This window comes from Ruegeria sp. AB5, from assembly GCF_056542645.1.
Map to the genome: position 1 here is coordinate 1 of NZ_JBQGAE010000019.1, position 56,296 is coordinate 56,296.

Consider the following 56,296-nt stretch of genomic DNA (forward strand, 5'->3'; position numbering starts at 1 on the left):
CTGCGGTCAGCGTCGTCTTGCCGTGGTCAACGTGGCCAATCGTGCCGATGTTGACGTGCGGTTTTGTACGCTCAAACTTTTCCTTTGCCATGATGGCCTCCTTTTCAGTGTAAACAGGACGCCTCTAGGACGCGCCAGTCGTTTCTTTCTGCACGAAGTAGTCTCCGTACAGTTCGTAGTCTTGCGCAAAAAAATTCTGAATTTTTTTGCGTTGCTTCTCGCTCAATTTTGAAGCCGGAATTTTGGGACCTCCGGTTTGGAGATGCCGCAACTCAGGTACTTTGCCCGAGTGCTGTCGAAAATCCTCCGCTAGTTGCTTCAGTTCCGAGATATCGTAGATCCGATGGAAATAGGACGGTTCACCTCCCAGAAAATAAGCCAAGGGGCGACTATGATGCGCGATGGACGGAGCTAAAACGCGATACCGATTAAAGTTGCGAATGAAATTTCCCAACGGCGGGTTCCGAGTTAGTCCGCGCTCCCTATCATCATCAGTCAATTCGATTTGATCCAAGCCTTTGTGATGCACCACCCTGTTCGAATAGCAGGACAAGACTCGCGCAATGGGATCCCGAACTACAGCGACACGGTGCATATTGCGCGTGGTATCTCGCAACGACTTTGTCAGCTTTACGCTATCATATCCCAAATCGTGAAGGTAGTTTGCCTTGCCATTCGTTCGAAACGACTTGAAGCGAAACCCATTCTCGACCTCGAAAAAGAAATGCTTGAGCGAAGTGCACGCACATTTCGGCACCGAGAAATAGGCATACTTTTCTTTGTGTAGCAAAACTACCATCAGTCAGGCCTTCATCCGATCACTTCCAGGGTTTCCCTCAAAACCGAAACTGGACGCGGGCGAAAACGCCCGCATCCTGATTACGCGTATTTCGCCTGAATCTCGTCCGAGATGTTCTGCGGAACCGGATCGTAGTGGTCGAACTGCATGGTGAACTGGGCACGGCCCGACGACATCGAACGCAGAGTGTTGATGTAGCCGAACATGTTGGCCAGCGGTACAAACGCGTCGATCGCGATTGCGTTGCCGCGCGGCTCTTGTCCAGACACCTGGCCCCGACGCGAGGTCAGGTCGCCGATGATACCGCCGGTATATTCTTCCGGGGTGATCACTTCGACCTTCATGATCGGTTCCAGCAGTTTCGCGCCAGCTTTGCGCATGCCTTCACGCATACACATACGAGCCGCGATTTCGAAGGCCAGAACGCTCGAGTCAACGTCGTGGAACTTACCGTCGATCAGCGCAACCTTGAAGTCGATCACGGGGAAACCAGCCAGCGGGCCGCTATCCATGACCGAGTTGATGCCTTTTTCTACACCCGGGATATATTCCTTGGGCACGGCACCACCAACGATGCGGGATTCGAACGAATACCCTTCGGCAGGCTCTGTCGGCGAGATGATCATCTTCACTTCGGCGAACTGACCCGAACCACCCGACTGTTTCTTGTGGGTGTAGGTATGCTCGACTTCGTGACCGATGGTTTCACGATACGCCACTTGAGGTGCGCCGATGTTCGCCTCGACCTTGAATTCACGCTTCAGACGGTCAACCAGGATGTCCAGGTGAAGTTCGCCCATGCCCTTCATGATGGTCTGACCCGATTCCAGGTCGGTTTCCACACGGAAGGACGGGTCTTCAGCGGCCAGCCGGGCCAGACCCTGGGACATCTTCTCCTGGTCGCCCTTGGTTTTGGGCTCAACCGCGATCTCGATCACCGGATCTGGGAAGGTCATGGTTTCCAGAACCACCGGATCCTTCGCGTCACACAGGGTGTCACCGGTGGTGGTGTCTTTCAGACCCGCCAGCGCGATGATGTCGCCTGCAAACGCTTCTTCGATCTCTTCCCGGTTGTTCGAGTGCATCATCATCATACGACCGATGCGCTCTTTCTTACCTTTGGTCGAGTTCAGGATCGAGTCACCCTTGTTCATGGTGCCCGAGTAGATCCGGGTGAAGGTCAGCGAGCCAACGAAGGGGTCGTTCATGATTTTGAACGCCAGACCCGAGAAGGCCATGTCGTCGTCTGCACGACGTGCGATGTCACGAACTTCTTCCTCGTCGCCGGGCTTGAAGCCCATGTAATCGACAACGTCCAGCGGGCTGGGCAGATAGTCGATCACAGCGTTGAGCAGCGGCTGAACGCCTTTGTTCTTGAACGCCGAACCACCCAGAACCGGAACAAACGCGATGTCCAGAGTACCTTTGCGCAGCAGGGCGCGCAGGGTCGGAACGTCGGGCTCATTGCCTTCCAGGTATTCCATCATCGCGTCGTCGTCCATTTCGACGGCCGCTTCGATCATCTTGCCGCGCCATTCGTCAGCCATGTCTTTCAGGCTGTCGCGGATCGGAGCTTTGATCCAGCTTGCGCCCAGATCTTCACCCTGCCACAGCCACTCTTCCATGGTGACCAGGTCGATCAGACCTTCCAGCTCGGACTCGGCGCCGATCGGAATACCAACCGGAACAGCACGTGCGCCAGTGCGGTCTTCGATCATGCGAACGCAGTTGAAGAAGTCTGCGCCGATCTTGTCCATCTTGTTGACGAAAACCATACGCGGAACCTTGTAGCGGTCAGCCTGACGCCACACGGTTTCGGTCTGGGGCTCAACACCTGCGTTTGCGTCCAGAACGCAGACGGCACCGTCGAGAACCGCCAGCGAGCGCTCAACTTCGATGGTGAAGTCAACGTGACCGGGGGTGTCGATGATGTTCAGGCGGTGCTTGGGGGTATCGGCGGTCTGACCGTCCTCGGTGCGCTCCCAGAACGTGGTGGTCGCAGCCGAAGTGATGGTGATGCCGCGTTCCTGCTCCTGCTCCATCCAGTCCATGGTGGCTGCACCATCGTGCACCTCACCGATGTTGTGGGATTTACCAGTGTAATACAGGATACGCTCCGAGCAGGTAGTCTTACCTGCGTCGATGTGCGCCATGATACCGAAGTTTCGGTACAGTTCGAGAGGATATTCGCGTGACATTTTTGATAAGCCTCTGAATTACCAACGGTAGTGGCTGAAGGCTTTGTTCGCCTCGGCCATCTTGTGGGTGTCTTCGCGCTTCTTCACGGCGGTACCGCGGGACTGTACAGCGTCCAGCAGTTCACCGGCGAGGCGTTCTTCCATAGTGTTTTCGTTGCGGCCGCGCGCAGCAGTGATCAGCCAGCGGATGGCCAGTGCTTCGCGGCGCTCGGGGCGCACTTCGACCGGAACCTGATAGGTTGCACCACCAACCCGGCGCGAGCGAACCTCGACCGAGGGTTTGATGTTGTCGAGCGCTTCGTGGAACACTTCGACAGGGGCGCGCTTGATCTTGGTCTCAACGCGGTCAAAGGCGTTGTAAACAATGCGCTCTGCAACCGACTTCTTGCCGTCGATCATCAGGTTGTTCATGAATTTGGTCAGAACCTTATCGCCAAATTTGGCGTCAGGCAGGACTTCGCGTTTTTCGGCGGCGTGACGACGTGACATATCAGCCTCTCCTTCTTACTTGGGACGCTTCGCGCCGTATTTCGAACGACGTTGCTTACGGTCTTTGACGCCCTGGGTATCCAGAACACCGCGCAGGATGTGGTAACGGACACCGGGAAGGTCTTTTACACGGCCGCCACGGATCAGAACAACCGAGTGTTCCTGCAGGTTGTGGCTTTCACCGGGGATGTACGAGATGACCTCGAACCCGTTGGTCAGGCGCACTTTGGCAACCTTACGCATCGCCGAGTTCGGCTTTTTCGGTGTGGTTGTATATACACGTGTGCAGACGCCGCGTTTCTGCGGGCACTGCTCCAGGTGCATGGACTTCGAGCGTTTTACTTTCGGCTGCCGCGGTTTGCGGATCAGCTGTTGGATCGTTGGCATTCCGGTTATATCCCCGTTTTGCAACACACATGACATGCACGCGTGATGCGTGCGGTTAAATTCGCTGCACTCATGCGTCCACAAGCGCAAAACCCGCGAGCGTTCCCATTCCGAGGTGAACGTCGCGGTTTGTTATCAGAGGGCGCGAACTGCAAAATTGTCCGGGCCTTGACCAGTTCATTACTGAAATCGGTTATGGGGCGGCCCCCGGTACCGAGATGTCGCGCGTAATAGGGGGAGTCGGGCCGGGTGTCAACAGCACTTGCCCTCACGCGCCCGGAAGACCGGATCGCGCCTTGTTATCAGCGACGCCGCAGCATCACCAGTCCGTCTGTCGTTGCGGGTCGCCGCCGAGACCGGCATAGTGACCCCAGATCACAAGACAACGGATGACTCATGCAGGTTATCGGCCTTTGCCGCTTTTCCTTCCCCGCCCTTGGCAGCTTTCAGACCGAACATGAAACCCTGGAGGATCGTCGTCGCCATTTGTACAATCCGGTCCGGCTGGAAGAGAGGTTCCGGCTGTTTGAATCCTCGACCCTGCCCTGCTTTCGTGAACATACGGATGAGGATTTTCTGCTGCTGGTTGTCATCAGCGACTGCCTTCCCCAAAAGGCCTACGAGCGGTTGAACGATCTGACAGCGGATATCAAACAGGTGCGTATCGTTCAGGAATCGCCGCGTACCGACAAAAAGCACCGCCATATCATGAAAGACATTCTGAACGCGGCGCGTACAGACCCGGACAAACCCTGCATTCAGTTCCGCCATGATGACGACGACGCAGTGTCCGTGGATTTTGTCGAACGCCTGCGCGAGGCCGCTGAAGACTGCAAAGGTCTGATGCAGCGCAACACCATTGTCGGCATTGATTTCAACAGGGGCTTTTTTGCCCGGCTGAACGCAGGCGGGATCACGGCAAAGGCGACTCACAAGCCCCTTTTGGGCGTCGGCCTGGGAATGCACATCGCGGGGGGGTGCAACCAGACCATCATCGGTTTCACGCATCACCGCATGGGCCGTTTCATGCCCGTTGTCAGCTATACCGATGCGCCGATGTGGGTCCGGTCCCTGAACAGCTTCAACGATTCGCGCGGGGCGCGCGGTTATGACCGGGAACTGGCGGCCTTGACTCCGGAACAAGAGGGCGAATTCATTGCGCGCTTTGCCATCGATCAAAGCATTGTCCGACAGGTTCACTCGGTTTCCTGACGGGACCTTTCGCGGAACAAGGTGAACACGCCCGCCGCGACAACCAGCGCGGCACCAAACAGAGTGATCCCGTCCGGCCACTCGTCAAAGACAAGCAGGCCCAGACCCAGCGCCCAGAGCAGGCTGGAATACCGAAACGGTGCGATAAAGCCGACCTCGCCCTCACGCATGACCATGACGCTAAAAAGATACCCCATCAGCACAAATACGGCCGCCGTTGCCACAAGGGTACCCGCGCCGCCGGACACCGGAGTCCATCCTTCAAAAATCGAAACAATGCCCGCCGTGAGGGTGATCGAAAAGGACGTGGCAAGGGTGACAACCAGCGAGGGAACCTTGGGTGACATGCGCCGGGTGATGAGGTCCCGAGCTGTCACCGACGCCACTGCTGCAAGGGCATAGGCCGAATACACGCTGAACCCATCCGGACCCGGTCGCACGATCAGCAACATGCCTGAGAACCCGATGGCAATCGCCATGATCCGGCGCCAGCCAATCTGCTCCGAGTAAAGCAGCACCGCCCCGAGCGTCACAGTCAATGGGAGCGCTTGCAGCACCGCCGTCACATTTGCCAGCGGCATATGTTTGAGCGCGGTTAGAAAGAAAAACGTGGCCGACAGCTCTGCAATGCAGCGAAAAGCAACCAAAAGCTTGTCATGGCGCGGAAAACTCAGGTGAAGGGCACCCAGATGCCGGGCCAGACCGTAGACCAGCACAGTCGCCAGAAACCCACGGATCGCCACCAGTTGAAACAGGGGCAATTCCTGCAGCGCAACTTTGACCAACGTGTCATTTACAGTAAACGCGGCCATACTGCCCATCATAAGCAGCGCCCCTTTTACATTTGGTGTCATTTGAAAGGTGCCCGGTCGCAAATCTATCGCGACATTGGCCCTGCGATCCGGCGCAATGTCAATTGACCATCTTACCTGGCCCAGCCGCCAGCCAACCCGCCTCGGATTGGGCTGGCGTATCGCGCTTGCCCGGTGTCAGTCGGTCATCTGGGCGGATGGCGTGGATTGCGAAATCGCAATTTCTTCTTCCGTCATTTCTTCTTCAACACCTTCAAACAGCGGTGTGGAAAGATAGCGCTCACCCGTATCAGGCAACATCACCAACATGACAGACCCGTCAGGCGCCGTCTCGGCCAGCTTCATTGCAACGGCAAAGGTCGACCCGCCTGAAATTCCGGTAAATATCCCCTCCTCGGCAGCCAAGCGGCGCGACCACGCTATCCCATCGCTACCGGGAACGAGGATCAAGTCGTCGTAGTAAGAGTTGTCTATCGCTTCTTGCAGGACCCAGGGAATGAAATCCGGTGTCCAGCCCTGAATTGGGTGCGGCTCGAAATTGGGGTGACTTTCCGTCGGTTGATGGGTTTCGTTGCGGGTGTTCACATATCCCGACGACACAATAGCCGCGTTGGCAGGTTCGGTCAGAATGATCTTTGTGTCCGGGCGTTCCTTTCTCAGCACCCGTGACACGCCCGAGACAGTGCCGCCAGTACCATATCCGGTCACCCAGTAGTCCAGCCGCTCACCGTCAAAATCCCCAAGGATTTCCCGCGCGGTGGTGTTCTCGTGAATGTCCGCATTGGCGGCAGTCTCGAACTGGCTGGCAAGGAACCAGCCATTCTGCTCGGCCAGTTCCTTGGCTTTGGTGTACATCCCGAACCCTTTCTGGGCGCGCGGCGTCAGGACAACCTTGGCCCCCAGAAACCGCATCAGCTTGCGCCGCTCGACCGAGAAGCTGTCTGCCATGGTCACAACCAGCGGATACCCTTTTGCAGCACACACCATCGCAAGGCCAATCCCGGTGTTGCCCGAAGTCGCCTCGACCACCGTTTGACCGGGTTTCAAACGCCCGTCCCGCTCGGCCGCTTCAATGATGCTCAGCGCCAGTCGGTCCTTGACTGAACTGGCCGGGTTGAACGCTTCGAATTTTACATAGACCGTTACCTTCGAAGGCGCGATCCTGTTGATGCGGACGCAGGGCGTATCTCCGATGGTGTCCAGAATGCTGTCATACAGGCGCTTGCGCCCTTGCGTTTGCCGGGTTGTCATGGCTGTCCCCCCTCCTTTGTTGTCGCAAGCATGCCACAATCCGGGCTGCATTGATAACGATCTTTAGGCGAGTTCGTGGGATACCCCAAAACGCAAAAAAAGGCCCTGCGCATCCGCAGGGCCTTTTCTATGCGTATGATACGAGGCTTACTCGCGGCTTTCCGGTGTTTCCACCAGAACATCCAACTCGTCGCCAACCATGTCGTCGTCGAAAGTCGGAGCAGCCAGAGCCGCGGCGGCTTCGGCCTCTTCCCGGCGGGCTTCGATCACCACATTGTCACGCGACTGCGCGATGTGGCGGACGGCCTGAGTGGCCCCACCGGTACCGGCGGGGATCAGACGACCAACGATGACGTTCTCTTTCAGGCCAACCAGCTTGTCTTTCTTGCCCTGAACCGATGCTTCGGTCAGAACCCGCGTGGTTTCCTGGAACGACGCCGCCGAGATGAACGAACGTGTCTGCAGCGAGGCTTTGGTGATCCCCAAGAGGATCGGCTCGCCCTGAGCCGGACGTCCACCGCGCGAGAGTGTCTTCTCGTTGGCTGCGTCAAACTCCTGCTTGTCGACATGTTCGCCTTTCAGCAGGGTGGTGTCGCCTGAATCCAGGATCTCCCACTTCTGCAGCATCTGGCGCACAATCACCTCGATGTGCTTGTCGTTGATCTTCACGCCCTGCAGACGATACACGTCCTGCACCTCGTCGATCATGTAATCCGCCAGCGCTTCGACACCCATGATGGACAGGATGTCATGCGGAGCCGGGTTACCGTCCATCAGGTATTCACCCTTCTGGATGAAGTCCCCTTCTGCGACCGGGATGTGCTTGCCCTTGGGCACCATGTACTCGATGGTCTCCATGGACTCGTCAGCCGGTTCGATGCTGATACGGCGCTTGTTCTTGTAGTCGCGGCCAAAGCGCACGTAACCATCGGCTTCGGCGATGATCGCGTGGTCCTTGGGACGACGGGCTTCGAACAGTTCGGCCACACGCGGCAGACCACCGGTGATGTCCTTGGTCTTGGCACCTTCACGCGGGATACGCGCAACAACGTCACCAGCCTCGATCTGCTGACCGTCTTCGATCGACAGGATCGCATCCACCGACATCGGATAGTGAACCGGGTTGCCCGCATCGTTGCGGACCGGCTCGCCATCTTCGCCGACCAGAATGATTTCGGGCTTCAGGTCGCTGCCTTTGGGGGCCGCGCGCCAGTCGATCACGATCTTCTGGGTCATACCGGTTGCGTCGTCGGTCTCGTCCCGGACAGCGATGCCCGAAACAAGGTCGACATATTTCGCAGTACCAGCCTTTTCGGCGATGATCGGCAGGGTGTAGGGATCCCATTCGAACAGCTTGTCGCCACGGGCAACCTTGGTGCCCTCTTTGACGAACAGCTTGGAGCCATAACCCAGCTTGTGGTTGGCCCGCTCTTCGCCGTGCTCGTCCTTGATCACCAGCTTCATGTTCCGGCCCATGACCAGGCTTTCGCCCGCCGCATTGACCAGAACCTGCGGGTTCTCGAAAGACACAACACCGTCCTGGCTGGCTTCCTGGAACGACTGCTGACCACCTTGGGCAACACCGCCGATGTGGAAGGTCCGCATCGTCAGCTGCGTACCGGGTTCTCCGATCGACTGGGCGGCGATGATGCCGACAGCCTCACCCGTGTTGACCATGGTACCGCGTGCAAGGTCACGACCGTAGCATGTTGCACAGACGCCTTCCTCGGATTCACAGGTCAGAGGCGAACGGATGCGCATGGATGCAACAGCCGCTTCGTCGATGGCATCGGCCATACGCTCGTCGATCAGCTGACCCGCTGCGACCAGAACCTCATCGGTGCCGGGACGCAGAACGTCGTCGGCCGAGACACGGCCCAGCACACGTTCGGCCAGCGAGGCGACAACCTCACCGTCATTGACCGCGGCCTCGGCCGTGATCGCACGTTCGGTACCGCAATCGATCTCACGCACGATGCAGTCCTGCGCGACGTCAACCAGACGACGGGTCAGGTAACCCGAGTTCGCCGTCTTAAGCGCGGTATCCGACAGACCCTTACGGGCACCGTGGGTCGAGTTGAAGTATTCAAGAACGGTCAGACCTTCCTTGAAGTTCGAGATGATCGGCGTCTCGATGATGTCGCCATTCGGCTTGGCCATCAGGCCACGCATACCGCCCAGCTGTTTCATCTGAGTGACCGAGCCACGCGCACCGGAGTGGGCCATCATGTAGACCGAGTTTGGTTCCTTTTCAGACCCATCCTCTGCCCGATCCGAAGATGAGATCGTGCTCATCATCGCCTCAGTAACGCGGTCGTTACACTTCGACCAAGCATCGACAACCTTGTTGTACTTTTCGCCCTGAGTGATCAGGCCGTCCATGTACTGCTGTTCAAAATCCTTCACCTGACCGCGGGTGTCATCAACGATGCCCCACTTGTCGTCCGGAATGACCATGTCGTCCTTACCGAACGAGATGCCCGCCTTGAACGCTTCTTTGAAGCCCATCGACATGATCTGGTCACAGAAGATGACCGACTCTTTCTGACCGCAATACCGGTAGACGGTGTCGATCACCTGCTGCACTTCTTTCTTCCGCAGCAGGCGGTTGACCAGCTCAAACGGCGCCTTGTTGTTCATCGGCAGCAGAGCACCCAGACGTAGACGGCCCGGAGTGGTTTCATAGCGCTTCTGAACTTCGTTGCCTTCGTCGTCGATCTGCGTGATCCGCGCGGTGATCTTGGTGTGCAGGTGCACTTCGCCGGAATCCAGCGCGTGCTGAACTTCGTCGATCGACCCGAACACCTTGCCTTCGCCCGGCATGCCTTCGCGTTCCAGGGTCACATAGTAGAGACCCAGGATCATATCCTGCGACGGAACGATGATTGGCGCGCCGTTGGCAGGCGACAGAACGTTGTTCGTCGACATCATCAGAACGCGGGCTTCCAGCTGGGCCTCAAGGCTCAGCGGGACGTGAACGGCCATCTGGTCCCCGTCAAAGTCGGCGTTGAAGGCCGAACAGACCAGCGGGTGCAGCTGGATCGCTTTACCTTCGATCAGGACCGGCTCGAACGCCTGAATGCCAAGACGGTGCAGCGTCGGCGCACGGTTCAGCATGACAGGGTGTTCGCGGATCACCTCGTCGAGGATATCCCAAACTTCGGGACGCTCTTTCTCGACCAGTTTCTTCGCCTGTTTCACGGTCGAAGACAGACCCTTGGCTTCAAGGCGCGAGTAGATGAACGGCTTGAACAGTTCCAGCGCCATCTTCTTGGGCAGACCACACTGGTGCAGCTTCAGCTCGGGGCCGGTCACGATGACCGAACGGCCCGAGAAGTCGACGCGTTTCCCCAGAAGGTTCTGACGGAAGCGACCCTGCTTACCTTTCAGCATGTCCGACAGCGATTTCAGCGGACGCTTGTTGGCGCCGGTGATCACGCGGCCACGACGGCCGTTGTCGAACAGAGCATCCACGGATTCCTGCAGCATCCGCTTTTCGTTGCGGACGATGATGTCAGGTGCACGCAGCTCGATCAGGCGCTTCAGACGGTTGTTCCGGTTGATAACGCGGCGATACAGATCGTTCAGATCCGACGTTGCAAAACGGCCACCATCCAGCGGAACCAGCGGACGCAGTTCCGGCGGGATGACCGGGATCACAGTCATCACCATCCATTCGGGCCGGTTGCCCGACTCGAGGAATGATTCAACGACCTTCAAACGCTTGATGATCTTCTTGGGCTTCAGTTCGCCAGTTGCTTCGGCCAGATCAGCGCGCAGCTGCTCGGCTTCGGCTTCCAGATCGATCTGGGCCAGCATCTCACGGATGGCTTCGGCGCCGATATTGGCGGTGAACGCGTCCATGCCATAGGCATCCTGCGCGTCCATGTACTCTTCTTCGGTCAGCATCTGGCCGTAGGTCAGGTCGGTCAGACCGGGCTCAATGACGACGTAGTTTTCAAAGTACAGAACGCGTTCCAGATCGCGCAGCGTCATGTCCAGCATCAGACCGATGCGGGACGGCAGCGATTTCAGGAACCAGATATGTGCGACGGGCGCGGCCAGTTCGATGTGGCCCATACGCTCGCGGCGGACTTTCTGCAGGGTGACTTCCACACCGCATTTCTCGCAGACAACGCCGCGATACTTCATCCGCTTATATTTGCCGCACAGACATTCGTAATCTTTGATCGGGCCAAAGATACGCGCGCAGAACAGACCGTCACGTTCAGGCTTGAACGTCCGGTAGTTGATGGTTTCGGGTTTCTTGATCTCGCCATAGGACCAAGACAGAATCCGCTCGGGCGACGCCAGCGAGACCTTGATCTCGTCAAAGACCTTCGGGGGCGTCAGCGGGTTAAACGGGTTGTTGGTGATTTCCTGGTTCATTTCAGGCCTCCAGCAGGGGTGAAGTGATCCAACCAACTAGTGGATAGTACCACATTCTTGGGGGGATTCTTGGAGCGAACCATCGCTCCCACATCACGCGCTTTATATCCGGCAAGTCCACAACCGACTGGTGTCAGCAGAAAGAGCTTGTCTTGATTTTCATGGGCACAGGCAATGAAGCGTTCAATTGCCTTGTCGATTTCGCTTAACGGGCGGGATTGGATTTTTCGATCCTTGGTGGGAAGTGCATAGGCACGACCCGTCAAACCTTCGCCGACGCCGGGTGCCGCGCCCCACACCTTCTTGGCATGAAGCGCTGCGCCCTTTCCATGGCGTCCAGCTAGGTTTGATCCAAAGACGAAAATCAGTTCCATATCCGCACGAGGATTATTGCTCCTCAACCTCCGCATCCAGGAGTTCCATATTCAGGCCGAGGCCACGGACTTCTTTCACCAGAACGTTGAACGATTCCGGTACGCCCGCTTCAAAGTTATCCTCGCCCTTGACGATCGACTCATAGACCTTGGTCCGGCCGGCGACATCATCCGATTTCACGGTGAGCATCTCCTGCAGGGTGTAGGCTGCGCCGTAAGCTTCCAGAGCCCAGACTTCCATCTCACCAAAGCGCTGACCACCGAACTGCGCCTTACCACCCAGCGGCTGCTGGGTAACCAGGCTGTACGGCCCGGTCGAACGCGCGTGGATCTTGTCATCCACAAGGTGGTGCAGTTTCAGCAGGTACTTGATGCCCACGGTCACCGGACGCGCGAATTGCTCACCGGTACGACCGTCGAACAGAACTGACTGACCGCTTTCAGAGAAGCCCGCACGCACCAGCGCGTCGTTGACGTCTGCCTCTTTGGCGCCGTCAAAGACCGGAGTCGCGATCGGAACACCACGGGTCACATTGCCCGCAGCTTCGACCAGGTGACCCTCGTCCATGCCGGTGATGCCTTCTTCATAGACATCCTCGCCATAGGCCAGTTTCATCGCTTCGCGAACCGGGGTCAGATCGCCAGAGCGGCGATATTCACCCAGAGCGTCGTCGATGTTCAGACCCAGACCGCGCGCGGCCCAACCCATGTGGGTTTCAAGGATCTGACCAACGTTCATACGCGAAGGAACACCCAGCGGGTTCAGACAGAAGTCAACCGGCGTACCATCGGCAAGGAACGGCATGTCTTCCATCGGAACAACCTTGGAGATCACACCTTTGTTCCCGTGACGACCGGCCATCTTATCGCCCGGCTGCAGCTTGCGCTTCACGGCGATGAAGACTTTGACCATCTTCATCACACCCGGCGGCAGGTCGTCGCCACGGCGGACTTTCTCGACCTTGTCTTCGAAACGGGCGTCCAGAGCACGCTTTTGCACTTCGTACTGCTCGTTCAGAGCCTCGACGATCTGTGCGTCCTGCTCGCCTTCCAGCGCCAGCTGCCACCACTGACCACGGGTCAGGGTTTCCAGCAGCTCCTCGGTGATGACCGAGCCCGGCTTGACGCCTTTGGGGCCTTTGACCGCGGTTTTACCCAGGATCAGACCTTGCAGACGCGCATAGATGTTGCGGTCCAGGATCGCCAGCTCGTCGTCCCGGTCACGGGCCAGACGTTCGACTTCCTCCCGCTCGATCTGCAGCGCACGTTCGTCTTTCTCGACGCCGTGACGGTTGAAGACGCGGACTTCGACGACCGTACCGTAATCGCCCGGCTTCACGCGCAGCGAAGTGTCGCGCACGTCAGATGCTTTCTCACCAAAGATGGCGCGCAGCAGCTTTTCTTCCGGGGTCATCGGGCTTTCGCCCTTCGGAGTGATCTTGCCGACCAGAATATCGCCCGGCTCAACATCCGCGCCGATGTAAACGATGCCAGCCTCGTCGAGGTTGCGCAGCGCTTCTTCACCGACGTTCGGAATGTCGCGGGTGATCTCTTCCGGACCCAGCTTGGTATCGCGGGCGGCGACTTCGAATTCCTCGATATGGACCGAGGTAAAGACGTCATCACGCGCGATACGTTCCGAGATCAGGATCGAGTCTTCGTAGTTGTAACCGTTCCACGGCATGAACGCGACGACCACGTTCTTACCCAAGGCCAGTTCACCCATATCGGTCGACGGACCATCAGCAATGACTTCGCCCTTCTGGACGGTGTCACCCACCTTGATCAGCGGACGCTGGTTGATGCAGGTGTTCTGGTTCGAACGCTGGAACTTGCGAAGACGATAGATGTCAACGCCAGCGTCGCCCAGCTCCAGATCCTCGGTGGCGCGGATAACGATACGCTGGGCATCGACCTGGTCGATGATACCGGCGCGTTTCGCCTGGATCGCGGCGCCCGAGTCGATCGCAACCTTTTCCTCGATCCCGGTACCGACCAGCGGTGCCTCGGCCCGCAGCAGCGGAACCGCCTGACGTTGCATGTTCGAGCCCATCAGAGCGCGGTTGGCGTCGTCATTTTCAAGGAACGGGATTAGCGATGCAGCGACCGATACCAACTGTTTCGGCGAAACGTCGATCAGGTCAACGTTTTCGGACGGCGCAAGCGTGTAGTCGCCCGACTGACGGGTCGATACCAGATCGTTCTTGAACTTGCCGCTTTCGTCCAGCTGCGCGTTGGCCTGCGCCACGGTGTGACGCATTTCCTCGGTCGCGGACATATAGTGGACCTCATCGGTCACCTGACGTTCTTTAACGACGCGATAAGGTGTTTCGATGAAGCCGTACTTGTTCACGCGGGCAAATGTGGCCAGCGAGTTGATCAGACCGATGTTCGGGCCTTCCGGCGTTTCAATCGGGCACATCCGACCGTAGTGGGTCGGGTGAACGTCACGCACCTCAAAGCCCGCACGTTCGCGTGTCAGACCACCGGGGCCAAGCGCCGAGAGACGGCGTTTGTGAGTAACCTCCGACAGCGGGTTGGTCTGGTCCATAAACTGCGACAGCTGCGACGAGCCAAAGAATTCACGAACAGCAGCCGCAGCCGGTTTCGCGTTAATCAGGTCCTGCGGCATGACAGTGTCGATCTCGACCGACGACATACGCTCTTTGATCGCGCGCTCCATGCGCAGCAGACCGACGCGGTACTGGTTTTCCATCAGTTCGCCGACCGAACGCACACGACGGTTGCCGAGATGGTCGATATCGTCGATGTCGCCTTTGCCGTCACGCAGTTCCACCAGCGCCTTGATGCAGGCCACGATGTCTTCGCGACGCAGGGTGCGCAGCGTATCGGGCGCATCCAGCGCCAGACGCATATTCATCTTTACCCGGCCAACGGCGGACAAGTCATAGCGCTCGCTGTCAAAGAACAGCGTGTCGAACAGGGCCGAGGCCGCCTCGACGGTGGGCGGCTCACCCGGGCGCATGACACGGTAGATGTCCATCAGCGCGCTTTCGCGGTTCATGTTCTTGTCCTGCGCCATGGTGTTGCGCATGTACGGACCGACATTGACGTTGTCGATATCCAGAACCGGAATGTCGGTGACGCCCGCGTCGATCAGCTCTTTCGCGGTACCGCCGATCAGCTCGCCGTCTTTGTCGTATTCCAGCGTCAGCTCATCACCGGCCTCGACATAGATCGCACCGGTTTCTTCGTTGATGATGTCCTTGGCGACATACTTGCCAACGATGTGATCGAACGGAACCAGCAGGTCGGTTACAGTGCCCTCGTCGATCAGCTTCTTAACCGCGCGCGGGGTGACTTTCTTGCCCGCTTCGGCAATCACTTCACCGGACTTCGCGTCGACCAGATCATAGGTCGGACGGGTGCCGCGCACACGCTCGGGGAAGAAGGGCGTGACCCAACCCTTCTTCTTGTCCAGCTTGAAGGACACGGTGTTGTAATACGCGTCCATGATCGATTCCTGATCCAGACCCAGCGCATATAGCAGGGTTGTCACAGGCAGTTTGCGGCGACGATCGATCCGGGCGAACACGATGTCCTTGGCGTCGAACTCAAAGTCCAGCCAGCTGCCGCGATACGGGATGATGCGGCAGGCAAACAACAGCTTGCCCGAGGAATGGGTCTTGCCCTTGTCATGGTCAAAGAACACACCGGGCGAGCGGTGCATCTGGGACACGATCACACGCTCGGTGCCGTTCACGATGAACGTCCCGTTCGGTGTCATCAGGGGCATGTCGCCCATGAACACGTCCTGTTCCTTGATGTCCTTGACCGACTTGGCGCCGGTGTCCTCGTCGACATCAAACACGATCAGACGCAGAGTGACCTTCAGCGGCGCGCTGTAGGTCATGTCGCGCTGCATGCACTCTTCGACGTCATATTTGGGCTTTTCCAGATCGTATTTCACGAACTCCAGAACAGAGGTTTCGTTGAAATCCTTGATCGGGAATACCGACTGGAACACACCTTTGATGCCTTCGCCGTCCATGGGCTGCTCTGCATCGCCGGAGCGCAGGAATAGATCATAAGAAGATTTTTGTACCTCAATGAGGTTCGGCATTTCCAAAACTTCGCGGATTTTGCCGTAGTATTTCCGAAGACGTTTCTGGCCAAGGAACGTTTGAGCCATGTCAGATGTCACCTTTCGATGTTCTCAGCGGGCAAAGACACCGTCGGGCCCCGGCATCTTGCACATTCGAGACGACACGCCCGGATCAATTCATGGCCACCGTCCCGAAGGCAGCCTCCCGATCCGCGAACCGCGTCTTAGAAAACGCCCCATCTATTGAGGCCCTTTCTAAGACAGGTTCGGCTGGACCCGGATTTCTCCGGACCCAGCCAAAATTTTAGGCACATCAGCGATGCGCCAGTCGGTTGGCTTAGGCCAGTTCGACTTCGGCGCCAGCTGCTTCCAGCTTGCCTTTGACTTCTTCGGCTTCGTCTTTCGACACGCCTTCTTTGATCTTGCCGCCAGCTTCGACCAGCTCTTTGGCTTCTTTCAGGCCCAGACCGGTGATGCCGCGAACTTCTTTGATCACGTTGATTTTCGAAGCGCCGGCGTTCTTCAGAACGACGTCGAATTCGGTTTTCTCTTCCTCAGCTGCGCCACCGGCGTCGCCACCAGCTGCAACCATGACAGCGCCACCAGCTGCGGGCTCGATGCCGTATTCGTCTTTGAGGATGGTTTTCAGTTCTTGTGCTTCCAGCAGGGTCAGACCCACGATGCTTTCTGCGAGTGCTTTCAGATCAGCCATTTTATCAGCTCTTTCCGTTTACAGTGTGTGTTCCAACGTCAGGGTGACTACCCTACGCAGATCATTCAGTGCCAACCGCTTACGCAGCTTCCGCCTTCTCTTCGATGGTGGAAAGGATGCTTGCGATGTTGCTTGCAGGTGCGCCAATCGCGCCGGCGATGTTCGAAGCAGGTGCGCCAATGCAGCCCACGATCGAAGCAATAAGCTCCTCGCGAGACGGCATTTTCGAAACTGTTTCGACGCCTTTGCGGTCCAGAGCGTTCTCGCCCATTGCACCGCCAAGGATTTCGAACTTTTGGTTCTCCTTGGCGAAGTCCTCGGCCACTTTGGCAGCTGCCACCGGGTCCTCGGAATAGGTCAGAACGGTCATCCCTGTCAGCAGGTCGGCCATGCTTTCACACGGCTTACCCTCAAGGGCGATTTTGGCGAGCCTGTTCTTGGCAACACGCACGGCGCCACCCGCGTCACGGGCACGTGCGCGAAGGTCCTGCATCTCGGCAACTGTCAGACCGGCGTAGTGAGCAACCACTACGACGCCAGAGCTTTCGAAGATTTGGCCGAGTTCCTCGACCACTTTCTCTTTCTGGGCTCTATCCACAGTTCTCTCCAAGTTTGGGGCGATACCTCACCCCGGCTCATATTTGCCGCGGTCGAAACCCCGGCGTTCAGGTCCGTTGTTACGGGATTGGCCAAAACGCGCCCGAGGATCGTGACCCTCAGAATTCTTTGGTCTTACCCGTCTCAGGCAGGGAATTAAGGGGCCGAATGGCACCACCCACCGTCTTGGACGAAACAAAATAAAGCGCACGACGAATCGCACGCTTTATTCCGCAGCTCTCTTTAGGGCAGATGACGGGGGTTTCCAAGGGGTAAATTGCGCCGCCAAGAAACACGGTAGCATGCAGGCGAACCGCGCAATTCACCCGACAACCCAACCACGAAAACGACCCAAAAGGCACACCCGTCATTTTAGCTGGCCTCGTCGGGGCACAGACGAGCTTGCAATGCGTATCTTGATATGAGTTTAAATATCGAAAACGCGAGCAAGCAGGCACCTTGAAGATGAAATCAGCACTTGGCTTGAGCCAGCGCGCGCCGCGCTTCGGAAGCATCTTTGTAAGCATCCTGACGATCACCCTGTATCATCGGTATCTCTGCCTGACGACCTTCGCGAAGGTCTCTTATGGCTGGACGTACAACGCCTATCAGGGTTTCAACCCGACAGCTGCGTTCTTCAACGACAAGGGACCTGTGCTATGGCTGGGAGCGGCCAGCGATGTGCTGTTCGCTATCGCAGTTGCGCTGGTCTTTGTGTTTGCCCCCTACCCGCTGCTTGTTGTCTCAGTTGGCGTCCTGGCGTTCTTTTATGCCTCAAACATCGAACATATCAAAGCCAACCTGACGGCCATCGATCTTGATCTTCTGGGCTTTGCAACCGACGCGACATTTATCGATGCGCATCTGACTTCGGATGTCATTTTGAACGCGGCAGTGTTCTTTGCCATTGCGCTGGGTTTGTTGCGACTGGAACGCGTGGGACGTCTTGCCCGGGTCGGCGCATTGGCCGGAGCGGTTTTGTGCGCCGCCGCGTTGGCCTACATCCCGAACAGTTTTCGCATCAGCGAACCCGCATGGCTGCAATCTCATCCGTTGCTTCCAACACTCGGCCGGTCAAAACTGGAAACCTCGGACCGCACCTTCGATCCCGCCGCCTTTGAGCGCGCGCAGTTGATTGAACTCGGCCCGGACCGGTTGAACGTACTCGTTATCTATATGGAAGGCCTTTCCCGTTTTAGCCTGACCAAAGCGGACATGGAAACTCTGCGCACACTCGCAGATCGGAACATCAGCCTTGAACGTTTTGTCGGGCATCAGTTGATCACATCCAATGGGCTCTACACCACACTGACCGGGGACGTGCCGAGCTTCATCTCCAGCGAACGCAAATGGAACGATCTGGCCAACGATGCCGAGGTCACCGCCGAAGCCCTGCCTGCCATTCTGTCCGAGCAAGGTTATCATACCGCCTTCCTGCAAAGCGCCCCCTTGGCATTTATGTCAAAAGACACACATCTCGCTGAACTGGGTTTTGAAGAGTTGCGCGGAAATCGGGACTGGTTGTCCGGCGGAGATGTGCTCCGCAATGGATGGGGAATTGATGATCGATCGCTGTTTCGAAACGTCATAAGATACATCGACGATCTGGACGGAACGCAACCGTGGTTCATTTCGGTTCTGACCACAGGTACGCATGCGCCCTACAATGTTCCGCAAGATTTCCTGCCGCAAGAGGTCTCTGCCCGTTACCGCGCCCTGAAGTATCTCGACATGGCGATAGCAGAGTTGATGCAGGACCTTGAAAACCGGGGGCTGGAGAACACTGTCGTTATTTTCACCTCCGACGAATCCCGCGAGTCCTCGAATCTGTCCACATTGGACAATCAAATGCTCCTCAGCTGGCTTCCTTTCATCGCAATCCATCCCAGTCAGGCGACCCAGTCGGTGCACCAAGTCTTGCCGAACAAAATGACCCGGGATCTGGTGCTGGAACTTACCACGAATGCCGCAACACCCGTTCTGCAAACATTGACCGCGCAAACCGACCCGGTCATCTTCGGGAACGTTTTCGACGGTCGTGTCTTCTGGTACGAACCCAAAACAGGGGATTTCTTTGCCTGCCTGAAGGGCGCTCAACTGGGTTGCGAGCATTGGCGTGATGTTCACGATATTACCCGCCCGACACAGGGTATCAAAACTGGTCAGGCCTACTATCCGAATCTTGAAAACGCCATTCTTGATCATGAGTAAGACGATGCTGAGCGAAGCCCGGCCATTGACAGAGGCTTTCCGCTACAGTCACGTCACATTTGGACGCCCGGAACAGACGCGGGTTTGAGGCACAATGACGGCAGTCACACTTGAAGAATATGACACGGCCAGCGCCTGCGCGGATGAATTGGCGCAGCGCTGCCTGCAAACGCCAATCACACAAGTCAAATTTCTCTGTCGGTCGCACGCCTTCCCAGACACACGTCTTGTTTGGAAAGTCGAAAGCTCAGTCCGTCACTACGCGCTCAAACTCGACACGCTATCGCCCGAAACCGGACGCCTGAGCAAAGAGTTCACTCTGCTTGAGCAGTTGACCCAGCATTTCAAAGCCAACACAATCAATCGGGTTGTGCGTCCTGTATATCTGTCCCCAAATGATCAGTTCATGGTCACCGAATTCATTGACCGTCCGACCGCAACAGACATTATTTACAACAGCAAGAGCGAAAACCAGGTCGCGCAAATCTTCCGACGGGCAGGTTCGTGGTTGCACGATCTGCACGGATTTCAAAACCAGACCGACTATGCCTTTCGTCCCCGCTGGATGACCGAGAGTGTACGTGAACTTGCTATCAATCTGCCCTCACATATCGCACTGACCAGTCAGCCCATGGTCGACAGCTTTCTGACCGAAGCTGCCGCCCTGAAAAACCGCCTCGATCTAAGGGTTTTTTCGCACGGGGATTTTCATGGCCTAAACCTGATCATGGGCCAAGGCACCTCAATCGGTTTGGACTTCACCGAAGCTCGCGAGAAACTCGCCGTCTACGATATCGTTGACTTTCTCAAGGCAGATATCTTCCGGAAAGGAGCCGAAAGGGACGTCGACCCAAGCGGTGTTTTGAAACGAAACAAAGAGATGTTCTTTCGCCAGTATCGCCATCCGATAGATATGGAGGTTCTGAATTGCTGCCTGCGGGGACGCTTGCTGAAAGACTGGTTGCGTCTGTGGCAGACTGATTTTACCTGCAGCGCGTTCGAACTGCGCAAAAGAGACCTGCTGGAAAACCGGCTGATCCAAGCGTTTCGCTGATCCCCAAAGAAAAACCCGGGTGGTTTGCACCAACCGGGTTAAATCATCGCAAATTGCGTTCAGGCTTATTCGCCAGCAGCAGCCGCCACGTCCAAAGTCACACCCGGTCCCATGGTCGAGCTCAGTGCGATTTTTTTCATGTAGGTGCCTTTCGCGCCCGACGGCTTGGCCTTGGCCACAGCCGAAACGAATGCGCGAACGTTTTCGGCCAGCTTGGCTTCGTCGAACGACGCTTTGCCAACGCCTGCATGCACAACGCCGCCTTTTTCCGCCTTGAACTGAACTTCGCCGCCTTTGGCTGCTTCTACGGCCGCTTTCACGTCCATGGTCACAGTGCCAACCTTGGGGTTCGGCATAAGGTTGCGGGGGCCCAGAACTTTACCCAAACGACCAACGATGGGCATCATGTCCGGGGTTGCAATGCAGCGATCGAATTCAATGGTGCCGCCCTGAATGGTTTCCATCAGGTCTTCTGCGCCAATGATATCCGCGCCTGCTTCTTTCGCTTCGTCGGCTTTGGGGCCACGAGCGAACACAGCAACGCGCATTGTTTTACCTGTGCCGTTCGGCAGGCCGACAACGCCACGAACCATCTGGTCTGCGTGACGGGTGTCAACGCCCAGGTTCAGAGCGATTTCGATGGTCTCATCGAATTTCGAAGTTGCGTTGGCTTTGACCAGGGCAACTGCTTCCTCGACCGACAGGTTTTCCTTGCCAGCGACAGCTTCGCGCGCAGCGCGGGTACGTTTACCGAGTTTTGCCATCTTACTTCACCTCGATGCCCATAGAGCGGGCCGAGCCCAGGATGATCTGCATTGCGCCTTCGACGTCGTTGGCGTTGAGATCTTTCATTTTGGCTTCGGCGATTTCACGAACCTGCTTCGAGGTCACGGTTGCCACGGTCTCGCGACCTGGGTTTTCCGCACCACGGGGGCGGTTACGCTTGCCAACCGGCTTCAGGCCAGCTGCTTTTTTCAGGTAATAAGACGCGGGCGGCGTCTTGATGTCCATGGTAAAGGACTTGTCCTGATAATAGGTGATCACGGTCGGGCAAGGCGCGCCTTGCTCCATGTCTGCGGTCTTGGCGTTGAACGCCTTGCAGAATTCCATGATGTTGATGCCGCGCTGACCCAGCGCCGGACCAACTGGCGGCGAGGGGTTCGCCTGACCTGCAGGAACCTGCAGTTTCATTGTACCAGCAAGCTTCTTAGCCATTTGGTTTTCCTTTCAACGTAGGTGAAACGCGTTCCACCCGGTTTATGTTGCGTGGTCCGGTTCGGAATCGCGATCCCAGCAACCTCCCACGAGAGAATCTCGCCCGAAGACGATAGAGGCGGCATTTATAGGGGAACCGGTGTGTTGGCAAGTGTGTGACACCAAATTCCGATGGCATTCCACTATAACCACCGCACGATAGAAAAGGTCGGCACTAAAGCTCTACTTTCGCGATCGACCTATCACGCAGGCAAGGCCCCACTTGACGGGCATCTGTTCAAGCCCATCCCAAAAAAATGCGGTCAATCTTACAGAAGACCGTTGATGACAAGGCCAAAGAAGGTCGCCCATCACTGGCCAACAGTATTCGTGTGGTGCGCAAACCACCGGCAAGACTATGTTTATCAGTAGCAAAGTCGGCGAAATCTGGTTCAGCAACGATTGCGCTACTTTGGAAGAGGTACTGCAACGACTCCTCCGCTTCGGGAAAACAAGGGGTTTGTTGGAGAGACTGCTGAAAATGCCGGTGCTAGCCTGCAGCGAGCACATGAGGTGTTTTCCAACGCCAAGTTTGTTGACCGGTGTTTCTTGTGCTATTTTCGAATGGGTTCGATCCTTTGGGCCAACCCATTGCGTCAATAGTTTTTCAAAAAAAATTCACGGGGGCTTTAGATATGCTTTTTAAAATTCATGGTCATCAGTTTGGAAAAGTGCGGTTTTCTCTTGCGGTTGCTGCCTTTGTCGCAACCCTTGGATTGGTTACGCCAACAAACTCATTTGCGCAGCAGTTCATGTCTCAAGGCGAGCTTCTCGCAACCTTTCCCGGCAACCAACTCTCTGGTCTATCCAATCAAGATGGAAAAACACCTTGGGTGCAGGCCTACAGCAAGGCAACACGCAAAAACGATGGTAAACTGAATGGTCTATGGAACGGGAAAGACAAATACACTGGAGATTGGTTCGTCAAAGGTGACCAGTGGTGCGAGAAAGGAGACTGGGGACAAAAATGCTGGAGTGTCGAGCGTTTGGACGCAAATGAGTTTCGAATCTACGAAAATGGAAAACCAAAAAAGAACACTTGGAAGTTAAAGTAGAACGCGTCCCAATAGAGAGCTAGCCTAGTTCCAAGCTTGGCTTACCTTTTTGTGTGGCGGCAGACAGCCGTGAACACAGGTCAGTCGGTACGGCAATTGAACTGTATCTCTGCCTCCACCTGGAATTCTCGAAATGCTCCTCTGAATTCGACACTCTTACCGAATGTGCGGACGACTCGGTCTACCTGATATGACATGGGCAGAGTTATACGCATTGAAGAACTGGAGCACAAAGTCCACCCAGATGGTGGACCTTTGATTAATAAAAGAGGACCGCCTTTTAAGCTCTACGGCCCGCTGGTGGCTTGTGCCGCACTGGTTCAAGGAAAAGGTGAAGCAAGGGAAACCAACCACCTTCAACGCAAAGATAGAAACTAAACACAAACTGGGATTGTTCCGGGTCGCATCGAAGCATAGCTGGTGCATTGTCCGCACCGGCGTCAACTATGAATGGACAGGCCTCCACGCCTGTCTTTCAGGCGGCGGTTCTGGGTGAATTTATAAAGTGAATTGGTACACAGTATTGTCCCGCACAAGCCCCAAAAAAGATGCATCGGACAAATATACCGGCGCACAGTGGAGTTAAGTTTTTAGCTAGTATGGCGATCCCTGAAGGACTCGAACCCTCAACCTGCTGATTAGAAGTCAGCTGCTCTATCCAGTTGAGCTAAGGGACCGCTGCGCCCTTCTTGCTTTTTTTATGTGCGGGGTTCAAGAGCCAAGCGCATGAAGGCGCTGTTTGGGTCGGCCTCGTACCCAAAGATCGGTTCGCAATAGGAATATCCAAGTACTTCATAGAGCTTGCGCGCGGCGGTGTACTCGGAAAGATGCGCAGCTCCGGTCTCCAGAACCAGCGCACTGATACCTTCTTTTCTCGCCAGATCGGCAAGATGGGTCATCATAACACGCGCCAAACCTCGCCCGCGCGCGCGCTCGACAATATGAACGGATTTCACTTCGGCCGTGCCGTCGGGCAACATCTTCAATGCACCGCATCCGTGTGCGAGATCATCTTCGAACAGCCCCCAAAAGCGAATCCCGTCCCCTGCCAAAGCCTCGGACCCCATCGTGTGATTGCTTTCGGCCGGTCCGGCCTGCTCACTATGTGCAAAATGAGCCTCGATCACCGGGCGCATCGCCTCCGATGTTGGATCGGCTTCGCGAATCTCGATCATTTAGTGCGTCCAGGGACCGCGACGGTCGGTGGCGAAATTCTCACCATAGCCACGCGGACGCAGGTTGTGTCTGCGCTTGTGCGGTTCGCTGACCTGTACCTCGATCCCGTTGTCCTTGGCGTAGTCCAGCGCCTCTTGCTTGGTATCGAATTTCAGACGCACCTGGGTCTGGGTGTCATTGGACGAGGTCCACCCCATCAGCGGATCAACCTCGCGCGACGATGCGGGCGCGTATTCCAGAACCCACTTGCGGGTCTTGGCCATTCCCGAGGTCATCGCATTTCGCGAAGGCTGGTATATCCGTGCGCGCATGTCGCCTCTCCGTACTCGCTGTGTTGGCTCTGTTTATGCGCCAGACACTCATCCCGAACAAGTCCGCAATTGTCGCAATTCAAGGCATTGGAAATGACCCCTTGAACAAGAACAAAAACAGATCAAAATCAGGCGCGAAAGGAATCCCCCTGATGGCTTACGCTCATTCCGACAAGACCCAGCTAACCGCCGACGACATCCGTGCCCGCCTGAAGCTGGAGGGTGGCAAGCCCTTTACAATGCATACCGAATTCGCGCCCGCAGGTGATCAGCCCACCGCAATCAAGGAACTGGCAGCCGGCGTTCTGGATGGTGAGCGTGATCAGGTTCTGTTGGGCGCGACCGGGACGGGCAAGACCTTCACCATGGCCAAGGTGATCGAGGAAACCCAACGCCCCGCCATCATCCTTGCCCCCAACAAGACGCTGGCGGCGCAGTTATATGGCGAGTTCAAAGGGTTCTTCCCGGAAAACTCGGTCGAATATTTCGTGTCCTACTACGACTATTACCAGCCCGAAGCTTATGTCGCGCGCTCAGACACCTATATCGAGAAAGAATCCCAGATCAACGAACAGATCGACCGGATGCGCCACTCGGCCACGCGGGCGCTGCTGGAACGCGATGACGTGATCATCGTCGCCTCGGTGTCGTGCATCTACGGTATCGGATCGGTCGAAACCTATGGGGCGATGACGCAGGATTTGAAGGTCGGCAAAGAATACGACCAGCGTCAGGTGATGGCCGATCTGGTCGCTCAGCAGTACCGTCGCAACGATCAGGCGTTTCAGCGCGGGTCGTTCCGGGTGCGCGGCGATTCCCTGGAAATTTGGCCCGCCCACCTTGAGGACCGCGCGTGGAAGTTCTCGTTCTTCGGCGAAGAACTGGAAACCATCACCGAGTTCGACCCGCTGACCGGCGAACGCGCCGCGACGATGGAACAGGTGCGAGTCTATGCAAACTCGCACTACGTCACGCCGAAACCGACCATGCAACAGGCGATCATCGGCATCAAAAAGGAACTGCGCATCCGGTTGGACCAGTTGGTCGGCGAGGGCAAATTGCTGGAAGCCCAACGTCTGGAACAGCGTACCAATTTCGATCTGGAGATGCTCGAGGCAACCGGCGTCTGCAACGGGATCGAGAACTATTCGCGCTATCTGACCGGCCGTGCGCCGGGCGAGCCGCCCCCGACCCTGTTTGAGTTCATCCCCGACAACGCGATTGTCTTTGCCGACGAGTCCCACGTCAGCGTGCCGCAGATCGGCGGCATGTACCGGGGCGACTATCGGCGCAAATTCACGCTGGCCGAACACGGGTTCCGCCTTCCGTCCTGCATGGACAACCGCCCGCTGAAGTTCGAGGAATGGGACGCCATGCGCCCGCAATCCGTCTTCGTCTCGGCCACTCCGGCCAAGTGGGAGATTGAACAGACCGGCGGCGTCTTCACTGAACAGGTCATTCGCCCCACCGGCCTCTTGGACCCCGAGGTCGAAATCCGCCCGGTGTCGATGCAGGTGGACGACCTGCTGGACGAGGTGCGCAAGGTGGCCGCCAACGGATTCCGCACGCTGGTCACCACGCTGACCAAACGCATGGCCGAGGATCTGACCGAATACCTGCACGAACAGGGCATCAAGGTCCGCTACATGCACTCGGATATCGACACGCTGGAGCGCATCGAGATTCTGCGTGACCTGCGTCTGGGCGCGTTCGACGTGCTGATCGGCATCAACCTGCTGCGCGAGGGGCTCGACATCCCCGAATGCGGGCTGGTCGCCATTCTGGACGCCGATAAAGAGGGCTTCCTGCGGTCGGAAACCTCGCTGATCCAGACCATCGGTCGCGCCGCGCGAAACGCCGACGGGCGCGTGATCATGTATGCCGACAAGATCACCGGTTCGATGGAGCGCGCCTTAGGCGAGACCAACCGCCGCCGCGCCAAACAGCTCGCCTATAACGAGGAACACGGCATCACGCCCGAGACGGTGAAGAAGAATGTCGAGGACGTTCTGGCCGGTCTCTACCAAGGCGATGTCGACATGAACCGCGTCACCGCCACCATCGACAAACCGATGCACGGCGCGAATTTGGAAGCCCATTTGGACGGCCTACGCGACCAGATGCGCAAAGCCGCCGAGAACCTGGAATTCGAAGAGGCCGCCAACATCCGCGATGAGATCAAACGTCTGGAAGCAGTCGACCTCGCCGTCGCCGACGACCCCATGGCGCGCCAATGGGCGGTCGAGAAAGCATCTGAGGATGCGGTGAAATCACGTGGGCGGTCAACGGCGGGAAGGCCGGGGCAGCGGGGCGGGAATGTGAAAAGACGGAAGAGGTAGACTGGTTTGCCTAGCTATTCCGACCAAAATTTGCAGAAGCTTCAACAACAATACGATGAGCTACCGGAAAAACTTAGGTGCCTCCGCCTCAATACGTTTCGCTTGAAACTGAAAGACGAACGCGCCATTAAGTATAAAAATGAAGGTTTGCTGCGGAGGGTTAATCTGGTAGCCGAAGCGACTACCACTGTTTTTCGCGTGTTGCCGCCGGAATTGGACCGACTTCCTGAGCAGAACGATAGACTCCTTGCAACAATTTGCCTACACGCCAATCTGATAAACCTTTATGGAATAGTAGATAATCTTGCTCACATACTGGTCTTGGAGGAGGCTTTATGCGACGGAAATGGTCGCTCTTTGCGCAACTCTCAAATTGGGCTTCGAAAGAAAAACAAGTTTGTTTGGGCAGTGCTGGGCAAGGAATTTCGCGCCACTTTGGAAGATATGGAAGAGTGGTTTGACTACCTCGAAAGCTATCGTCATTCGCTTGCGCATCGCCTTCCGCCTTACATTCCTCCACATTTTGTGGATCCAGTCGACGAGCGTAGATATGTTGACTTGGCAGAAGAGATTTATTGGGAAAGCAACAAGACGCAGCGCAAGCAACTTGAAGCAGAACAACTGTCTCTAACTCACTTCAAAGCGATGATGCTTCACGACATTTCGGAAAAACCGCCGATCTTCTTTCATGCCCAATTGATTGCTGATTTTCTAACAATTGAAAGCCTTATCAATGCATTCACTTTGGATATGAACAAGAGACAGCACGCGTAGGATGGGTTTCCAACCCAACACTCCAAAACCCCTAAACACATGATGGGGTAAAACCCCATCCTACACGCTGGAAAATACGTTTCTTCGTGATCTACCTGACCACGGCCAACTCATACCCAATCAGGCCCAAAGCACCGCAACCCTCGCAGATCACGGTGCCAACGCCTCAGAAATCAAACAGCTCGTCCAGAAACCCGCCGCGTTTTTTCTTTTTCCGGTATCCGTGATCGGACCGGTCGTCATACCCCCGCTGCAGCGGTGGCGGCGGGGTGTGGGCGGCGGATCGTTCGATGATCTTGTCCAGCTCTCCACGGTCCAGCCACACGCCACGACATTGCGGACAATAGTCAATCTCGACCCCGCTCCGATCCGTAATCACCAGCTGAGTTCCATCAATCGGACATTGCATCAAACGCTCTCCCTATGTTGTCCTGAAAAGATGGGATCGCAGGCGCGTTTGTGAACCCCACTGCGACCGCACGTCCCGCAATCAGACGCCAGAGTTCGGCCGCTTTTTGGCGCGGTGGCGTTCGACCTGCGCTTGCACGCCGTCACTTCGACCTTGCAGCCCAGCGCGCACTCCGCCACGTTTGAAATCACAAATTGTGATTCCAAACGGTTGCCATGACGAACCCGAACAGCCTGCCCAGTACGCATGAAGTCCAAGGCGCCATTCACCGGGTGCGCGGCACTCGCGTTGTGCTGGCCGAGGATCTGGCGCTGTTCTACGGCAAGTCCGTCAGTGCCTTTAATCAGGCGGTGTCACGCAACACCAACCTGTTCGAGGGCTACCGCTTTCAGCTGACCGACACCGAGGTCGCCGATTTGATATCACAGAATGTGATCTCAAAACCCAAGGGCCGCGGCGGGCGGCGGGTCAATCCGTGGGTCTACACGGATTACGGCGTGGCCATCGCCTCGGCCCTGTTCAAGGACCCGCGCGCCATCAAGATCACGCGGATGATCACCGAGGCCTTCGTCGACGGTGCCAATGCTCTGACCGAAACCCCGCGCAGCGTACCGGAAATCCTACCGCCCAAGGACGCCCCTGCCCCGCTGCTGCCCAATGGCGACGAACTGCGCGATCTGGCCGAAAATATCCTCGATTCCGGCCAGCAGAGCCTTGTCGACTATATCGCCAACCCGACCACCAAACGCCAGCAGGCAGTTGCGGCAATCATGAAAACCCTGGCCGAAACCGCCGGGCAAGAGGTCCGTACCCAGCATGAACGCCTGCGGCTGAGCATCGCCCAGCGCTTGGCCACCGGAGACTATGCCGATGACGATGACCGAAAGCGCCTGCTGGACTTACTGAACGCGATGAAGGGCTAGCCCGTCAAACACACCCTTGCCACGGGGCAACCCGCAGCTAGGTTCTGACCTATGCGCGCTATACTGATCTCTCTGCTGTTCGGCAGCCCAGCCTATGCATGGAACGCCACAGTTGGCGACATCTGCACGCTCACACACGAGACCGGTACGGCCGCCATCAAACTCACCTATGACCCGGCGCAGCCGCTTTATACGCTGACGATCACACGCACTTCCGAGGGCTGGACACAGGCCCCATGGTTTGCCATGCGGTTCGAGGGGTTGAACCCGATCGAAATCGCCACGCCGCGCCACATATTGTCTGACGGCGCGATGTCGCTGACCGTCACCGATACCGGGTTCGGCAATGTGCTGGATGGGTTGGAGTTCAACCAGACGGCCTATGCCTTCACCCAGGACAGGGTGACCGAATTCCCACTGGACGGTGCAGCCCCGCAGGTTCGCATCTTTCGAGACTGCGCAGGGGCGATGCTGTCCTGATCGGGTCAGGCACCCGGCAGGTCACCGACGGCTCACAACGTTTTTCAACCCTTGTCCCAATGGGCAACAACGTCAAATCCGGCCGGAGCTGGAGGGGCTTCCATGAACTCGGCAAAATGGCCCCAAAGCTCGGCCACTTTCGGGGCGTTTGCGTTCGAGATCTCTTCGCTTTCCACCACAGAGATCACGTACCCGGTGCCATCTGCATTCATAACATTGGTAAAGCAATGTATGCCGGGCATGCCCATGATTTCGGACTTCAATTCGTTCATCTTTGCCGTGGCCGCCTCGCGCGTGCCGGGTTTCATTTTAAACTGAGTAACGCGTGCAAACATCGTTGCCCTCCCATTCTGGGCAAAATTGCCCGTTGGAGGCACCAGACTGGTACCAACACGGCCTACCATAGCACGGCATGGCGAAATCCCTCAGAGACACAGGCAAAGCGGTCGTTCCGCAAACTTCCGTCAACCGGCAGGTATCTAGGGTTTGACAAATTTGGCATTTCCAACGGATCGCGCCGGCGCACTGGTTCGGCGCTGTGACCCCGTGTCTGGCACTGTGACCGGTTGAGGCCGTTTCACAGCGGCGAAGGTCTCGCAGGCCATGCCGTCTCCGTCCGGATCATTGCGTCTGTGATACCCGGGATAGCCATCGTAGAAGGGACCAAAGCCCATGGATTGTGCAGTATCGCAGCCCGCCAACGCGATCAGGTGGATTATCGCCTCGTTTCGCCCATAGTCCGAGAGTCGCACAAACATGTTGAACGATATCAGTGCGACCGTCAGCGGCAAACACAGAACCAAAAGCAAAATGCGAACTGGCGAAAGAGCCTGACGCCGTGTCGCATCAGCACGGCGCTGACGTCTGGAGGGCAGCGCGTCGTCTTGCGTGCGTTTGCGAAACATCATGACGCTGGGATACAGCCGATTTGTGGCAAAGCCGAGGCAACACCACAAACAAGGGTCGTTCCTTGCCGGTCATCCGGTTAACTTGGCCAAAGAGATAATTTGCAAGGACCACGAATGCCCGCACAAGACCCATATCAACCGCTTGATGACGCAGCCCGCAATTCGGTTCGCACCCTTGTGGCCGAGACGACCCATGCTGCGCTGGCTTTTCTGCGACCTGGCTCGGCACTGCCGTCGGTATCGCGGATCGCATTGGCAACGGACCATCTGGGGCATCCGATCTCATTGATATCCAGCCTGTCGGACCACAGCCGGGCGCTGCAAAACAATCCGGCCTGCGCCCTGCTGATCGGAGACCCCGGCCCCAAAGGAGATCCGTTGACCCATCCACGTCTGACCCTTCACGTTACAGCCCATATGCTGACGCGCGGAACCAATCAGCACGATACTCTGCGCAACAGATATCTTGTGCTGCGACCAAAGGCGAAGCTGTACGTTGATTTTGCGGATTTCAACTTTGTGCAATTCGAAATTCACGAGGGGCTTTTCAACGGCGGTTTTGGCAAAGCCCACCGAGTTGCCCCGGAGGACCTTTGGCTGTCATCGTAGCACGTGCACAGCGCATTTGGCATGGCGTACGACGTGCGCCGCGGTCGAGCCCAGCAACAAATCCTGCATTCCAGGTCGATGCGAAGCCATGATGATCAGGTCCGGCTTGTGTATTTCCGCCCAATCTAGAATAGAACGCCCGGAATGCCCTTCGATCAATACTCCTTTTGCGTTGGGCAGTGTCTCGGCCAACTGATACAGTTCTGCCTGAATCGCCTTGCGCGCCTCAGCCAGATACTCGGTTGGCACGTAGGTAATCGCATAGCTCGGGATGTGTTCGACCACATGCAACAATGTGACCTCTGCCTCGGGCGTCGCCAGAATCTGTGCCAACTTCATCGGGCCCGAGGTATCCCGGTCAGGATCAAAGGAAATCGGGACAAGAATTTTGTGATACATACTGCACCCTTTCGTTTTCTACATGCAGGGTGGACCACACAGTTGGCTGGGGCTTTGATTCAGGTCAGGAAACGTCAAATGTTTCGGAAACATCGTACATGACCGGTTCGAAACTTTTGCACAGCTCATTGATTTTGCGATTTCTCTCTCGCATCTCCGGTGTACGCAACATAGCCAGAAAATCCTCGCGCCGCTCCCATTGCGAATAATTCGCGATCCGGGTCTGGGCATCATTCATATGAAGACCCGCCGAAACGAAACCGGGTTGCTTCGAAATAAATTCGGCGTAGGCATCCGTAAGGGCCTCAAGAAGATCCTGACAGGTACCCGGTGTCATCTCGAATGTGGTGATGACGGTTTGAACACTGGCGTCTTTGGCGATTGTCGGCATCTGAGTCCTCCTTTGGCTTGCTCCCAGCCTAGCACAGGTTTTTGAAAGGTCTCGGGTTTCCTGTCACAAGACCAGATGTCCGTCCGGTATCGATCTGACCGAAAAAGCCGCCCCGTTGGGGCGGCTTCCGAGCTTGATCACTCTTCGATCCGCATCTGCACCGAGACGTCGCCACTCAGGCTTTCGGCCCAGCGCAATTGCACGGCATCCCCGTCGCCGCCTTGTTCGACATCGGCATATGGAAAAGAATAGCGCACCGTCCCCAGGGCGGATCTGAGCGGGCCGAGAACCGCAACCGCGTCACAGCCCCGCGCTTTGGCCCCAAACGGCAACCGCCCGTCCGAATCGATGGTCCAGACCTGCGATGCCGAATACTGACTGTGCCGCACCCGCAATGGGTTTTCGACCTTCGCTTCAATCCCGTGATAGGTGTTGTTGCTGAAGGTGACATTGACATGCCGGTCCGGGTCGAGATCGGCAAATGTTGTATCGACACGATCAGCCCTATCAAGATCGGTACCGCTGGACCGGAACTTGTTGCCCGTAACGGCCAACCCGTTCAGGAAATGCCCGGGACCGTGCGGCCGGATGACGATGTAGCTGAACCAGGGCGGAGCTTCGCTGGAATAAAAGATATTGTCCGTGATGCTCATTGCGCTGAAGGAATAGCCCGAAACGTAGGCAGGCGTCGTGTCGCGTTCGTTTGTCCATTCCACGAAACAGTTGTCGACATAGTTCTCGGCAATGGTCGAACTGTTGTAGGTCCCGATCATGATCAACCCGGCGGTGCGCACCCCTTGGGGAATACTGTCGCCTTGGAAGAAATGATTTCCCAGGATCATGTTGTTGTCGCCACCCACAACCGCAAAGTGTTTGAAGCGCACCGCCCGGTTGTGGCGGATTTTCACGTCGTTTGACGTGGTGTTCAGCGCAATCGACTTGCGGTCTGGAACGATGAACGATTCTTCTGAAGACAGGAACTGGCAATTGTCGATGAGCATCCCCTTGCAACCAGACCCGATTGAGGTGATGCCCCGGTCCAGAGGACGGCTGACAAAGCAGTCAGACAAAGAAAACGTGCTGCCCGCCGGGGCAAGTCGAATGGCACTGCACCGACCGTTGCACTGGAATTCGATCTGCTCCATGCCGAATTTCCGCAACACACCGAAGTTGCTGAAATCCAGAAGGTATTTGAACGACACGAAAGTAAAGGTCTGCGTCCCCTCTGCATCATACAAGGGCGCATTTAGCGTCAACTCACCCGCGCTTTCATCCTTGGCCCGTACATAGATTTCCCGCCCGACACCGTTGCCCTGAACCAGCGACCCAATGGGAATGTTGGCCACGTTGACCACATTCGTCAGACGGGTCGCATCCGCCGGATCATAGGTGGCAACAGACGTAAACGTCTCCGTTTCCCAAGCGGTACTGCTTTTGACATCGAACTGTCCGTTCCGTATCACCCGCCGCGTTGAGAAGCCCGGTTTATTGGGAACCGCCGCAAACATGTCGATCGGCGCCGTTACAGCAATCTTGCGTCCACCAAGATCAAGGGATTCATGGTCCGAGTTGTTGAGCAGTGCCTGAAAGGCTTTTTTGAAGGCCAATTCCTCGTTCCCAAAGGCCGAGATATAGGCGGGCAGATCGTAGTTTTTCAGCAGCAACAGCATCTTGTCGTCCGGCATCTCCACTATGCCTTCAAACTCAACTTCTGACGACAGGGTTGTGTTCTGGGCCAAATGGTACGTGCCCTGTGGGACAAAAACGCGCCGACCACCGGCAGCTTGATCCGCCGCTTCGAACGCGGCCGAGTCGTCAGCGATCCCGTCACCTATTGCACCGAAATCACGCACATCGACACGGCTGATTATCTCACGCAGGAACACGCCGGTGACATCGGTGATTTCCAGATCATCCACGCGCACGACAGCCCCGTTTGCGCCCTCGATATCAATGCCGAAATGCCCATAAAGAGCGTCCACGCCCCAAGGCATATCCACACCCGCACGCTGCCCTGTGCCCACTATTGCGGTGATCTCGGTGACCGTACCATAGCCGGTCAACTGAGTGGTCGGCCCCTGCTCGGCGAGGCCTGTCAAATGGACATCGCCGGCACCTCCGGCCCACGCGGCAATCCGCACTTCAGGCAAAGGTCCACTGATCGCCTTGACCCGCGCTTTGACCTGCAGGTAGCAACCCGGCAGGATCGGGGTCTGGCCCATGTACCGCAATTGCTGAGGACTGTTGATTTTCAGAATCTCAAGACAGCCACCAAAGTCCGCATCTGCAGGCACAAAAGCACCCGTCCCTGACCCGTCATAGGTCGGCGAGCCCGGAGTACCATCCCCCGCTGACCACACGCCCAGACCATTCTCGAAAGCAGGCGGCATGAACACGATGCCGTCCGTGATTGCCTTGTTCATAGAAATCCCTTTCCTCGTCGCGCCGCACGCGGGCCGCGCGTTCAAACCTCGTGTTCAGGTTCATCCCGAACGCAGAAGTCTAAGTATCCAAAAGGGATTAACCGCCACTCATCCAACCGTGACGGTGGTGTTGCTCAGGCCGCGGGGTCGGCGGCACCCAAAAGCTGCACACCGTTGATTTTCCAACCATTCTCCTGCCGGATCATCTGATAGTCCAAGACATGAACGCGGCCATCTCCATCCGTTATCATCACCTTCTGCCACAATGATCCTGCGACCTCGCGCAATTCCAGAAACCGCACATCAGCGGGACGCCAGACCATCGGATAGCCATTGCGCACCATGGCGCCAAAATTGTCCGGGTTGCCGAACAGACGCTGAATGTTGGGGCTGGCGAAAGTGAAAGCGGTCGCGAAATCATCCGCTTTGAACGCCTGTATCTGGGCCGCAATATTGGCCTCGATCTCGGCACTCTGGGCAAACGCGCCCGAGGCCAAACCAGCACTCAGGGATATGGCAAGCAGAAAACGACGCATGGGGGTACCTCCTGCTGGAACGGTAGCCCCATGCGTGTTCAGGTCAAATCAGACCAGTTCTCCGGCAAGTGCCTTGTCGATCAGCGCGATCGTTTCCGGCACGCCATAGAGGGCAATGAAACCACCAAAACGCGGGCCTTGCGAGGCACCCAAAAGCACCTCGTAGAGGGCGGTGAACCAGCCACGCATCGGATCAAACCGCTCGCGCCCGATGGAATAGACCACCGATTGCAGCGTCTCATCTTCGGCCGGGCCGTCATAGGCCTCGAGCGCGGCTTTCAGAGCCTCCAGCGCCTCTCGTTCTTGATCCGTCGGGGCGCGGTGTTTGCGCGTTGGTTTGACGAAATCGTTGAAATAGCGCACGGCGAAACCCGCCGCCTGATCCAGATCGGGATGGCTTTCTGCCGTCGCCTCAGGCGCGTAGCGGCGGATGAAGCCCCAAAGCGCCTCTTTGTCTTCGGCCCCTGAAACCGACGCGAGGTTCAACAACATTGCGAATGGAACGATCAGGGTTGATTCCGGGACGTCTCCGCCATGAATATGCCAGACCGGATTGTTCAGCTGAGCTTTCAGCTCTTGCCCCGGATAGGCCCGGAGCTGTTGGTGATATTCATCATAGGCTTTTGGAATGACATCGAAATGCAAGCGCTTGGCCGTCTTTGGCTTTTGATACATGAAATACGACAAGCTTTCTGTCGGCGCATAGGTCAGCCATTCGTCAATCGACACGCCATTGCCGGACGATTTTGAGATCTTCTGACCGTTTTCATCCAAAAACAGCTCATACGAGAAATGCTCGGGCGCACGACCCCCCAGAGCACGACAGATCGCGTCATATATCTTTTCGTTGGTGGCGTGTTCCTTGCCGTACATCTCGAAATCGACGCCCAAGGCCGCCCAGCGCGCACCGAAATCCGGTTTCCATTGCAGTTTCACATTGCCGCCGGTGACAGGAACTGTCCATTCTTTGCCCGTCTCGTCATCGAAGGTGACGGTGTAGGTTTCAGCACAGACCTTTTTCATCGGCACATACATGACCCGCCCGCTTTCGGGGTGCAGCGGCAGGAAAATCGAATAGGTTTGCTGGCGCTCCTCACGCAGGCTTTTCAACATGATCGCCATGATCTCGTCATAGCGCTCTACTGCGCGCTTGAGCACTTCGTCAAACTGCCCGGACTCGTAGAATTGCTTGGCCGAGTAAAACTCGTACTCGAACCCAAAGGTATCGAGGAACCGGCGCAGCATCGCGTTGTTATGCTCGCCAAAACTGTCATATTCACCAAACGGATCCGGTACCGAGGTCAGCGGGCGCTGCAAATGCTGTTGCAGCACTTCAGGGTTCGGCACATTGCTGGGCACCTTACGCATTCCGTCAAGATCATCCGAGAAACAGATCAGCTTGGTCGGGATATCCGACAGCGCCTCAAAGGCGCGCTTGACCATCGTGGTCCGCGCTACCTCACCAAAGGTTCCGATATGCGGCAGACCCGAAGGGCCATAGCCCGTCTCAAACAGCACAAAGCCCTTATCCGGAGCACCTTTCTGATAGCGTTTGAGCAACCGGCGCGCCTCTTCAAAAGGCCAGGCCTTGGACGTCATGGCGGTTTCACGCAGGTCAGACATTGTTCTCTCAGCTCCATCGGGAAATCAGGCGCCGGTCACCCTGTGCAACCGACCGACCCCTCCTATTGTGCTCGTGCAGCATGAGTCAATAAAGCGTAGAGGTTTTCGGGTGGGGAAAGACGTTTTGCGGCCGGTCAAGCGGTCAAAGCGGGGATGCCATATGAACACGGCACGCATGTGCGGTCTGTCTGGCTGCAGGTTATCCTGTTTTGGAAACCTTCCGACTATTCCGCTGCTGTTGCATTTGTCGGGAACTTGTTGGGCAGCAACCCAAGGGATTGCGCCTGACGCACGTCGGCCATCAGATCCCTCTCGGCGATGGCAAATAGCTCTTCTGGGTCTTTCAGCACAAAATATCCCATCTGGTGCATGTCGATCCGGTAAGGGGTACGCAAGATCGTCACGACATCAAATGGTAAACGGTCCGGGATTTCGCTTTCGACCGCATAGACCAGTTCTGTCGGCGACGACGCCAGCCCGGACCCAAGAGCTTTGATTTCACCGTCCTGCCAGCGCAACCCAAACTCGATCGAGAACCAATAGAGACGGATCAACCAAGCGTAGTCTTTCTCTCCGGCCTGTACACCGGCCTTGCCGATAGCGTGGCTGAAGGCAGCGAACTGAGGATCGCTGAGCAAGGGCGTATGCCCAAAGATTTCATGAAAGATGTCCGGCTCTTCAATATAGTCGAAATCGGCGCGAGACCGAATGAAAGACGCCGCCGGGAACACCCTGTCCGCCAGCATCGTAAAAAAGGTCTTAAATCCGATCAGCGCCGGTACTGGCTGCACCCGCCATCCGGTCAGGTCAATCAAACGCTCTGATATGTCCCTACACGAGGGGACGCGGGCTTTCGGCAAGTCCAACCGCGCGAGACCTTGAAGGTAATCGCGCGCCATGTAGCGTTGCACATTGTCTTGCTGAGCCGCATAGAGATCAGCCCAAACCGCATCCTCTTCAGCAGTGTATGCGATATGGCCCCGCTTATCGGCGACCTTTGCACGGTATTTGGTTGATTTGGGCATCATCTCTCCTCCTTCATGAACAGTGTATTCACGAATCACGGTGAGTTCAGTTTGTTCGAGCGAGAAAATGGGATAGGCTTGGAAGATTCATTTCGTATGAGGCGAAATTTGGCACAAACACTTCAACCCGCCGACATTTCCATTCTGCAACAGCTACAAATGGATGGCCGACTGTCGATGCAGGAACTCGCGGACCGCACGGGTCTTTCGGCTTCGCAATGCTGGCGTCGCGTGCGGGATCTGGAGGCATCCGGCGTCGTGTCCGGCTATACGGCGCAGGTCCGCGCCAAGTCCGTGGGCCTAAACGCCATCGCCTATGTCCACGTGGCCTTGCGAGACCATCAGGAGGACAACATTTTGTCGTTCCTGCGGCTGGTCGAGACCGAGTCCCAGATCGTGGAATGTGCGTCAATTACCGGGGATCATGACTTCCTTCTCAAGGTCTACGCCAAAACACCCGAAGATCTTGAGCATTTCATCATGCAGCGCCTGTTGAAATCTGGATTGGTGCGTGACACCCGCAGCAATTTCGTACTGCGTCAGACCAAAACACGTGGGCCTTTGCCCATTCTCTAACCCAGACGGGTAAAAGCCGTTGAACCTGCTCGCCAGCCCTCCTATCGTGCCATCGCAAAGAAGACCAATCAGGACGGACCCATGACCGAGCAAGTACCACACCCGATGTCTCCACAAGATTGCCTTGTGGCGATCATGGTTGCGATCTCGGCCTCGGATGAAACGATCCGCACGGCCGAGTTGGTCAAGATCGAAGGCGCGGTGAACATGCTGCCGGTCTTTGCAGGCTATGACATCGACCGCACGCGCCGGGTCTCGCAAATCGTTTTTGACCTGTTCGAGCAGGAAGACGGGCTGGATGCCATGTTCGGCCTGATCCGCGACAACCTGCCGGAACGGCTGCACGAAACCGCCTATGCACTGGCCTGCGACGTTGCCGCCGCTGACGGATCACTTGCCGAGACCGAACTGCGTCTGCTTGAAGAAATCCGGTACGAGTTGAGCATTGATCGTCTGCACGCCGCTGCAATCGAACGGGGCGCACGCGCGCGTCACACCGTTTAGGCTCAACTGCCGTAAAGCGATCCCCAGCGTTCAATCAACGCACGTTGCAATTTGCGTGACCGGCGGTTCCAACTGCGCGCGCCTTCCGGGCGCTCGCGTAGCTCGCGCGGGATCGTGGCCCGATGATCCACGTCTGCCGTGAATATCGCAAAGGCCAGTTCGGATCCGTCCGCCGTCGTCAGAAACCCACCCAGGCCCGACACAAAGTTCAAGGTTCCGGTCTTTGCGTTCACCTTGATCGGATGATCTTTCACTGCCCTGCCCTGACTGTCCGTCAACGTAAAGGGCTTGAGCAATGGCCGCAACGCGCCGGTCTTGCGGGCCGCCACAAGCGCTGTAACCAAATCACCCGGGGCCATGCGGGACGCGTCCCCCAGACCCGAGTGATCAACCATGGCAATTTGGTTGCCCCCATATGTCTCAGCTGCCCAGCGGTTCATCTCTGCCGCGGAGTCTGCCAGATCCTTTGGCCTGACCCCACGCGCCTTTGTCGCCGCCATTCCGACCATCTCGGCGGTCAGATTGGTCGAGTATTTCAGCATCCCCCGCAAGATACTCGCCAGCGGGTCGCTTTGATGCACAACCAGTTCGCTGCCTTGCGGGGTGACTTGTGTCACCTGTACGCGCCCCAGAACGATGCCGTTCGCCCGGGCCAAAGTGCGAAACACATCGCCTGCATACAAAGCCGGTTTTCGCACGGGCAGCCAGCGGGCACCACCATTGCCCAGTGCGCCCTTGGCCACGGTCCAGCGGTCCTGGCGTGCGCTTGGTCGATACGTGTAGATCGGCAAGCTGCGCGGTTCGACCCGCATAGCGGCCATGTCGACATCGGGTCGGTAGCGCGCGCTGCGCGCATCCATCGTAACGCCATAGTCCTTGCCAGCCCGCTTCCATTCGAAATGCACACGGTTAAAGTTCAGGGAAATCCCGCTGATCGCCGGGCTATAGCCCACATGATCCGGCTGCCCGGGATCGATGCTGAATACATAAGGCAGTGCACCATCATAAACCTTGAACGCCCCGCGCACCTCGGTAACACCGGCCTTTCGCAGATTGGCCGCCATGCTCGCCAGCGCATCTGTGTCCAACAGCGGGTCTCCGCCACCGACAAGGATCAGATCGCCCTTGAGAATACCGTTCTCAATCGGGCCATCTGCCACCAGCTTGGTTTCAAAGCGATGCTCCGGTCCCAGAACGTCCAGCGCATAAAGCGCCGTCAGCGCCTTCCCGACACTGGCCGGAGGCAGGCCAGCCTGACCGCCCAATGCCTCAAGCTGCGCGCCGGTCTCGACATCGGCCACCGCGAAAACCACTTCGCCCCGCAGCCCGGCCGCACGCACGAACCGCTCGACCCCGCTCAACCGAGGTCCGCGCGCGCGAGGTCGTAAAGACACCAAGGGAGCTTGCGCCGAAACCGCAGCCGGGACTACGGTCGCCCCCAATCCCCCAATAAAAAACCGGCGTGAAATACGATTTGCCATGGGTCAATTAAAATCCCAGAGATAAAATTCGAGCAACCTTTGCATGAGAATATGCAAGCAATGTGGCTATTCCCGCAACACTCCGTTAGCCCAGATACCGCTATTGCGAAGTTGAGTTGAACTGACATCGACCATCGGCACATTCACGAAACACCACGCCGGAGCCTGTGCCCGCCCCAGCAATTGTCGTGCCTGCCCATCGATTCTGTACTTGGCATAAAGCCGCGCCGCACGCGACATCCGGGCCGATATCCGATCCCCCGGGCGCGCCACCACGCCCACCGGCACGGTGTCCATGATCCGCCGCCAATCCTTCCACTTGTGGAACTGCGCCAGATTGTCAGCGCCCATCAGCCACACGAATTTCACCCGCGGATAAAGCCGCTGCAACGCAGCCAGAGTATCCGCCGTCGCCCGCGTTCCGATCCGCGCCTCTATGTCCGTGACTTCGACATCCGGGTGCTGCATCACGGCCTGCGCAGCCTTGACCCGTTGCGACAACGGTGCAGGCCCGCGCTGTTTCAGCGGATTACCCGGAGACACCAGCCACCACACCCGGTCCAGCCCGAAGGCTTTCATCGCCTCACGCGTTACATGCACATGTCCCTGATGCGGCGGATCAAAAGACCCGCCGAACAGCCCAACAACCTGCCCGGGCCGTGCATATGGAATATGGAATCGTTCCATCCTGTGCTGATGTTCAGAACTGTTGCATATTGTCAATCAACAGGTTGCACGGGATCACCCAGTTCGACCTGTCCGGGTCGGACGACTTCTGCACACCAACCACCATGCCCGCGCATTGCGGAGTAGCCTCCCTTTCCCAACGCCTCCTCCATCCGACTGCATGGTGCACAAATCACGGAAAATCTCAGGACAGCCGCGCCCACCTGTACCTCGCCCCCCTTGAGTGCCGCCAGATTGATCCCCGAAACCACCAGATTGCGCCGCAATATGTTAGACGCAATAGCCGCCCGCCCCAGATAAGAGCCGATCGCCGCCAGATGCTCCTGCTGGATCAGTGTGACCGCCCGCCGACCTGCACGGCTGCGATCACCTTCGAGGCCATCGGCCAAGACCTGAACCGCTGTGCGCCCTATCATTTCCGCGCGACGTCCGGGGCGCACACCGATCCATGTCACTCGGCCCGGTTGCGCCCACCCGGCAATCAGTTCCGCAAGTTCAGCCAATACCGCACCACTCCTTGTCGTGTCGGTTCTACCGGACCAAACGACCATACAAAATTCACAAAACCACCAGCTTGCCCCGCCCGCTCGCCTCGGATATCCAGCGTTCCAACCCAATTTCCCCGACCCAGAGGACGCGACATGGCCGCCTATCAATATGTCTACCACATGCAGGGTGTCTCCAAGACCTATCCCGGTGGCAAGAAGTGCTTTGAAAACATCCACCTGAGCTTTCTGCCCGGCGTGAAAATCGGTGTCGTCGGCGTCAACGGCGCCGGTAAATCGACCCTGATGAAGATCATGGCCGGTCTCGACAAGGATTTCACCGGCGAGGCTTGGGCGGCCGAAGGTGCCAAAGTCGGCTACCTGCCGCAGGAACCGAAACTGGACGAGAGCCTCAGCGTGCGCGAAAACGTCATGCTGGGCGTGGCCGAGAAAAAGGCGATCCTCGACCGGTATAACGAATTGGCGATGAACTACTCGGACGAAACCGCAGACGAGATGGCCAAGTTGCAGGACGAGATCGACAGCCAGAACCTCTGGGACCTCGACAGCCAGATCGACGTCTCGATGGAGGCGCTGCGCTGCCCGCCGGACGATGCCAACATCGCCAACCTCTCGGGTGGTGAGAAACGCCGCGTCGCGCTGTGCAAACTGCTGCTCGAAGCGCCCGACATGCTGCTGCTCGACGAACCGACCAACCACCTGGACGCCGAGACCATCGCCTGGCTGCAACAGCACCTGATCGATTACAAAGGCACCATCCTGATCGTCACCCACGACCGCTATTTCCTCGACAGCATCACTGGCTGGATCCTCGAACTCGACCGTGGCAGGGGCCTGCCTTACGAGGGCAACTACTCCGCATGGCTGGAACAAAAAGCCAAACGGCTGGAGCAGGAAGCCCGCGAGGACAAGTCCAAGCAGAAGACCCTGCAACGCGAATTGGAGTGGATGCGTCAAGGCCAGAAGGCCCGTCAGGCCAAATCCAAGGCCCGGATCAATGCCTATAACGAGCTGGCGGAACAGTCCGAACGCGAAAAGCTCACCCGTGCCCAGATCGTCATCCCCAACGGCCAGCGCCTTGGTGGCAAGGTGATCGAGGTCGAGGGTCTGTCGAAACATATGGGCGACAAGCAACTGATCGAGGGGCTGGATTTCGCCCTGCCCCCCGGCGGCATCGTCGGCGTCATCGGCCCCAACGGTGCCGGTAAATCGACCCTGTTCAAGATGCTCACCGGGCAGGAACAGCCCGACGCGGGCTCGATCACTCTGGGCGACACGGTCGAGCTGTCCTATGTCGACCAGTCCCGCGACGACCTGAAAGACAACGACACCGTGTGGGAGGCGATCACCGGCGGCGCCGAGATCATCCAGCTGGGCGATGCGCAGGTCAATTCCCGCGCCTATTGCTCGTCCTTCAACTTCAAGGGCGGCGACCAGCAGAAAAAGGTCTCCTTGCTGTCAGGCGGTGAGCGCAACCGCGTCCACATGGCCCGCCTGCTGAAAGAGGGCGGCAACGTCCTGCTGCTCGACGAACCCACCAACGACCTCGACGTCGAGACGCTGCGCGCGCTGGAAGACGCGCTGGTCGATTTCGCCGGCTGCGCCGTCGTCATTTCCCACGACCGCTTCTTCCTCGACCGGATTTGCACGCATATTCTGGCGTTTGAGGGTGATGCCCATGTCGAATGGTTCGAGGGCAACTTCGAGGATTACGAAGAGGACAAAAAACGCCGCCTTGGACCGGATGCTCTGGAGCCCAAGCGGTTGAAGCATAAGAAGTTCGTTCGATAAATCGCAATGCGATTTTCGGACGGGCGCGAGGCAGCGTCCGCATAGCGGGCGCGTTCGCGCTCCTTAGATTTGAGTGCAAGCGTGAGCATCTATTGCACCTCCGCTGCGCAGCTACTATATTTAGTGATGGTAGCGGAGGTGCTCAAACCACCAGGCGGCGAACATGAAGACCCACGAAGTGGGTAACCTCAGCGTTTGCCCAGAAGCTACAAGTGCTTAGCGGCGCTATGTTGAAACCTTAGCAGGAAGTGGGCTAAGGCGGTCCGACAGGACTCGTGGCGATGCCGCGAATAATCTGAGCGGGTGACTGTCGAACGGTAGCTCTAAGTGATCATAGGAGCATGCCAAACCGCTATTAATTGGGGCGGTATATAAACACTGAGCGAACTGTAACGCTCATCCGGATGAGCATCGCTGAGGTAAAATCCAATGCGGTTTTCATTCAAACTGAAAGGGCGAGTGTCATATGCCGATGTAATCGGCACTATTGCACTCTTGCTAACGATACTCGGACTGTTTGTGTAACGTTGGGCGGTCTTACGACCGCCCTTTCAATTCCGGTTCTAAACAAACTTCGACTGCAAGTACTGAATAGACGTTCGCTACCGTCTTTCCCTAGAAAGTAGGCCGGGCTTCAGCCCGGCACTCCGCACAACACCCGCGACTTCCACAATATCCACTATTGAATGGAAACAAACCAATCAAACCACGGTTCATGGTGGATGCCGGGCTGAAGCCCGGCCTACAAAATGCGGATTTCTATCCTAAGGCTCTCCGAACGTGCCGTCGGTGACCCCACCGCTCCACTCCGGATCAACCCAACCTGCACGAATATCGCGATGGATTGACGAATACGGCCAATCGGTCGGATGTTCCACCAACCCGTGCTTGACCGGATTACCCCAACAATATGCCATATGATTGCGGTAATCCGTTTCATCCCGAATGGTATGCTCCCAAAACCGGCGTTGCCAAACCCCGGCATCCCCTTTCGCGATTTTCGAATCCGTTCGTAGGGTGGGGTTCCACCCCACCACTCCCGACGCCTTCACCCCTCGCGTAAACCGGGCTTTAATCGCGCCCCACCGAGTCGAATAATCCGCATCCCTGGGCGGCAAGGTCCAAACCGCATGCAGATGATCCGGCAACACGACAAACGCATCGCACCAGAACGGCCGCTCCCTCTGCGTCATCGCAAAGGTCGCCCGCAAATGCGCCACCTCGCGCGTCAACACATTCGACGACCGGTCGGCCAGAGAAACGGTGAAAAAGTATTTCGCTCCGGGAATTCGAACGCGCCGATAGTTGCTCATGCACCCACACAACCACAGGCTTGGTTAATGGAACCTGAATCCCGTTTGTATCCGCGGACCTCAAAGCCACATCATGTAGAAAGCGCTTAAAACAATACCCAAATCCATCGGCGGATTCTTGTTAAAACCGGACAATAGCCCCTCAAACCCTTGTACAAACCACACAATCTCCCTTGCCACACGGCCTGACCGATGCCATATCCAAGGTGCTTACGTTTTTCTATTTCGACCTGCTGTCTCCTTCCACGGCGCTCAGTCTATCGATCCAGACAACGACGCCGGGCTGCCACAACACCGTGGGCAGCACTTAAACAGGAGTAACGGATATGCCAGCAGGCACCGTAAAATGGTTCAACACCACCAAAGGCTTCGGCTTTATCGCACCGGAAGAGGGCGGCAAAGACGTCTTCGTCCACATCTCGGCTGTCGAGCGTTCGGGCCTCACCGGTCTGGCCGACAACCAGAAAGTCACATACGAGCTGCGCTCGGGTCGTGACGGACGCGAGAGCGCGGACAATATCGAGCTTGCATAAGCTACAGCAAGGGCGAGGGTTTTCCTCGCCCTTATCTTTTCCGGTCTTTGACACGCACGTGGCGCACAGAACGCATCACGTTTTCGTCATTTTTGCCCTAGAATTGACCAATTGAGATATCATTCTGAAATTCGAGTCACGATTTCTCTGGTCAATTTATGAGGCCCCCATGCTTACACGTCGTTTGTTTCTGGCCGGAACGGCACTGAGCCTGTTTCCCGTTGGTGTCAGCGCCAAGAAAGCGGTCGAGTATGATCCGACACCGCAATTCGTGCGGATCAAAAAACAGTTTGAACCGGGCCAATTGCTGGTCGTACCCCGATCATTCTACCTCTACTACGTGACCGAACCACGCAAAGCGATCCGCTATGGCTGCGGCGTGGGCAAGGCTGGGCTTGAATTCACGGGCACCGCGACGATCGACGTCAAAAAGGAATGGCCGACATGGCGGCCCACCAACGAGATGATCGAGCGTGATCCCGTGGCCTATGCCAAATTCAAGGACAACGACTATGTTCAGCCGGGCGGAGGGGACAACCCGTTGGGTGCGCGGGCGCTGTATCTATTCCAGAACGGGGTCGATACCTATTTCCGTATCCATGGCACGACGCAGCCACAGACCATCGGGCGTGCAGCGTCAAACGGCTGTATTCGCATGCTGAACGCGCATGTGGTCGACCTGTATAACCGGGTCCCCATCGGAACGGTGGTCACCGTGGTCTAAGTGCGTTCAAGGCGCAGACCAATCCACATCCGATGCTTTTTCAATGGCCAACATACCGTTTGGCAAGGGCTGAGCCAGAGCTCTGGCCTCAGCTTCGGATCCCGTTAGCCATGTTGAAACGTCTTCAGGACGCAACAGAACACCCATGCGATGGTGAATCGGTCTCAGGTCCTCATTGGGCTCGCAGGTCACAGCCGCGAACTGATCGACGCGCAACCCACCAGGGGCCTGCCAGCGATCAGTGATCGCGGCAAAAAGCAGTGGGCCGCCGTTCATTGCGGCAATGCGCCACGCGGTTTTGCGCCGTTTCTCGCCCGTCCATTCGTACCACCCATCCACCGGCACCACAGCGCGCCCGACACCATCGAAAGCGGTTTTGTCGAAAACCGTCTCTGACCGCGCGTTGATGATTGTCTCCATCACGGGGCGACCCCGGGCATTGACACGGCCAACCGGGATCATACCCCAGCGCATCGCGATCAACCCGGCCTCAGTCAGGACAACCACGTCTTGCCCCGGCTGAATGTTTTGGCGCGCGGGCTGCTCCGGGACATCGTTCGAAACACCTAAGAACGCGGCGATATCCGAGATCGATCGAGTTAGAAAGAACCGCCCCGGCATCGTTTAGTCCGGCCCGGTCGATGCATCGACCAACTCAAGCACGGATGGACCAAGCGCTTCGACGATCAGCGCAACACCTTTGGCGTTGGGGTGAATCCCGTCCGGCTGCATGTATTGACTGACGGCATTCGGATCACCTCCAGAGGCGAGGCCTTCAAAGAAACTGTCGACGTAGAGCACTTGAAATTGCTGTGCCAGGTCCGGGTACATCGTATCAAACGCCTCTTTGTAGTCGGGCCCGTAATTTCCAGGGGCCTGCATGCCGATCAACAACACCTCGACATCGCTGGCATCGGCCGCAACCAGGATCGACTTGAGGTTGGCGCGAGACACATCCGGGTCGATTCCCCGCAGCAGGTCGTTGCCACCCAGCGCCACAACCATCCCGTCCACGTCCGGCGTCAGGGTCCACTCGACCCGGGCAGCGCCGCCTGCAGTCGTATCCCCCGAAACACCTGCATTGATCAGACGAACATCGGCCTTATGCGCCTGCAACCAGCGCTCAAGCTGTGGGACAAAGCCATCCTGCTCGACCAATCCATACCCTTGGGTTAGCGAATCCCCCAGTGCTGCGATCACGACGGGCTCGGCTGTGGCCGCAAATCCCCAACTGGCAAACAGCCCTGAAACCAGAACCTTGCGCAGACCCGTAAATGCTCCATATCCCAAATGACTGCTCCCCGATGGAAAGACCGATGACTTCAGCTGTCCTTAAACTCCAAAATGCCTCTTTGTCGCTGGATGGCAATGCCGGGCGAGTCGATATCCTGCATGATATTTCTCTGTCCGTGATGAAAGGCGAAAGTTTGGGTCTGATCGGCCCATCGGGATCGGGCAAATCCTCGCTGCTGATGCTGATGGGCGGGTTGGAACAGGCAACGGGCGGCAGCGTTTCAGCGCTGGGGCGCGATCTGACGGGAATGGACGAAGATACTCTGGCCCGCTTTCGGCGCGACTCGATGGGGGTGGTCTTTCAGAACTTTCACCTGATCCCGACGATGACAGCGCTGGAGAACGTCGCCACACCGTTGGAGTTGGCCGGTCACAACGACGCGTTCGACCGGGCCGAGGCCGAACTGGACGCTGTTGGGCTATCGCATCGTCACGATCACTATCCCGCGCAACTATCAGGTGGAGAACAGCAGCGCGTTGCACTTGCCCGCGCCTCGGCTCCACGTCCGCAAATCCTTCTGGCGGACGAGCCGACCGGCAATCTTGACGAAACGAACGGCGCCGCAATCGTTGACCTGTTGTTTGGCTTGCGGGACAAACATGGAGCAACGCTGGTTCTGGTCACACACAGCCACTCGCTGGCAGCGCGTTGCGACCGCGTCATTCGCCTGCGGGATGGCCGGATTGCGGAAGAGGCCAAGCAAGAGGCCGCAGAATGAGCCTGCGGCTGGCGGGGCGGCTTGCCCGCCGCGAACTGCGCGGAGGTTTGCGCGGGTTTCGCATCTTCATCGCCTGTCTCGCCCTCGGCGTCGCTGCCATCGCAGCTGTTGGTTCGGTGCGCTATGCAATCCAGTCAGGATTGACGCAGGAAGGCGCTGCCTTGCTGGGCGGGGATGCGCAACTGGAATTCACCTATCGCTTTGCCGATGACGCGGAACGAACGTGGATGGCTGAGACCGCGCAGCGCGTTTCGGAAATCGTCGACTTTCGGTCGATGGCCGTGGCAGACAAAGACACTGGAACCGAACGGGCACTGACTCAGGTCAAGGCGGTCGATGACGCCTATCCATTGGTGGGACAGGTCAGACTGGAACCCGAGATGTCGTTGCCGGATGCTTTTGCCGGCGTTGGCGATCTGCCGGGCGCGGTCATGGACCCCGCGCTGATAGATCGAATGGGGCTGGCGACCGGCGACCGGTTTGCCTTGGGTACGCAAGACTTCATCCTGATGGCAGCCTTGACCTACGAGCCGGACGGCGCGGCAGACGGGTTTGGCCTCGGCCCTCGGACATTGGTACTCAGCGAAGACCTGCAGGCCTCAGGCCTTTTGGCTCCGGGTACGTTGTTTTCGACCAAATACCGTCTCAATCTTCCGATTGGCGCGGATCTGGCCGGCCTGTCGGAACAGGCCCAAGAGGCCTTTGACGGCTCTGGCATGCGCTGGACCGACGCGCGCAACGGAGCGCCGGGCATCACTGAATTCGTAACACGCCTAAGTGCTTTTCTTGTGCTTGTCGGCCTCTCGGGTCTGGCTGTCGGGGGCATCGGGGTGTCCGCCGCCGTCCGCGCCTACCTGTCTCAGAAGACCGAAACCATCGCCACCCTGCGCACCCTGGGCGCAGATCGGGCAACGATCTTTCAAACCTACATGATCCAGATCGGGCTTCTGTCGGGCATCGGAATCGCAATCGGCCTTGCTTTGGGCGGGGTAATGCCGCTGGCACTGGCTCCCCTGATCGAAAGCCGCCTGCCTGTCCCGGCAGTGTTTGCCGTCTACCCACTCCCCCTGGTCGAAGCCGCGATCTACGGCAGCTTGACCGCATTCCTGTTTACGCTCTGGCCCCTAGCGCGAACCGAGGATGTCCGCGCCGCAACCTTGTTTCGGGATGCGCTTACAACAGCCCGTCATTTGCCCCGAGCGGTTTACGTCTTTGCAACTGCCCTTGGTCTGAGCCTTCTGATTGCAATCGCGGCATGGTTCAGCGGTTCGACGCAACTGACCCTTTGGACCAGCGGTGGCCTGGTCGGGGCGCTGATCCTGCTGTCTCTTTCCGCCATCGCAATCCGTCGAATGGCCCGGTCCGGAGCACCCGTGGCGCGGGGCCGTCCTGCGCTTCGATGGGCCTTGTCGGCCATTTCCGACCCGCGCGAGGGCGCGGCTTCGGTGGTGCTGTCCCTCGGACTGGGTCTGTCCGTACTGGCCGCGGTCGGGCAAATCGACGGTACGTTGCGCAATGCCATTTCGGGCAACCTGCCCGATGTCGCCCCGTCCTATTTCTTCGTGGATATCCAAAAGGACCAGATGCCGGGCTTCACCCAGCGCCTTGAAACTGACCCTGCCGTAAGCCGCATTGAAAGCGCACCGATGCTGCGCGGGATCATCACCCAGATCAACGGCCGCCCGGCACACGAAGTTGCAGGGGACCATTGGGTGCTGGAAGGTGACCGAGGCATCACCTACTCAGAACGCCCACCCGATAACGCCCGCATTACCGCGGGCGACTGGTGGGACAAGGACTATGCCGGCGAACCTCAGGTCAGTTTTGCCGCCGAAGAAGCGCTGGAGATGGGTCTGACCATCGGTGATCAAATGACGGTCAACATTCTGGGCCGGGACATCACTGCGCGCCTGACATCAATGCGCGAGGTCGACTTTTCGACAGCAGGTATGGGGTTCATCATGTCCATGAACCCCTCGGCACTGGCCGGGGCCCCCCACAGTTTCATCGCAACGGTCTATGCCGATGAACAGGCCGAAACCGCCATCCTGCGTGATCTGGCAAGCCAGTTTCCCAACATCACCGCCATTCGGGTGCGGGATGCAATCGACAGGGTTTCAGGTTTGCTGGCCGGGTTGGCCGCGGCAACCTCCTACGGGGCTGGTGTATCGTTGCTGACAGGTTTTCTGGTCCTGATCGGTGCGGCCGCAGCCGGGGAACCGGCGCGGCGCTACGAGTCCGCGATCCTGAAAACACTGGGGGCGAACCGACGCCGTATCCTGATCAGCTTTGCCTTGCGCGCCATCCTGCTGGGGGCCGCCGCCGGGTGCGTGGCGCTATTGGTCGGAATTCTCGGAGGCTGGGCCGTCGCCACCTATATCTTCGACACGAGTTTCGCGGTGATCTGGCCATCCGCTATTGGCATCGTTCTGGCTGGAATCGTTGTCACACTGGGCGCGAGTCTTGTCTTTGCTTTGCGCCCGCTGTCAGTACGACCAGCTCGCATCCTGCGCGCCAGCGACTGACGTCAACGAATACAGGCAACGGGCTGCAGAATCTTCAACAGTGGATCGTTGTCGCAGACCAGCGCATCCAGCGTTATATCGTCCAGCGACGCATAGAACACCTCAGCGGCATCCCGTAGCGCCAACCGGAGACGGCACGCATCGGTCAGCGGGCAGGTGTTGTCGGCATCCGCAAAGCACTCGGCAATCGGCAATGACCCCTCAACATCCCGAAACACGGCACCGATACGAATCCGCTCGGGCGAACGCGCCAGCGACATACCACCGTTTCTGCCGCGTTGCGTGCTGAGATAGTTCAATTGGCTCAGTTGATTGATCACCTGCGCCAGGTGGTTCTCCGAAATATTGCACACTTCGGCAATCTCGGATTTCGTCACCAACCTGTCCGGATGTGCTGCGCAGTACATCAACAGGCGCACTGCAATATTGGTCCGTTTTGTAATCCGCATAAGACCCTCCGTCCCAAAAAGATGCAGCCTTATTGCATACTCGGCAAAAAAGCGGTTTGACATACATCAATCGGCCAAGAGGATATCCGCGCAAATGGCAGACCCGTATTTCTTTGGCTATGGCAGTCTTGTGAACCTTGCCACACATGATTTCCCCGACCCACGACCCGCGCGCCTGAGCGGGTGGAGGCGCGCATGGCGGCACACCGATCTGCGGCTTGTCGCCTTTCTGACCGCCATCCCGGATACTGAATCCGAGATCGACGGAATGATCGCCCATGTGCCGAAAAACGACTGGGCCGCGCTGGATCAGCGGGAATGGGCCTATGACCGGGTCCCGGCAACGGATGCTGTGTCACACCCGCTGACACATGAGGTAGAAATCGCCGTCTATGCCGTTCCGCAGGGTCATCAGACAAACCCGACCCGGCAACACCCGCTGCTGCTCAGCTATATCGATGTCGTTGTACAGGGATATCTGCGCAGTTTTGGCGAAGACGGCGCGGATCGTTTCTTTGCAACTACCGACGGATGGGATGCACCGATCCTGAATGATCGGGCCGTGCCTCGCTACCCCCGTCATCAACAACTGAAACCGACCGAGGTGGCATTCGTGGATGACCGCCTGAGACGCCTTTCGGCCCGGATCGTCCAAACCGCATAGAAAAAAGCGAGGCCAGCAGGCCCCGCCCAATCGAAATCGTCGAAGCCCGGATCAGCCGCGCGCGCGGATCACCTGCAGCAAAGGCAGCAACGTGGCCATTTCCGGCCCCCGCTCCATGCCAGTCAGTGCTTTGCGCAGCGGCATGAACAGGCCTTTACCCTTGCGGCCTGTGGCCTCTTTGACGGCCTTGGTCCAGGTGCCCCAAGTCTCATCATCGAAGGGCCCGGTGGGTAGCAGGGCCACCGCTTCTGCTATGAATTCCCGATCTTCGTTCGCGATCAGAGGCTCTGCCCCATCCCGGCACAGTGCCCACCAGCCTTCGAGGTCTGCCAACGTGGTGATGTTTTCACGCGCCATGGCCCAGAACGGCGCCGCCAGGTCTGCCGGAACACCGGCATCGGCGACGGCGTCTGCAACATCGGCCAAGGGCAGCGATTGCAGGTGCTTGGCTGTCAGCGGGAACAGGTCCTGCACGTCGAACTTGGTCGGGGCCGAGCCAAACCGACCGACATCAAACCCCTCAATCAGTTCGGCCATGTCGGAACGCAGCTCGACCGGATCGGATGACCCCAGACGCGCCATCAGGCTCAGCAGAGCCATCGGCTGCACGCCCTGTTCGCGCAGATCGCGCAGAGCGAGCGTACCCAGACGTTTCGACAGCGCCTCACCCTGCGGGCCGGTCAGCAGCGAATGATGCGCAAAGCGCGGACAGGTTCCGCCCAGCGCCTCGATGATCTGAATCTGCGTCGCGGTGTTGGTCACGTGGTCCGAGCCCCGCACCACGTCGGTCACGCCCATCTCGGTATCGTCCACGACCGACGCGATTGTGTAGAGAACCTGACCGTCACCGCGGATCAGAACCGGATCCGAGACCGAGGCCGCATCGATCGAGATGTCGCCCAGAATGCCGTCATTCCATTCGATCCGCTCGTGATCCAGCTTGAAACGCCAGACACCATTGCCACGCTCGGCGCGCAGCGTCTGTATCTCGGCTTCCGACAGGTTCAGTGCAGCGCGGTCATAGACCGGCGGCTTGCCCATGTTCAGTTGCTTCTTGCGCTTCAGGTCCAGCTCGGTCGGCGTCTCAAACGCCTCGTAAAACCGGCCCATCTCACGCAGCTTGTCAGCAGCTTCGGCGTAGCGGTCCAACCGGTCCGACTGACGCTCAACCCGATCCCAGTGCAGACCCAGCCACTCAAGGTCCTGTTTGATCGCGTCGACATATTCTTCCTTTGACCGTTCAGGATCGGTATCGTCGATGCGCAGGATGAAGGTGCCGCCTGCCTTGCGGGCGATCAGGTAGTTCATCAGAGCAGTGCGCAGGTTGCCCACATGGATGTAACCGGTGGGCGACGGGGCGAAACGGGTGGTTGTCATGGGTGTCTCCTGTTGGCGCGGCTCTTGTCACAAAGGCGCGTTTTTGTCCAGCAGGCGTTTCGGGCCATCTCGCCGAAACCCGAATATGCAAGATGAGCAAAAATTAACACGCAAAGTTCATCCACGCAGGCTAGAGACAGGAGTATAAACTGGCACACGACCCGCAGCGAACTAGTTTGTTCACTGGCGTTCTGACAGGGAGACGAAGATATGGCCATCAATCTAACACGCAGAGCGGCCCTCGGTGCCGCAGCAGCCCTTCCATTTGCATCCGCAGCGACCCCGCTTTTGGCGGCCGGAGCCGAGACAAAGGCGAACTCGACCATCGCAAGATCATTCCAGCTGGGCGACTTCACGGTCACAACCCTGCTTGATGGCAGCCTGCCACGCGACGGCGCGCAGGAAATCTTTGGTGGCGGCGCCTCGGATGAGGAATTCGCCAAAGTATCAGCCGAAAACTTCATCTCGCCTGACGTGGCACAATTCTTTTTCACGCCGACTCTGGTGAACACAGGCTCGGAGCTGATCCTGTTCGACACCGGGCTTGGTCAGGGCGGCATTCAGGCCGCTTTGGCAGATGCGGGTGTCACGCCCGATCAGATTAACGTGGTTGTGCTGACCCACATGCACCCGGACCATATCGGTGGCATGACCACGAATGACGCGCCGACATTCGCAAATGCGCGCTATGTCACCGCAGCACCCGAGTATGACTTCTGGTCCGCTCAGGAAGCCGGGAACCGGGTCGGTGATCTGGTCGCGGCCAAAGTCACCCCTCTGGCCGAGAAGATGACCTTTGTCGAGGATGGCGGAGACGTAGCCTCGGGTGTGACGGCGATGGCGACCTTTGGGCATACCCCCGGTCACATGGTCTATCACCTGGAAAGCAACGGTCAGCGCCTTATCCTGACTGCGGACCTTGCCAATCACTATGTCTGGTCCTTTGCGCACCCCGAGTGGGAAGTTCGGTTCGACATGGACAAAGCTGCCGCGACGGAATCACGCCGTAAGGTTCTGGGCCTGCTGGCCGCCGACAAGGTGCCGATGATCGGCTATCACATGCCCTTCCCGGCCGCAGGTTATGTTGAGGCCCGTGGAGACGGATTCCGCTTTGTGCCGGTCAGCTATCAGATGATGAGCTAAACCATCATCAACCGAGGTCCGATCGAATCCGCGAACCCTCCACAATTCGGGACCGGCGCAGTTCGATCGGATTTCGTCGGTTTTCAATCGCTTGAACCGCTATGGCTTGAGACCATCAGCCGGCGGGTGCCGGTTTGAGTGATGGGATCTAAACTTGCCCCAACTTGTGACGCCCATGCCAATGGTGCCGCTGAATCAGCGGCACCTGAAAGTGATTTACAACAAAAGATTACGCGGCGCCGGACAGTTCCGCCCATTTCTGGCGCAAATTGGCTGAAAAGCCACCGATCTGTCGGGCAGATTCTGGCATGACCTCTTCCTGAGGCCTCAGATCGGGAAACTCGGGCCGCTGGATAGATGCGACGTTCTGCTGTGGCTCACACTCTTGCTTCAGCAAATCGGCAATTGCGACATCCAATAGCTTCTCATCCAATTCCTGTGGAGGAGATTCCATCGTTTTAAGCTTCCGCGGCGCGTGAAGCGACTTATCGTATTCCTCATACATAGTAACACCAAACCATTCACTCTGACATCCCACCAAGAATGTGGCGCAACCGGGCAATCAATCTTTTGCCAACGCCTCTGCGAGCTTCGCAGGACTACGTCACATCCGCCTCACATGAGGCAACAACTAAGCATAAATGTGGCAGAAAAATGTCTCAAAAACAAGCTATCAGCCGCTGTCCGATGCTGAAATCCAGCATTCAAGAGCCCTTGGCGGAAACAATTTGAATTCCGAGAGGACACTGTTCAGTAAAATGCGCGAAATCTGCCTAAATCAATTCGGATCGCGCCAGCGATTCACAATCGGATAGCGGCGATCCAGCCAGAAGGCCCGCTTTGTCAGTCGCGTACCCGGCGCCGATTGAAAGCGCTTGTATTCGCTGATGTAGATCAGATGCTCGACCCGCTTTGCATCCACCTCGGCAAAGCCTGCGGCAACACAATCGGCAATCGATCCATCTTGATCGACCAGTATGTCGAGGATGCCGTCCAGAATTGGGTAGTCGGGAAGGCTGTCACTGTCTTTCTGGTCTTCACGCAACTCAGCGCTAGGGGGCTTGTCGATGATCGAGGGGCGGATCACCTCTCCCTGTGGTCCTATCATCCACTGGCGATGATTGGCATTGCGCCAGCGGCAGGTCTCGAACACTCTGGTCTTGTAGAGGTCCTTGATCGGATTGTAGCCGCCATTCATGTCGCCATAGATCGTGGCATAGCCTACCGCGACTTCGGATTTGTTGCCGGTGGTCAGCAGCATCTCTCCGAATTTGTTCGAGATCGCCATTAGCAACACGCCGCGCAGGCGGGACTGGATGTTTTCTTCGGTCAGATCAGTGTCGCGCCCGGCGAACAGTGGTTCCAAAGTCGCCGTTACCGCAGCACGGCTGTCCGAGATCGGGACGAAATCGTAACGCACGCCCAAGGCCTTGGCGACCGCCTCGGCATCGTCCAGCGAGGTCTGGCTGGTGTATTCCGACGGCAACATCACGCAGCGGACATTCTGAGGTCCGATGGCATCAACGGCAATCGATGCAACCAGCGCCGAATCGACCCCGCCAGACAGCCCCAACACGGCTTTCTGGAAGCCGGTTTTGCCCATGTAGTCACGCAAAGACTGGACCATTGCGCGATAGTCCTGTTCCCACACATCGGGCTGGGGCACCACCTCAGCGGGCACAATCCGCCAGCCCTGCTCTCCTCGTTCCAGATCAATGTGGGTTACGGCTTCGTCAAAGACCGGCATACGGAAGGCAAGTTCACCGCCCGGGTTCAGGCCGAATGTGGCCCCGTCAAACACCTGATCATCCTGACCTCCCACCATGTTCAGGTAGATCAGGGGCAAGCCGGTTTCGACCACGCGGGCAACCATGTGGTTCAGCCGAACATCGTATTTGTCCCGAAAGTACGGCGACCCGTTGGGGATCAGCAGAAACTCGGCCCCGGTTTCTTCGAGCGTTTCGGCCACGTCCGGGTGCCAACCGTCTTCGCAGATCGGGCTACCGATTCGGGAATTGCCCACCGAGTAGGGCCCACCCAGCGGGCCGGAATCATACAGACGCACCTCGTCGAACACAGTTTCGTTCGGCAAATGGTGCTTCAATACCTTGCTGGTAATGCGCCCGCCTTTCAGGATGAGGTAGGCATTGTACAGGCTGTCCCCTTCGACCCATGGTCCACCAATCGCCATGGCCGGACCATCGGCACATTGTCTGGCCAAGGACTCAATCTCGACCATTGCGGCGCGATGAAACACTGGTTTCATCACCAGATCCTGAGTGTTGTAGCCGGTTATGAACATTTCGGGGAACGCCACCAGATCGGCTCCTACTTCACGCGCTTGTTCCCACGCGGCAAGGGCTTTGGCCGCATTGCCCTGAATGTCCCCGACAACGGGGTTTAGCTGTGCCAGAGTGATGCGGAAACGGTCGGCCATGCTGTCCTCTTGCCCTCGTCAGTCCAATTGCATTTAGCAGATCACCGCGCGAGGAAAAGGCCCATGCGGCAAAAGCCGTTGCTCTGCCCTTAGCGGTATCCTAGTTTTGCGCCACAGGAAGCAAGCAATGATAACCGGGCAGGCAGGAACAACAATGTATGTGATCCGCAATTCAATCGCCGCTGGGGTTGTGACCCTGATTGCCGCAACAGCCTATGCACAGGATGGAACCGTCGTCGTGAAGGATGACGAAGTCGGCGGCGTGTACGAAGGCACCTTTCAGGATGGCCTGCGCCATGGAACCGGTACGTATCGCCTGCCCAACGGGTTTGAATACACCGGTGAATGGGTCGAGGGCAGAATCCAGGGTCAGGGCACGGCCCGCTTC

At 57.5% G+C, this 56,296-nt stretch carries 55 protein-coding genes and 1 tRNA gene (1 of these 56 cut by a window edge); 20 read left to right on the forward strand and 36 right to left on the reverse strand.

Translation table 11 applies throughout. From position 1 onward, the window contains the following. The 5 genes from ACR0L4_RS21035 to rpsL form a co-directional block, all read right to left on the reverse strand. Window positions 1-91, reverse strand: a 91-nt coding sequence (locus tag ACR0L4_RS21035; protein WP_215675807.1) for a GTP-binding protein, incomplete at its 3' end; no start/stop codon positions are given. A gap of 33 nt (window positions 92-124) precedes the next feature. After that, window positions 125-799 carry a sulfotransferase family 2 domain-containing protein gene (locus tag ACR0L4_RS21040; protein WP_170749797.1) on the reverse strand — a complete coding sequence of 225 codons (675 nt, stop codon included), beginning with the start codon at window positions 797-799 and terminating at the stop codon, window positions 125-127. A gap of 80 nt (window positions 800-879) precedes the next feature. After that, a complete protein-coding gene (fusA, locus tag ACR0L4_RS21045) occupies window positions 880-2,997 on the reverse strand; it encodes an elongation factor G (protein ID WP_170782203.1) in 2,118 nt (705 codons plus the stop codon). An 18-nt stretch (window positions 2,998-3,015) separates the two neighbouring features. After that, complete coding sequence (rpsG, locus tag ACR0L4_RS21050; protein ID WP_170446863.1) at window positions 3,016-3,486, reverse strand: 30S ribosomal protein S7; 471 nt, start codon at window positions 3,484-3,486, stop codon at window positions 3,016-3,018. 15 nt (window positions 3,487-3,501) lie between these two features. Continuing rightward, entirely contained in the window at window positions 3,502-3,873 is a 372-nt protein-coding gene (rpsL, locus tag ACR0L4_RS21055; protein ID WP_005621086.1) for a 30S ribosomal protein S12, read from the reverse strand. Window positions 3,874-4,269: 396 nt separating this feature from the next. Here rpsL and ACR0L4_RS21060 point away from each other — a divergent pair, with 396 nt between their 5' ends. Beyond that, window positions 4,270-5,085 (forward strand): putative rhamnosyl transferase, encoded by an 816-nt coding sequence (locus tag ACR0L4_RS21060; RefSeq protein ID WP_480514931.1) that lies wholly within the window; start codon window positions 4,270-4,272, stop codon window positions 5,083-5,085. On the opposite strand, the gene ACR0L4_RS21065 is transcribed toward ACR0L4_RS21060, so the two are convergent. The 7 genes from ACR0L4_RS21065 to rplJ all read right to left on the reverse strand — a co-directional run bounded on the left by ACR0L4_RS21065 (window position 5,070) and on the right by rplJ (window position 17,287). Then, window positions 5,070-5,939: a DMT family transporter gene (locus tag ACR0L4_RS21065; protein WP_170749800.1), complete on the reverse strand. Its 870-nt coding sequence runs from the start codon at window positions 5,937-5,939 to the stop codon at window positions 5,070-5,072. The genes ACR0L4_RS21060 and ACR0L4_RS21065 overlap by 16 nt on opposite strands. 135 nt (window positions 5,940-6,074) lie before the next feature. Continuing rightward, the gene (gene cysK / locus ACR0L4_RS21070) at window positions 6,075-7,148 is read right to left on the reverse strand and encodes a cysteine synthase A (protein ID WP_170749801.1); all 1,074 of its coding nucleotides are present in this window, start codon (window positions 7,146-7,148) and stop codon (window positions 6,075-6,077) included. A 147-nt stretch (window positions 7,149-7,295) separates the two neighbouring features. Continuing rightward, window positions 7,296-11,537: a DNA-directed RNA polymerase subunit beta' gene (gene rpoC, locus ACR0L4_RS21075; RefSeq protein WP_170749802.1), complete on the reverse strand. Its 4,242-nt coding sequence runs from the start codon at window positions 11,535-11,537 to the stop codon at window positions 7,296-7,298. Continuing rightward, window positions 11,534-11,911, reverse strand: coding sequence for an A1S_2505 family phage non-structural protein (locus tag ACR0L4_RS21080; RefSeq protein ID WP_480514932.1), 378 nt, complete (start codon window positions 11,909-11,911; stop codon window positions 11,534-11,536). Before ACR0L4_RS21080 ends, rpoC begins: the two co-directional genes overlap by 4 nt. Window positions 11,912-11,924: 13 nt before the next feature. Beyond that, on the reverse strand, window positions 11,925-16,064 hold the full coding sequence (gene rpoB, locus ACR0L4_RS21085; protein ID WP_480514933.1) for a DNA-directed RNA polymerase subunit beta: 4,140 nt from the start codon (window positions 16,062-16,064) through the stop codon (window positions 11,925-11,927). Window positions 16,065-16,314: 250 nt separating this feature from the next. Beyond that, on the reverse strand, window positions 16,315-16,689 hold the full coding sequence (gene rplL / locus ACR0L4_RS21090) for a 50S ribosomal protein L7/L12 (RefSeq protein ID WP_010441182.1): 375 nt from the start codon (window positions 16,687-16,689) through the stop codon (window positions 16,315-16,317). Between the two features lie 79 nt (window positions 16,690-16,768). Then, window positions 16,769-17,287, reverse strand: coding sequence for a 50S ribosomal protein L10 (gene rplJ / locus ACR0L4_RS21095; protein WP_170749805.1), 519 nt, complete (start codon window positions 17,285-17,287; stop codon window positions 16,769-16,771). A 464-nt stretch (window positions 17,288-17,751) separates the two neighbouring features. On the opposite strand from rplJ, the gene ACR0L4_RS21100 reads away from it, so the two are divergent. Together ACR0L4_RS21100 and ACR0L4_RS21105 are read left to right on the forward strand one after the other, a co-directional pair. Next, window positions 17,752-19,497: an LTA synthase family protein gene (locus tag ACR0L4_RS21100; RefSeq protein ID WP_480514934.1), complete on the forward strand. Its 1,746-nt coding sequence runs from the start codon at window positions 17,752-17,754 to the stop codon at window positions 19,495-19,497. Window positions 19,498-19,591: 94 nt separating this feature from the next. Further along, window positions 19,592-20,551 (forward strand): phosphotransferase, encoded by a 960-nt coding sequence (locus ACR0L4_RS21105; protein ID WP_170749807.1) that lies wholly within the window; start codon window positions 19,592-19,594, stop codon window positions 20,549-20,551. A 65-nt stretch (window positions 20,552-20,616) separates the two neighbouring features. On the opposite strand, the gene rplA is transcribed toward ACR0L4_RS21105, so the two are convergent. Beyond that, on the reverse strand, window positions 20,617-21,315 hold the full coding sequence (gene rplA, locus ACR0L4_RS21110; RefSeq protein WP_170749808.1) for a 50S ribosomal protein L1: 699 nt from the start codon (window positions 21,313-21,315) through the stop codon (window positions 20,617-20,619). 1 nt (window position 21,316) lies between these two features. Beyond that, complete coding sequence (gene rplK, locus ACR0L4_RS21115) at window positions 21,317-21,766, reverse strand: 50S ribosomal protein L11 (RefSeq protein WP_037314971.1); 450 nt, start codon at window positions 21,764-21,766, stop codon at window positions 21,317-21,319. Between the two features lie 674 nt (window positions 21,767-22,440). Between rplK and ACR0L4_RS21120 the strand changes: the two genes are divergently transcribed. Further along, a complete protein-coding gene (locus ACR0L4_RS21120) occupies window positions 22,441-22,860 on the forward strand; it encodes a hypothetical protein (RefSeq protein ID WP_170749809.1) in 420 nt (139 codons plus the stop codon). 262 nt (window positions 22,861-23,122) lie between these two features. Beyond that, entirely contained in the window at window positions 23,123-23,356 is a 234-nt protein-coding gene (locus ACR0L4_RS21125) for an SOS response-associated peptidase family protein (RefSeq protein WP_480514965.1), read from the forward strand. 104 nt (window positions 23,357-23,460) lie between these two features. Here ACR0L4_RS21125 and ACR0L4_RS21130 read toward each other — a convergent pair. The 3 genes from ACR0L4_RS21130 to ACR0L4_RS21140 all read right to left on the reverse strand — a co-directional run bounded on the left by ACR0L4_RS21130 (window position 23,461) and on the right by ACR0L4_RS21140 (window position 24,347). After that, window positions 23,461-23,537 (reverse strand) — tRNA-Arg (locus tag ACR0L4_RS21130). Between the two features lie 21 nt (window positions 23,538-23,558). Beyond that, complete coding sequence (locus ACR0L4_RS21135) at window positions 23,559-24,035, reverse strand: GNAT family N-acetyltransferase (RefSeq protein WP_170749811.1); 477 nt, start codon at window positions 24,033-24,035, stop codon at window positions 23,559-23,561. Then, window positions 24,036-24,347 carry an ETC complex I subunit gene (locus ACR0L4_RS21140; protein WP_170749812.1) on the reverse strand — a complete coding sequence of 104 codons (312 nt, stop codon included), beginning with the start codon at window positions 24,345-24,347 and terminating at the stop codon, window positions 24,036-24,038. 152 nt (window positions 24,348-24,499) lie between these two features. On the opposite strand from ACR0L4_RS21140, the gene uvrB reads away from it, so the two are divergent. Continuing rightward, entirely contained in the window at window positions 24,500-26,686 is a 2,187-nt protein-coding gene (uvrB, locus tag ACR0L4_RS21145; protein ID WP_480514935.1) for an excinuclease ABC subunit UvrB, read from the forward strand. 102 nt (window positions 26,687-26,788) lie between these two features. Then, window positions 26,789-27,460 (forward strand): hypothetical protein, encoded by a 672-nt coding sequence (locus ACR0L4_RS21150; RefSeq protein ID WP_480514936.1) that lies wholly within the window; start codon window positions 26,789-26,791, stop codon window positions 27,458-27,460. A 166-nt stretch (window positions 27,461-27,626) separates the two neighbouring features. On the opposite strand, the gene ACR0L4_RS21155 is transcribed toward ACR0L4_RS21150, so the two are convergent. Then, complete coding sequence (locus tag ACR0L4_RS21155) at window positions 27,627-27,869, reverse strand: TFIIB-type zinc ribbon-containing protein (RefSeq protein ID WP_480514937.1); 243 nt, start codon at window positions 27,867-27,869, stop codon at window positions 27,627-27,629. Between the two features lie 215 nt (window positions 27,870-28,084). On the opposite strand from ACR0L4_RS21155, the gene ACR0L4_RS21160 reads away from it, so the two are divergent. Continuing rightward, entirely contained in the window at window positions 28,085-28,792 is a 708-nt protein-coding gene (locus ACR0L4_RS21160) for an ORF6N domain-containing protein (RefSeq protein ID WP_480514938.1), read from the forward strand. Between the two features lie 51 nt (window positions 28,793-28,843). Then, entirely contained in the window at window positions 28,844-29,272 is a 429-nt protein-coding gene (locus ACR0L4_RS21165; RefSeq protein WP_480514939.1) for a hypothetical protein, read from the forward strand. Between the two features lie 44 nt (window positions 29,273-29,316). Here ACR0L4_RS21165 and ACR0L4_RS21170 read toward each other — a convergent pair whose 3' ends face one another. Further along, entirely contained in the window at window positions 29,317-29,607 is a 291-nt protein-coding gene (locus ACR0L4_RS21170) for a hypothetical protein (protein WP_170749818.1), read from the reverse strand. A gap of 144 nt (window positions 29,608-29,751) precedes the next feature. Beyond that, the gene (locus tag ACR0L4_RS21175; protein ID WP_480514940.1) at window positions 29,752-30,177 is read right to left on the reverse strand and encodes an excalibur calcium-binding domain-containing protein; all 426 of its coding nucleotides are present in this window, start codon (window positions 30,175-30,177) and stop codon (window positions 29,752-29,754) included. 117 nt (window positions 30,178-30,294) lie between these two features. Between ACR0L4_RS21175 and ACR0L4_RS21180 the strand changes: the two genes are divergently transcribed. Next, window positions 30,295-30,789: a HugZ family pyridoxamine 5'-phosphate oxidase gene (locus tag ACR0L4_RS21180; RefSeq protein WP_480514941.1), complete on the forward strand. Its 495-nt coding sequence runs from the start codon at window positions 30,295-30,297 to the stop codon at window positions 30,787-30,789. Here the strand turns inward: ACR0L4_RS21180 and ACR0L4_RS21185 are convergent. The 6 genes from ACR0L4_RS21185 to phhA all read right to left on the reverse strand — a co-directional run bounded on the left by ACR0L4_RS21185 (window position 30,781) and on the right by phhA (window position 37,186). Then, window positions 30,781-31,188, reverse strand: a complete 408-nt coding sequence (locus ACR0L4_RS21185) for a universal stress protein (protein ID WP_480514942.1) — start codon at window positions 31,186-31,188, stop codon at window positions 30,781-30,783. The two genes, ACR0L4_RS21180 and ACR0L4_RS21185, sit on opposite strands and share 9 nt — an antisense overlap. Before the next feature lie 64 nt (window positions 31,189-31,252). After that, the gene (locus ACR0L4_RS21190) at window positions 31,253-31,579 is read right to left on the reverse strand and encodes an antibiotic biosynthesis monooxygenase (RefSeq protein WP_170749822.1); all 327 of its coding nucleotides are present in this window, start codon (window positions 31,577-31,579) and stop codon (window positions 31,253-31,255) included. 137 nt (window positions 31,580-31,716) lie between these two features. Continuing rightward, a complete protein-coding gene (locus tag ACR0L4_RS21195; RefSeq protein WP_480514943.1) occupies window positions 31,717-34,002 on the reverse strand; it encodes a glycosyl hydrolase family 28-related protein in 2,286 nt (761 codons plus the stop codon). 134 nt (window positions 34,003-34,136) lie between these two features. Continuing rightward, on the reverse strand, window positions 34,137-34,538 hold the full coding sequence (locus ACR0L4_RS21200) for a DUF4864 domain-containing protein (RefSeq protein WP_480514944.1): 402 nt from the start codon (window positions 34,536-34,538) through the stop codon (window positions 34,137-34,139). A gap of 48 nt (window positions 34,539-34,586) precedes the next feature. Beyond that, window positions 34,587-36,161, reverse strand: coding sequence for a lysine--tRNA ligase (locus ACR0L4_RS21205; protein ID WP_480514945.1), 1,575 nt, complete (start codon window positions 36,159-36,161; stop codon window positions 34,587-34,589). A gap of 224 nt (window positions 36,162-36,385) precedes the next feature. Next, window positions 36,386-37,186: a phenylalanine 4-monooxygenase gene (phhA, locus tag ACR0L4_RS21210; RefSeq protein WP_480514946.1), complete on the reverse strand. Its 801-nt coding sequence runs from the start codon at window positions 37,184-37,186 to the stop codon at window positions 36,386-36,388. 108 nt (window positions 37,187-37,294) lie between these two features. Between phhA and ACR0L4_RS21215 the strand changes: the two genes are divergently transcribed. Continuing rightward, complete coding sequence (locus tag ACR0L4_RS21215; protein WP_480514947.1) at window positions 37,295-37,762, forward strand: Lrp/AsnC family transcriptional regulator; 468 nt, start codon at window positions 37,295-37,297, stop codon at window positions 37,760-37,762. A gap of 81 nt (window positions 37,763-37,843) precedes the next feature. Then, window positions 37,844-38,266 carry a tellurite resistance TerB family protein gene (locus tag ACR0L4_RS21220; RefSeq protein WP_170749828.1) on the forward strand — a complete coding sequence of 141 codons (423 nt, stop codon included), beginning with the start codon at window positions 37,844-37,846 and terminating at the stop codon, window positions 38,264-38,266. A 2-nt stretch (window positions 38,267-38,268) separates the two neighbouring features. Here the strand turns inward: ACR0L4_RS21220 and dacB are convergent, their stop codons facing one another. From dacB to ACR0L4_RS21235, 3 genes are all read right to left on the reverse strand, one after another. Continuing rightward, window positions 38,269-39,747, reverse strand: a complete 1,479-nt coding sequence (gene dacB / locus ACR0L4_RS21225; protein ID WP_480514948.1) for a D-alanyl-D-alanine carboxypeptidase/D-alanyl-D-alanine endopeptidase — start codon at window positions 39,745-39,747, stop codon at window positions 38,269-38,271. A gap of 66 nt (window positions 39,748-39,813) precedes the next feature. Further along, entirely contained in the window at window positions 39,814-40,434 is a 621-nt protein-coding gene (locus tag ACR0L4_RS21230) for a nicotinate-nucleotide adenylyltransferase (RefSeq protein ID WP_480514949.1), read from the reverse strand. Between the two features lie 32 nt (window positions 40,435-40,466). After that, window positions 40,467-40,937: an MOSC domain-containing protein gene (locus tag ACR0L4_RS21235; protein ID WP_480514950.1), complete on the reverse strand. Its 471-nt coding sequence runs from the start codon at window positions 40,935-40,937 to the stop codon at window positions 40,467-40,469. Window positions 40,938-41,075: 138 nt separating this feature from the next. On the opposite strand from ACR0L4_RS21235, the gene ettA reads away from it, so the two are divergent. Continuing rightward, a complete protein-coding gene (ettA, locus tag ACR0L4_RS21240) occupies window positions 41,076-42,731 on the forward strand; it encodes an energy-dependent translational throttle protein EttA (protein WP_480514951.1) in 1,656 nt (551 codons plus the stop codon). A gap of 764 nt (window positions 42,732-43,495) precedes the next feature. Here the strand turns inward: ettA and ACR0L4_RS21245 are convergent. Then, on the reverse strand, window positions 43,496-44,044 hold the full coding sequence (locus tag ACR0L4_RS21245; RefSeq protein WP_480514952.1) for an REP-associated tyrosine transposase: 549 nt from the start codon (window positions 44,042-44,044) through the stop codon (window positions 43,496-43,498). Between the two features lie 326 nt (window positions 44,045-44,370). On the opposite strand from ACR0L4_RS21245, the gene ACR0L4_RS21250 reads away from it, so the two are divergent. Beyond that, on the forward strand, window positions 44,371-44,577 hold the full coding sequence (locus ACR0L4_RS21250) for a cold shock domain-containing protein (protein WP_170749835.1): 207 nt from the start codon (window positions 44,371-44,373) through the stop codon (window positions 44,575-44,577). Window positions 44,578-44,746: 169 nt separating this feature from the next. Further along, window positions 44,747-45,301, forward strand: coding sequence for a L,D-transpeptidase (locus ACR0L4_RS21255; protein ID WP_480514953.1), 555 nt, complete (start codon window positions 44,747-44,749; stop codon window positions 45,299-45,301). A 6-nt stretch (window positions 45,302-45,307) separates the two neighbouring features. Here the strand turns inward: ACR0L4_RS21255 and ACR0L4_RS21260 are convergent, their stop codons facing one another. Beyond that, on the reverse strand, window positions 45,308-45,922 hold the full coding sequence (locus ACR0L4_RS21260) for an SOS response-associated peptidase (protein ID WP_480514954.1): 615 nt from the start codon (window positions 45,920-45,922) through the stop codon (window positions 45,308-45,310). A 3-nt stretch (window positions 45,923-45,925) separates the two neighbouring features. Beyond that, complete coding sequence (locus ACR0L4_RS21265; RefSeq protein WP_480514955.1) at window positions 45,926-46,591, reverse strand: arylesterase; 666 nt, start codon at window positions 46,589-46,591, stop codon at window positions 45,926-45,928. A 26-nt stretch (window positions 46,592-46,617) separates the two neighbouring features. Here ACR0L4_RS21265 and ACR0L4_RS21270 point away from each other — a divergent pair, with 26 nt between their 5' ends. Both ACR0L4_RS21270 and ACR0L4_RS21275 read left to right on the forward strand, forming a co-directional pair. After that, window positions 46,618-47,313, forward strand: a complete 696-nt coding sequence (locus ACR0L4_RS21270) for an ABC transporter ATP-binding protein (RefSeq protein ID WP_480514956.1) — start codon at window positions 46,618-46,620, stop codon at window positions 47,311-47,313. Next, window positions 47,310-49,838, forward strand: coding sequence for an ABC transporter permease (locus ACR0L4_RS21275; protein ID WP_480514957.1), 2,529 nt, complete (start codon window positions 47,310-47,312; stop codon window positions 49,836-49,838). Before ACR0L4_RS21270 ends, ACR0L4_RS21275 begins: the two co-directional genes overlap by 4 nt. A 2-nt stretch (window positions 49,839-49,840) precedes the next feature. Here the strand turns inward: ACR0L4_RS21275 and ACR0L4_RS21280 are convergent, their stop codons facing one another. Next, window positions 49,841-50,287 carry an Rrf2 family transcriptional regulator gene (locus ACR0L4_RS21280; RefSeq protein ID WP_170749840.1) on the reverse strand — a complete coding sequence of 149 codons (447 nt, stop codon included), beginning with the start codon at window positions 50,285-50,287 and terminating at the stop codon, window positions 49,841-49,843. Between the two features lie 94 nt (window positions 50,288-50,381). On the opposite strand from ACR0L4_RS21280, the gene ACR0L4_RS21285 reads away from it, so the two are divergent. Continuing rightward, the gene (locus ACR0L4_RS21285; RefSeq protein ID WP_480514958.1) at window positions 50,382-50,951 is read left to right on the forward strand and encodes a gamma-glutamylcyclotransferase family protein; all 570 of its coding nucleotides are present in this window, start codon (window positions 50,382-50,384) and stop codon (window positions 50,949-50,951) included. A gap of 51 nt (window positions 50,952-51,002) precedes the next feature. Here the strand turns inward: ACR0L4_RS21285 and gltX are convergent, their stop codons facing one another. Beyond that, entirely contained in the window at window positions 51,003-52,328 is a 1,326-nt protein-coding gene (gltX, locus tag ACR0L4_RS21290) for a glutamate--tRNA ligase (RefSeq protein WP_480514959.1), read from the reverse strand. 210 nt (window positions 52,329-52,538) lie between these two features. Here gltX and ACR0L4_RS21295 point away from each other — a divergent pair, with 210 nt between their 5' ends. Then, entirely contained in the window at window positions 52,539-53,471 is a 933-nt protein-coding gene (locus ACR0L4_RS21295; RefSeq protein ID WP_480514960.1) for an MBL fold metallo-hydrolase, read from the forward strand. Window positions 53,472-53,700: 229 nt separating this feature from the next. On the opposite strand, the gene ACR0L4_RS21300 is transcribed toward ACR0L4_RS21295, so the two are convergent. Together ACR0L4_RS21300 and ACR0L4_RS21305 are read right to left on the reverse strand one after the other, a co-directional pair. After that, complete coding sequence (locus ACR0L4_RS21300) at window positions 53,701-53,925, reverse strand: hypothetical protein (RefSeq protein ID WP_480514961.1); 225 nt, start codon at window positions 53,923-53,925, stop codon at window positions 53,701-53,703. Window positions 53,926-54,249: 324 nt separating this feature from the next. Beyond that, window positions 54,250-55,908 (reverse strand): NAD+ synthase, encoded by a 1,659-nt coding sequence (locus ACR0L4_RS21305; protein ID WP_480514962.1) that lies wholly within the window; start codon window positions 55,906-55,908, stop codon window positions 54,250-54,252. Window positions 55,909-56,062: 154 nt separating this feature from the next. On the opposite strand from ACR0L4_RS21305, the gene ACR0L4_RS21310 reads away from it, so the two are divergent. Then, window positions 56,063-56,296, forward strand: the beginning of a protein-coding gene (locus ACR0L4_RS21310; RefSeq protein ID WP_480514966.1) for an MORN repeat-containing protein. Its footprint extends 1,254 nt past the window's final position; the window shows 234 of its 1,488 coding nt (coding positions 1-234); its start codon is at window positions 56,063-56,065; its stop codon lies beyond the right edge, outside the window.

What these genes read in the sequence shown, in the direction of transcription:
- gltX (WP_480514959.1), bottom strand. Translation starts at nt 52,328, where the DNA reads ATGACAACCACCCGTTTCGCCCCGTCGCCCACCGGTTACATCCATGTG.
- ACR0L4_RS21250 (WP_170749835.1), top strand. Translation starts at nt 44,371, where the DNA reads ATGCCAGCAGGCACCGTAAAATGGTTCAACACCACCAAAGGCTTCGGC.
- cysK (WP_170749801.1), bottom strand. Translation starts at nt 7,148, where the DNA reads ATGACAACCCGGCAAACGCAAGGGCGCAAGCGCCTGTATGACAGCATT.
- ACR0L4_RS21220 (WP_170749828.1), top strand. Translation starts at nt 37,844, where the DNA reads ATGACCGAGCAAGTACCACACCCGATGTCTCCACAAGATTGCCTTGTG.
- rplL (WP_010441182.1), bottom strand. Translation starts at nt 16,689, where the DNA reads ATGGCTGATCTGAAAGCACTCGCAGAAAGCATCGTGGGTCTGACCCTG.
- ACR0L4_RS21255 (WP_480514953.1), top strand. Translation starts at nt 44,747, where the DNA reads ATGCTTACACGTCGTTTGTTTCTGGCCGGAACGGCACTGAGCCTGTTT.
- uvrB (WP_480514935.1), top strand. Translation starts at nt 24,500, where the DNA reads ATGGCTTACGCTCATTCCGACAAGACCCAGCTAACCGCCGACGACATC.
- ACR0L4_RS21260 (WP_480514954.1), bottom strand. Translation starts at nt 45,922, where the DNA reads ATGCCGGGGCGGTTCTTTCTAACTCGATCGATCTCGGATATCGCCGCG.
- ACR0L4_RS21160 (WP_480514938.1), top strand. Translation starts at nt 28,085, where the DNA reads ATGACGAACCCGAACAGCCTGCCCAGTACGCATGAAGTCCAAGGCGCC.
- rplK (WP_037314971.1), bottom strand. Translation starts at nt 21,766, where the DNA reads ATGGCTAAGAAGCTTGCTGGTACAATGAAACTGCAGGTTCCTGCAGGT.
- ACR0L4_RS21105 (WP_170749807.1), top strand. Translation starts at nt 19,592, where the DNA reads ATGACGGCAGTCACACTTGAAGAATATGACACGGCCAGCGCCTGCGCG.
- ACR0L4_RS21120 (WP_170749809.1), top strand. Translation starts at nt 22,441, where the DNA reads ATGCTTTTTAAAATTCATGGTCATCAGTTTGGAAAAGTGCGGTTTTCT.
- ACR0L4_RS21135 (WP_170749811.1), bottom strand. Translation starts at nt 24,035, where the DNA reads ATGATCGAGATTCGCGAAGCCGATCCAACATCGGAGGCGATGCGCCCG.
- ACR0L4_RS21205 (WP_480514945.1), bottom strand. Translation starts at nt 36,161, where the DNA reads ATGTCTGACCTGCGTGAAACCGCCATGACGTCCAAGGCCTGGCCTTTT.
- ACR0L4_RS21285 (WP_480514958.1), top strand. Translation starts at nt 50,382, where the DNA reads ATGGCAGACCCGTATTTCTTTGGCTATGGCAGTCTTGTGAACCTTGCC.
- dacB (WP_480514948.1), bottom strand. Translation starts at nt 39,747, where the DNA reads ATGGCAAATCGTATTTCACGCCGGTTTTTTATTGGGGGATTGGGGGCG.
- ACR0L4_RS21295 (WP_480514960.1), top strand. Translation starts at nt 52,539, where the DNA reads ATGGCCATCAATCTAACACGCAGAGCGGCCCTCGGTGCCGCAGCAGCC.
- ACR0L4_RS21170 (WP_170749818.1), bottom strand. Translation starts at nt 29,607, where the DNA reads ATGTTTGCACGCGTTACTCAGTTTAAAATGAAACCCGGCACGCGCGAG.
- ACR0L4_RS21190 (WP_170749822.1), bottom strand. Translation starts at nt 31,579, where the DNA reads ATGCCGACAATCGCCAAAGACGCCAGTGTTCAAACCGTCATCACCACA.
- ettA (WP_480514951.1), top strand. Translation starts at nt 41,076, where the DNA reads ATGGCCGCCTATCAATATGTCTACCACATGCAGGGTGTCTCCAAGACC.
- ACR0L4_RS21165 (WP_480514939.1), top strand. Translation starts at nt 28,844, where the DNA reads ATGCGCGCTATACTGATCTCTCTGCTGTTCGGCAGCCCAGCCTATGCA.
- ACR0L4_RS21300 (WP_480514961.1), bottom strand. Translation starts at nt 53,925, where the DNA reads ATGGAATCTCCTCCACAGGAATTGGATGAGAAGCTATTGGATGTCGCA.
- ACR0L4_RS21060 (WP_480514931.1), top strand. Translation starts at nt 4,270, where the DNA reads ATGCAGGTTATCGGCCTTTGCCGCTTTTCCTTCCCCGCCCTTGGCAGC.
- ACR0L4_RS21140 (WP_170749812.1), bottom strand. Translation starts at nt 24,347, where the DNA reads ATGCGCGCACGGATATACCAGCCTTCGCGAAATGCGATGACCTCGGGA.
- ACR0L4_RS21275 (WP_480514957.1), top strand. Translation starts at nt 47,310, where the DNA reads ATGAGCCTGCGGCTGGCGGGGCGGCTTGCCCGCCGCGAACTGCGCGGA.
- ACR0L4_RS21200 (WP_480514944.1), bottom strand. Translation starts at nt 34,538, where the DNA reads ATGCGTCGTTTTCTGCTTGCCATATCCCTGAGTGCTGGTTTGGCCTCG.
- rpsG (WP_170446863.1), bottom strand. Translation starts at nt 3,486, where the DNA reads ATGTCACGTCGTCACGCCGCCGAAAAACGCGAAGTCCTGCCTGACGCC.
- ACR0L4_RS21100 (WP_480514934.1), top strand. Translation starts at nt 17,752, where the DNA reads ATGAAATCAGCACTTGGCTTGAGCCAGCGCGCGCCGCGCTTCGGAAGC.
- ACR0L4_RS21280 (WP_170749840.1), bottom strand. Translation starts at nt 50,287, where the DNA reads ATGCGGATTACAAAACGGACCAATATTGCAGTGCGCCTGTTGATGTAC.
- rplA (WP_170749808.1), bottom strand. Translation starts at nt 21,315, where the DNA reads ATGGCAAAACTCGGTAAACGTACCCGCGCTGCGCGCGAAGCTGTCGCT.
- ACR0L4_RS21080 (WP_480514932.1), bottom strand. Translation starts at nt 11,911, where the DNA reads ATGGAACTGATTTTCGTCTTTGGATCAAACCTAGCTGGACGCCATGGA.
- ACR0L4_RS21175 (WP_480514940.1), bottom strand. Translation starts at nt 30,177, where the DNA reads ATGTTTCGCAAACGCACGCAAGACGACGCGCTGCCCTCCAGACGTCAG.
- ACR0L4_RS21040 (WP_170749797.1), bottom strand. Translation starts at nt 799, where the DNA reads ATGGTAGTTTTGCTACACAAAGAAAAGTATGCCTATTTCTCGGTGCCG.
- ACR0L4_RS21305 (WP_480514962.1), bottom strand. Translation starts at nt 55,908, where the DNA reads ATGGCCGACCGTTTCCGCATCACTCTGGCACAGCTAAACCCCGTTGTC.
- rpoB (WP_480514933.1), bottom strand. Translation starts at nt 16,064, where the DNA reads ATGGCTCAAACGTTCCTTGGCCAGAAACGTCTTCGGAAATACTACGGC.
- ACR0L4_RS21185 (WP_480514942.1), bottom strand. Translation starts at nt 31,188, where the DNA reads ATGTATCACAAAATTCTTGTCCCGATTTCCTTTGATCCTGACCGGGAT.
- ACR0L4_RS21230 (WP_480514949.1), bottom strand. Translation starts at nt 40,434, where the DNA reads ATGGAACGATTCCATATTCCATATGCACGGCCCGGGCAGGTTGTTGGG.
- ACR0L4_RS21180 (WP_480514941.1), top strand. Translation starts at nt 30,295, where the DNA reads ATGCCCGCACAAGACCCATATCAACCGCTTGATGACGCAGCCCGCAAT.
- ACR0L4_RS21270 (WP_480514956.1), top strand. Translation starts at nt 46,618, where the DNA reads ATGACTTCAGCTGTCCTTAAACTCCAAAATGCCTCTTTGTCGCTGGAT.
- phhA (WP_480514946.1), bottom strand. Translation starts at nt 37,186, where the DNA reads ATGCCCAAATCAACCAAATACCGTGCAAAGGTCGCCGATAAGCGGGGC.
- rpoC (WP_170749802.1), bottom strand. Translation starts at nt 11,537, where the DNA reads ATGAACCAGGAAATCACCAACAACCCGTTTAACCCGCTGACGCCCCCG.
- ACR0L4_RS21195 (WP_480514943.1), bottom strand. Translation starts at nt 34,002, where the DNA reads ATGAACAAGGCAATCACGGACGGCATCGTGTTCATGCCGCCTGCTTTC.
- ACR0L4_RS21155 (WP_480514937.1), bottom strand. Translation starts at nt 27,869, where the DNA reads ATGCAATGTCCGATTGATGGAACTCAGCTGGTGATTACGGATCGGAGC.
- fusA (WP_170782203.1), bottom strand. Translation starts at nt 2,997, where the DNA reads ATGTCACGCGAATATCCTCTCGAACTGTACCGAAACTTCGGTATCATG.
- ACR0L4_RS21245 (WP_480514952.1), bottom strand. Translation starts at nt 44,044, where the DNA reads ATGAGCAACTATCGGCGCGTTCGAATTCCCGGAGCGAAATACTTTTTC.
- ACR0L4_RS21065 (WP_170749800.1), bottom strand. Translation starts at nt 5,939, where the DNA reads ATGACACCAAATGTAAAAGGGGCGCTGCTTATGATGGGCAGTATGGCC.
- rpsL (WP_005621086.1), bottom strand. Translation starts at nt 3,873, where the DNA reads ATGCCAACGATCCAACAGCTGATCCGCAAACCGCGGCAGCCGAAAGTA.